The organism is Roseivirga sp. 4D4, assembly GCF_001747095.1.
Taxonomy (GTDB): domain Bacteria; phylum Bacteroidota; class Bacteroidia; order Cytophagales; family Cyclobacteriaceae; genus Roseivirga.
Genome location: NZ_MDGP01000001.1, coordinates 4,489,241 through 4,546,911, shown reverse-complemented (window position 1 = coordinate 4,546,911; position 57,671 = coordinate 4,489,241). Strand labels below are relative to the sequence as shown.

The following is a 57,671-nucleotide window of genomic DNA, read 5'->3' as shown; positions in this document are numbered from 1 at the left end:
GATGATGTATTGGACAAAGAGTTTTTGACCATTCCACTTCGTGAGTTGCTGGTTGTTAAAGGAGATTTAGTGACACCAGCGGGCACCCCAGTAGACAATGCCCTAGTGACCTTCACAGAAACGACTACCGGAGAAGTGGACAGTGTGAGAACCAATGAAAATGGATTGCTCTACTTTATTGCGCAGCCAGATGCTGAATACGATGTCTTCTTACAGAAAGAAGGATATTTCAACTTCAGAACTAAGGTAGAAACGGGTTCTGAGCCTGGTGGTATTATCAAGTTCGACTTGGAAATGGATGAAATCGTGATCGGTAGAGCCATTAGAATTGAAAATATCTATTTCGACTTGAACAAGTCGGACATTCGACCGGATGCTGCCATAGAGCTCGACAAAATTGTGGCCATGATGACGGATAACCCGACCATTAAGATTGAGCTAGGCTCACATACCGATTCACGTGGTGGTGATCCTTATAACCTGGCACTCTCCGATCGCAGGGCACGGTCTTCTGCGGCTTATATCGTCTCCAGGGGTATTGCCCAAGACCGCATTGTGGGTAAGGGTTATGGCGAAACGCAATTGGTCAACCAATGCGAAGATGGTGTGGCTTGTAGCACAGAAGAACACCAGGCGAACAGACGTACCGAGTTTAAAGTGGTTTCTTATTAAGACGTGATATCCGTCTGACCGCTTCGAGCGGTCGGACGGTTTTCCAAATTCTGGATACCAAGGCTTACTCGGTAAGTGGGGGCCTCTGGTTCGCACTTGTAGTGCGGACCTATCTTAAGTCATGAATTATTACACTTCAAGTGTACTATAAGATCAGTACTCATTAAAAGTGAGCACTAGGCAGCATGTGAGGACCAGGGGGATCGGACGGCTCACTAGCCGGCCCCTTTAGTGCGAAAGCTAGTTCTTTGAAGCTTTAAGCGCCTTTAATTCTTCTGACTGCTTTTTTACTGTCTTTTCCAGTTCAATCATATACAAAGTCAACTCCTCAACCTTCTCCAGTAACTTCAACTGCATATCCCCAACATCCTGACCATTGGTTTCTACTCCCCTGGTTCGCACTTGTAGTGCGGACCTATCTTAAGTTATGAATTATTACACTTCAAGTGTAGCATAAGACCAGTACTCACCAAAGGTGAGCACTAGGCAGCATGTGAGGACCAGGGGGTTATTAATTTATTTTTTAATTGACGTTGACCGAAGTAGTAAAAGGCGTTGGCAGACAGGGATGTGATTTCAATTTTATCCTCTTCTGGAATTAACTCACCTACCTTTTCTTGTAAGTGTGTCTTACCGATACCTGAACTTCCCAGTGAAATAATATGTAGTGGATTCTCACGTTTTCTGGAAGTAAATATCAGGTACATCAAAAGGCGATTATCTTCTTCACCGACTACTCCACTTAAACCAATATCTTCTTTGGTTCTATTCATCAGGTTTGGTGGTGATAGATAGATTTTAGCTTCGTTGACTTCTTCTGTGCTCAGAATTTTCCTCTTATCTGATGGGTTTTGTCTATTCTCAATCTCTTCTAACCTGTATTGCTCTAATAATGCTGTCAATTCAAGTATTGCTGCTGTGGTGATTGATGTTCCTATCTCCAATTTCTCAGCTACTTTCCTGACCAGCTTATCCACCTGATTGTCATTATAGAGGTCTAGGTTATGTCTAATAGCCAAACCTTCTACTTCAATTTTTAATGTAGTTCTTAACCTATCTAGACCTTCTAACCTGATTCCACCTAGTACTGCTATTTCTAGTGGTTCATGGGTATAGCAGAGATGTTCTGGATTTAAAGTATTTAGCTTAGACATACTAGATAGAATTACTTATGTACTTAATAACAGTACAATCATACCAATAATAAGTATTTTAATCAACTATTTGTACTTGATTTTCTTACAGAAGTATGAAATTCCTACATTAGTGTCCTGAATTCAGGTATTTCTATGACTAAGCTTGGAGAGTATTTCAATACTAAATCTGTCAACAAGGCAGAAATTTCCCGCAAAACTGGAATTAGCAAGAATAGGCTTAGTGAATTATCAACTAAGGAATCTGCTAAAATCAGAGGTGAAGAAATCTATTTGATAGCACTTGCTATTGATGTTACACCTACTGAAATACTAGATGTGACTTGTGGCGACTTAAGACTTCGGGCATAAAAGGCTTATTCATGAAAAAATTGAGACCAAAAAAAATAACCCTTGTATTTATATTATCGCTTTTACTAGGTTGTTCTTCAAATCAACACAAAGATGATGAAATTTATGGGGCTTGGATGTATTTTGATAATTCAGGAATGTATAATGAAGTACTAATTGGTGATGATTTTTACATAACTCACAATGATGTGATAGGCACAACAGCATCACAACTATTGAAAAGAAGACGTTCATCAATCGTTATCTCTGACTTTGATGACACCCCTGTCACGTATAATTTCCAATTTGAGTCGGATGGTAAGCTGTTACTATGGAATGATCTGGAGGAGTTTAAATTAACTCCAATCAAAGTCAACATTGACATGAAAAAGTTTGCCAATGATGACTTCGATGAGATGGATAAATACGATCAAGGATTTGAGTCTCGGAAAAGTTCAGCTGAAGGTATTATCCTATAACCTGTATGAGTTAAAATATTCAGCACGCTTACCAAAAGTTGGTAAAGCGATGGACAAGATTAAAATAGGGATAATAAAACCTAACCCGACTACTTCTATAGTCCTTAAGTCCACAAGTATGTTATCTCGCCAGTAAGTTTGAGCTAAATAACGACTAATAAGAATAGAAGCAGAACTAAGAACAAATGCTACAATAGACACTATAATCGGGTCTGCTTTCGCATAGACCCGATTAATATGAATATCGCTCTTATGTTCACAATGAGAGCACTCAACATGAATTTCTGTTCCTATTTTCTCAGATAGCTTGTACCTATTTGAAGCATGCTCTTTAAGACTATTTACCTTTCCGCAATTTGGACATTCAAAGACTATTTTCATCCACCTCCAGTTATCCATTTATTATATGCAGCTCTCCTTCTTGCCATTCCATTAGCTCCTTTAAACTTACCTTTGTTCAATTGACCAAACCTAATCCAAGAGTTTTTCGATAATTTACCTGAACCCGCCATTCTAACTTGCACATTGTTCCTAGACGAAGTTTTAAGGCTTCCATTGCCCCTAAGAGCTGCTCTCCTTTGTGCAAATCTAGAAATTCCAGAACTTGCATTCTTCGCAGCTCCACCAACAGAACCTGCTGGAAGAGGCATCATATCCGTTTCGGCTGCTAAATTAAATGCGTCCTTACTTCCATATTTCCTTACCAAGTGCCGTTCCATATCTCCTACATTCCATATCATCTCATTTCTTGCTAAGCCCTGTGATTCCATATCTCTAATACTGGCAATTTTAATAGCTTTATCTGGATTATTAGCAGCATTCCATCTTTCTACTAAACTCGCTGCTGTGTAATGACCAATATATTCTTCTGGGACATCAGACCATAAATCTTTGCTACTAGCTGTATATTGAACATCACCATCTTCACCTGCCTCTTTTTTAACAACCCCTACGTGAATATCACTTTTACCACCTTTGACTCTTACAGTTCTTTTACCGACTTTAACAAACTGCCTTTCATCTCCTCCTTTATCCCCAATCTGTTCTAATTCTCCTGTTTCGGTATTAAGCCTATATTCAAGTAAACCAGTAGGATCAACAAGGATTAATGGGTTGTTCTGAACATAATTATAAGGAGTTACCCAGTTGCGTAAATCAGCCATTGGGTCTATATTCATAAACCTACCTAATGCATCATCATAGAACCTTGCATTAAAGTCATAAACATTAAAATCAAACTCTGTCTGCTCTTCATTACCTGATAACTTAAACTGATTAGGCTTACTAAGTGGAGCAGTACTAGAGAGTGCATTAATGTTCATCCCAAAGGGATAGTAATGATCTTCTTGTAGTATAGCTCCCTTAGTGTGGGTGATCCTTAGGTCATCAAAAAATACGTCAAAGTTGGTATTGCTCTCGTTAGAGACATAGACATAAAGATAACCTCCCTGACTGATACTTAGTGTAGGTACGGTCAGTTTTTCATGTGCTCCACTGGCCACACTGGTTACCTGGTCAAAGCCTGCATCTATGTAATTGAAGTCCTGATCAAAGAGGATATAGTTCAGATAGCCTCTCGGCTCATTGCTGTTGCCTTGAGAGCCTACCAGTACTGAAGCCCCATTGCCATTGAACAGGTCATAGATGGCCTGCTGCTCTGTGCCCCCTCCGGATACACCTCCAAAGGTGGCTGCCACAGCTGTCACCATGGTGGCCTGGCTGAGTCCACTACTGCTGCCAAAGCTACCTTCATAGCGTGCCCATACTTCCAGGTCTACATTGTCTCCCGGGCTTACAGCCATTAGCTTGCCTGGGCCTGCTCTTCGTGCTGCATCGCTACCATTCAACCTTGAGGCTTCGTTGGCGTTGATGGTACCATCTACCGTGTAGTTGCCCGAAGTAGAGACTACCCTGCTGTTGTCCATATTCAGGAAGAGGTTTTCTTCAAAACTCTCATACTCTGTTTCCATAGAGGCGAAGTAGACTGTAACATCTTGATCTTCTGTCAAGGTCATTCGGGTATTGCCCAAATGATCTTTTACAAAGTAGTCATAAACCAGGTTGCCCTGATAGTTCTTTCTTACCCTGCCTTCTTCATTGGCAAAGTGTTGTAATTGATTGTTTTCATAGATAAAGCCACTAACATAGTCTGTGGTGGTGATCTGACCGTTGTTGTTAACGGCTTTTGCTAGCTTAGTGCCCGCTGCATCATAGGTATAGGTGATAGTCTTGTTGGCATTGTTGCTAAACTCTATCCTTTCTGGCAGGTTAAGGTGGTTATAAGTAATATCTCCACCGTTGATGTCCTTGTTCAAGTCCTGGGTCATATTGCCATTGCTGTCATAAGCATAGTCGGTACCCGAGTTGCCATCGACAAAGTCACCTTGACCTAAATCTCCAGCTGCATCTGCAACTTGCAGTAGCTGATTACTCTTGCCGCCATTGAGGTAGGTATAGGTAAGGTTATCAATCGTTTCTATGCTACCTGCTACTACACCTTTTCTGGTCAGGTTGAGAATATTGCCATTGGCATCGTAGCTGTAGTTGGTGGTAAAGTCACGATTTGAATTTGTCCAACTAGACTCATAACTGGCATTACCAAAAACACCACCTATTTGAAAAAATTCAGCTTCCTTTAATCGATTACTCCGGTCATAGTCGAAACCATAAGCTCTTATTTTATTGGAAGATGATGTTCTCCATCTTACGCCTGATACGTTGCCATTGAGTTGTTTTTCTGTAAACCCATAATCATAGCTTAGATTCATTCCAAAGTAATGCCCTCCGCTGCCATTAGCGACATAATCCTCATTAATCCCTTCTAACCAACCTCGGATGTTATATTTATAGTTGAGCGTTTCTAGGCTATTGCCCAGTACTTTAGATTCTATTTCACCTAGGTCGTTGTAGCTATTGCTAGAAATGGTTTTGTAGCTACCTGTATTATTTAGCTTTTCTTGAATAGTAAGAATCCGTCCTGTTCCTGAACCATCATAGGTATATCTCTTAGCAACAGTAGTCTGCACCGGAGTGGCATTCGGATTATTGTGTATTGTATAGGTGTTGAGCACCTTGCCCCTAAAGTCGTACTGCGTAGTGGCAATGTCTCTGCCCCCCACATGATTGTCTGCCTGGGTTTGGATTACTCTACCCCTATCGTCATAGAACATTACCGTGGTAAGCCACTCGTCTGTCGTACCAAGTACTTTTACTTTGCTACCAGTGGCCGCTCCTGCCACATTGGTGTACTGACTTGGGGTTACTGCATTATTGGTGCCTGCCGAGTAGAGGTCAGTATAGCCTACATCATAGGTTTGGGTAGTGAAGTGATAGCTATCGAAATAGCTAAGGCTCAGCACCTCGTGCACATGGTCCTTCAAAGAAGGAAAAGTCGCATCATAGTAACCTTGAACAAAGGTATAGTCTGAACTGATACTTGTATTTATTTCGGTTTCGAAGTATTCTCCATTAGAATCGAAACCTGGTAAAAACTCAATTGTGGTCTTACTTCTATAAATGGCTGTACCACTTACATGGGCCGAAAGAGTTATGCTATTAGCCTCCAGTACATTAGATGTATTCAGAGGTTCAGTACTTACATTGAATATGCTAGTAGCATCTGCTTGCGTCTGCATGGTAGCCCTGCTATTACTACTGATCACAAAACCTGTCATTACCGGACGATTTAAATCATCATACTTAGTAAAAAGCCATTTACCTTGAGTACTCATATTCGCATCTCTGGTAGCAACAAGTCTATCGAGCCTGTCATAAACCATTTCGACTACACCCGCACCAGGTACCTTTTTAGTAATCATCCGGTTACGCCCATCGTAAGTGTACTTGAATACTAAGGCATCCATATCAGTTGTATTCCAAGACCAGCTACCGGAAAGGAGTTCTACTGCTCTTGGGGGAAGCACATACCTGAGATTACCTCTATTGTCATAGATATAGTAAGTATTCAACCAATCGGAGTGACCATTATTAGTACCTGTTCCTTTTTGGACTTGCTTCAAGACCACACGGCCTAACTTATCAGTGAACTCCTTGACATGGTTATTCTCTTCGTCAATGGTGATATTTACCATAAGGCTCCCCACAGCATATTCTGCCGAAGTAGAAGGATTATTTGAACCGATCACCGTCCAAAGGCGTACGTCATCCGTTGCCAAATTCGTTCTCCATTCATGGTTTACTCCCTTTCCGCTTCCAGCCCAACTGTTACCAGGGGCCATTTGCTTAGTCACTCGATTGAGTGGGGAGTTTTCAAACTCAGTCAATCCATAAAATACATCCTCATCTCCACCATAGTGGCTTGTATAGAAGCTCGCTTGCTCCGTAAAAGGATTAATCCTAAAAACACCGTCATTTCCAGCAGATTTATATGGAAGATAAGTCTGTTTCACTCTTCCAAATTGATCATAGGTCACGGCTTGCACCATATCTGATAGACCGTTTGGAGAAGCCTTGCGATTAACCGTTTGAATGTGCCTACCTAGGCCATCCATGAATTGGGTAGTCATTAACACATTGTTCGGTGACTGTCCGCTGGATAGGATTGCACTCTCTGTCAGACCTGGTTTTAAGACATCATAACTACGGACATAATTGATATAATGTCCGTTTACATAAGCGCCAGGGTGACTAATTAGACTGACACTCTGTGTAGGCGCAAATTCAGGAATTGGTTTGTTCTGTGCCGTTAGATTAGTTGTTAAAAAAACAACTACGGCAAGGCTCTGGATAAATCTTGTTAAAGTCTTCATAGCCATCTCTAGTTTTGTTGTGTGTTAGGAATGATCTGCTTGTAGGCATATTCGACTACCTTGACAATATTGCCGTCCTGATCCTTTATGCGTTTCAGTCGACCATAAGTATCATATTCATAGAACATTTTGATACCATTAGGACTTGTTTGGGAAAGCATACCCACGCCTAAATCGTAGGTCATCGTAGTGATACGAGCGTTTTTCATCGCAGCATTATTCCTTAATGCATCTAGAGCATTCCTCATGTTTACCTGACTACCTGGTGAATCCAAAGTGGACTGAGAGATCAGAGGAGAAACCTCAGCATAGGTGGCATTCTCAATCTGTGCCACAGGATAAACACTTCCATACCCCCAAAGCACTGTAGTAGAAACCCCTGCTTCATTGACAAACTCACGAATGTTTCCATAGCTGTCGTATAATTTGTATTCGAGTCGCTCTTCGTAGCCTCCACCAAAAGACAATCCTGTGGTAGTTGAAGAGAAACTTCCAGCATCACTATTAAAAACATGGACCTTATCGGGCAAATAATTATTGCCTACTTGTTGATATAAAATACCTGAGGCACTTTCAACTACTCCGTTCACCTTGGTGGTTTGTTCTATTGGAGCACTGATAAAATTACCATTGACCATCCCTGAAACAACACCAGTTGGTCCAGATATATCGGAGGCATATTTATACTCCTTCAAAATTACATTACCATTGCTATTAGTATTGGTTTCTGATTCAAGCAAGTAGCGATTGTTGTAGGTCCTATTCACTGTTTGTGATAAAGTACCACCCGTGAGATAGGTCTCCGTTATAATTTCTTTCGGGGTCACAAAGTGCCTCTCAAGGGTATAGGTTTCCATAATACCAGGACTATTACCCAACCAGTCAACCTTGACAGCTTTAATATCATTCGTAAGGTCTTCAACAATATCATTGTAGTCTGTCTTATCCAGTTTCGTCAATCCACTGCTATAATTAGATAAATCTTCCATTTGGCCGTTCGAATGACCGTAAGTAGCCTTCGCAGACAATCCATAAAAGCCTGGCACATTAGGGTCATTGATATAGTGATAATCCCTGAAACCATTATTCCCCGTGCCTGAACCTTCGAAATACTCTCTGACCCAAGTGTAGCCGATATGACTGCCTTGAGCAGCACCTCCATCAGCCAAGACTGAGCCAGACATAAAGGCGTAGAAATTCAGCAAATCTGATCCTCCAGTACTATTGGTGATGGAGAAGTTCATCAATGGATTCATAAGACGGCCTGTGGAAAACTGTGTTCCAGCGCTATGATCCGTATAGTCGTATCTGCGCTTAGCCACTACTGAATTGTCACCATCATAATTGGTTATAGTCTTTATTCTCGCTCCACCGGCAGCTTGGTCATTATCACTTTGAACTACTGTAGATGCAGCACCTGTTTCACAGGATTTAGGATAGGAGATTGAAATACCTCCATAAGCGTAGGTTCCATTGTAACTTACTGATCTTGCACGGAGAAAGTATGTTCCTGGACCAACATTCAAAGAGAATGTTCCACTCACATTATACTGAGGAGTACTCTGATCGATGGCATTACCGAGCTCACTGAACTGCTTAACAAATACAACTGCGTTTGTGCTCGCATTCACTACTTCTACAGCTGGTGTACCCCAGAGATTTGAGCTAAAAGGTAAATCACAAATTCCATCAGGGGCGCCCAAGAAAAAATTAGCACATGCAACGGTATAATTAATAGTAATAGGTGAGTTGCAACTACCCCCAGTAATGACAAACCCATTATAAGCGTAGTTACTACTGGTCACTGTCTGAACGGAGCTTTTAGGGCCTTCAACAGAAACTATTTTCGAACCGCTGACTGGAATAACCTCTCTGCCCTCAAGGAAGTATTCATGACCTTCATACTCGTAATCTGTAAAACCTCCAGTTGGGTAGTTAACTTTCTTCAATAATCCGGCTTTTCCATAATTGAAGTTTGCCTTACGTTCATCAGTCTGATAATAAAATAGATCATTGGGTAAATAAGTGTTTATACTAGGCCCATAGAAATTTGTAGCTGTGGTATAACCTACAGTCACTGGTACTAAAGAGGTATTATTGTCTTTTCCATTATAGTACCCCCAATAATCCACCCCGAAAGTAGATTTATCAGGTAGCCCATTAGCACCATTTTCATATTCGAAAGTATAGACTTGATCGTCTATAGTTACACCGTCAAGCTTCAGTCGCTTCATTTGATAGGCATTGCTTGAGCTATTGTTAAAATACGACTGAGAAAAACTTATCGTATGGTTCAAGCTTGAAAGACTATTTGTGCTGCCTACTGTGAAGCCTGTCACCCTTTGTGGTGAAAGAATAGAAAAGGTGGGTTGATTACTACCATTTACTTCGCCCCTCTTTTGAGCAAAGTTGATATGATAATTGGCTAAGGCTGATACATCTGCTCTGGCCGTCTTAGTGAAGTTAATATCAAGGCCATTATATGTGCTGTAAATTCGCTTAGGATAAACATGCTCCACGATAGTGTAGGAACAACTTTGAACATCATCTGTTACAGTCTGCCAGGCACCGTCTACAGATCTTTTTTCACTGAAATTGGGAGCGGACTGAGAGATGTAATCACTAAATCCATTCGTCTTTACATCATACTCAAAATGCAATTGACGGCCATTTGGTGAAATCACCTTACTCAAGTACCAAGTGGTAATAGATCTTTTATGTGTATTTAAAGTTTGTGCAATATCGGGTTCTCCAAAACTGCAACCAGTTAATGGTCCACCATTATCTGGATCTCCCGCACCTAATGAAGTTACCCACTCCTTAACTTTGAATTCTCCCACAAAACCAGCTGGAGTAGTTATAGTAAAAAACTTACCAGGATTATCGAAGTAAATTTTGGTTGGGTCCTCTTCAAGCTTAACTATAGCGCTTGTAGATGCCGCGCTTGAGGTGGTTGAATGCCCATCACCATGGCCCTTGGGTAGCACAAAAGAACCGCTAAAGCCCATGAAGTTATAATTGAAAATATCCGGCTCAGTATCTTTTTGTCCTCCATTGCCGGAGATATAAAGCCAAAAAGGATGCTGTGTAGTCGGTGTGCCGTCAATCTCTCCTTGAGGTTGGACTGTAGGATTATATGTCTCCGGCATTAACTGGTCGTCAAACAGCCAACCTCCTCCTTGGATATCATTGAGAGACTTTACGGTCCTAGAAATAGTTCCTCCTATGGATAACCCCCAACCCAAACCAACATAACTTGCCTCTTCAGAAGCCTTAATTCCTCCGCTGGAGTAGTTTATGGAAATTGGAAACTGAGCACCATCAAACTGAACCGTGTAGAGAGGAACACTCAGATTTTGTTTCCCAGTATATGGACTGGTTGGAGTGATATCGAACTGTACCAGTTTAGCCGCATTAGGGCTTGGAGGCACAACCTGAGGTATATCAGTTTGTGCATTAAGTACTACTGTCAGAAGCACAGTAAATAGAAGTGTGTAAGTCTTTTTCATATGCGTGTTCCTCAATTTTTGTTATTTGTACTCTTCTTTTCTAATTGCTCAAGCCGTGACATCATCTTGTTCAAGGCAAGTCTTAACTTCTTCAGCTCCAGCCCTTGTCGATTATTTTCCTCAGACAATTCTTTGTTCTTAACATCAGCCTCAATCACATAAAGCGTCAACTCCTCAATTTTCTCCAAAAGTTTCTGTTGGATTAGGCCCAGATCCTGACCATTGGCTTCTACCTCTACCGCTTTAGGAATATTCGGGAGGTGACCATTTTCTTTGATAAAGACACTTAGTTCAGAAAGGCTCCTGAGTTCGTAGTCAGGCTTGAACACATAATCTGGGAAGGAGCCGGGGGTAGCGGTTACTTTAACCTTTTCCGATTCGACATCTCCTTTAACAATGGCCTTCCCATCTATAGTTGTTTGCCCTCCTAAGAAAGTGGAACTACCGTTGGCATTATGTTGAAAAGAGAGTGCACCGGTTCTATCTGTTATTGCTATACCCCCCTCGCTTCCTGAATAATCAGAATAAATAGACACTTTACTGTCTGAGTCATTGGTGTTTGTAAGTTGTAGGGAGCCCCCATTTGTGGAATAGTTGCCGTTTACATTCATATTTCCATAAACAGTACCACCGGCCGCTGACATATAGTAATTACTGGCCATATTCGAGTTGTAGTCAAAGGCAAAGATGCTATTGATTCTTACTCCTGATGTATGATAAGCATCATCTAGCGTTATTCTAATGCCAGTGAGAGTTGTCCCACTGGCGGATGTTACGTTCGTGACCACAACATCGTTTGAATTATTAAAGAGCTCTAAATCTGTCTGCCAGACTCCATTACGCTGTGACTCAAGCTTGACATATTTAGACCTCCATGTAGGGTGCCCAAATGCTAAACCGTACTTCCCTGCATAAGAAATACCGACACCAGCTGTGGTCAAATCAGTAATCTCAATTGCGTATCCTGCATTAACGATTCCAGAGGCAAGATGCACAAAGTTTGCAGTCTGATCGAAAAGTCGATCCTGAGTGCTCGTGTTAAGGCCCGAAGCACTGACAGTAGCCCCCCTTAGCCTAACGTGAGCCAGATCATTTGCCATATAGGGGTTCACAACCATGGAACCCTCAGGATTTGGATTAAGAATTACATTTTTCAGAATTGTTGCATTTCCATCATGATTGGAATATCCAGCTATCGAGTTTCCAGTAACGTAAAGTGTCCCATTAACAGTCTCGTTCTGTGCATATATAGCAGAGCAGATACACAACACTAGCATGATCAAATAGCTCTTATTTTTCATTTTTTTCGACTTTAGATATTCTACTTTTTAGCTCATTATTCTCTTGTTTCAAGTCAATCACATAAAGCGTCAGCTCCTCAATTTTCTCTAAAAGCTTTTGCTGGATAAGGCCTAAGTCCTGACCATTGGCCTCTACTTCTACCGCTTTGGGAATATTGGGGAGGTGCCCATTCTCCTTGATAAAGGCGCTTAGTTCAGAAAGACTTCTGAGTTTGTAATCTGGTTTAAAAACATAGTCTGGAAAGGAGCCGGGAGTGGCCGTGACTTTTACTTTTTTGGATTCGAGGTTATTGTTAACTACAATATCTCCAGATGATCTCTTGATAGTCATTCTGGTTGTTCCTTGGGTCTGTAATTTCAAATCCTCATCGTAGCTACTTAAAATACCTTCGTTAACTGTAAGCCTTCTATTAAAGTAAAAGCTGGGTCTGTCCGTATTGATGTGTGCCCATTGGGTATTCTGAGAACCTAATTGGATATAGCCTCCATCTGAAAGTATGTGCAAGGCTCCATTGACATAGCCTCGAATGGGCCCAGTAAAAGTGGTGGTTCCTTCGAGCGTTTGGTTGGTATTGCCAATATTGCTAAAAGGCTGAAGTGTACTACAGACTATCCACCATTGAGTACCATGTTGTTTATAAGCATCAAATTCAGCCTGACTTACAACTACGGAGCTGTAGGTACTAAAATCCGTACCGTCAAAAGGTTGAGTAAAGTAATTGCCTTTAATAGCCGCTTGAGCATGCCAACCTGAGTTAATCTGATTGTTGGCGTTGTATTCCAAGGTGTTTTGGCCATCCCAAGGGATCATTATTATGGAGAATTTAATCCCTGGATTTCTCGCTGCGACAATTGCATAGCCAGTAGCACGGGCATTTATTTTTTGAGTTTCCGATAAGGTTTGGGCAAAAACTGAAAGCCCACCAAACAATAGAAGGGCCAGCGTTAGTCTAATTTTCATCTTTTGTAGTTTTGAGTTTATCTATTTCCTTCTGCTGCTTGATATTCTCCTGTTTCAACTCGATAACATAAAGGGTCAACTCCTCAATTTTCTCTAAAAGCTTTTGTTGGATAAGACCTAAGTCCTGGCCATTGGATTCTACCTCTGCAGCTTTGGGGATATTAGGTAAATGACCATTTTCTTTGATAAAAGCACTTAATTCAGAGAGGCTTCTGAGTTTATAATCGGGTTTGAAGACATAGTCTGGGAAAGAGCCTGGAGTGGCTGTGACATTAATCTTTTTGGTTTCGACTTCGCCAGTAACAACCATATCTCCATTGACATCCAGTTTTGCCGTTGGTGTAGCCGTACCTATTCCAACATTATTAGCTTGAACCGTCAAACCATCAGAAGGAGCACCTCCAGTATTTAGCCAGAAAATGTCATTATTATAGCCAAGAGTAGCCGCACCTTGATTATTGCTAATCTTAAGCCATGAATATGGAGTAGTCGAGTGAAATTCGCCCAAGAAATTAGACTCTGAGAAATTAAACTGTCCTCCGCTAAAGTTAAAGTTACCTCCAGAAAAAAGTAAGTTACCCCCACCTTCTTTAGTAAAGGAAAAGTCATTCCCACTATTCAAACCCATCCACATTTTGCGTGTACCGGACTGCTTAAACTGTAGGTATTGCCATGAGTTATCAGTGTTGTTGAAGGTCAGAGGGCTATCTGAATTAGTAGTTACTGTGAGAGGAGATGAAAAATTCTGAGCACTAAGGGAAAAAGTGACTATTAACAGAAGATAAATTGAAACATATATTTTACGCATAGGAATATAGGTTTAATAAAAAAACTTGCAACTAAATAATATCTAATAGACATAATTGTAACTCATATTAGTCTATAAAGAAACAGTATATACCCCTATGAATATTAAAAATAAAATTCAATGAACAAGTACCGTTCATCAATAATTTTATATTACAATTATATAGTCTTTATGTTAAATTATTCATTTACATACAAAATTCTTGATATTAAATCCAGAAACCTGACTTTCATCAGGGTATTGGTAATTTTCAACCACCACTTTTGAGAAAAAAACAATGAAGGTCAACTCTGCCCAAGAAGCTGTTGCAATTATCGAATCTGACCAGTCTGTGTTTGTCCATACTGCGGCTGCCACGCCTGTTCCTTTAGTGGAAGCCATGTCGGAACGCGCGCCAGAACTGCACGATGTCAAAGTCTACCATATGCACACAGAAGGTGCTGCCGCCTATGCAGATGAAGCGCATCATAAATCATTCGAAATCAATTCGCTCTTTCTGGGTGGCAATGTGCGCAAAGCCCATTCGGCAGGTCGAGTCAACTTTATTCCATGCTTTCTAAGTGAGGTACCCATCATGATCCGCTCAGGCGTTATTCCTGTAGATGTTGCCTTGATTCAGGTTTCACCACCAGATAAACATGGCTATTGTTCACTGGGTATCTCAATTGACGCAACCAAAGCAGCGGTGGATTGTGCCAAAGTAATCATCGCACAGGTGAATCCCAGAATGCCGAGAACACATGGGGATGGGCTGATTCATATCAGCCGATTGACCCGCTACTTCGAAGCTACAACGGAGCTCCCCGAACTACCTCCGCATGCCCTGACTCCTGAAGAAAAAGCCATCGGTGAGCATGTGGCTCAATTGATCGATGACAGGGCAACGCTTCAGATGGGTATTGGTGCTATTCCCGATGCAGTATTAGCCTGTCTCGGCAACCACAAAGACCTTGGGGTACATACTGAGATGTTTTCGGATGGTGTAATTCCCCTAATGGAAAAGGGCGTGATTACCAACAAGTATAAATCAAGACATAAGGATGTTTTGGTTTCTGGCTTTATGATTGGCAGCCGTAAACTTTATGATTTTGTCGATGACAACCCCATGATTCGGATGCTAGATATCGAATATGTAAACGACACCAAGGTGATTCGGAAAATCGACAATATGATCAGTATCAATAGCGCTATTGAAGTCGATCTGACGGGACAGGTCTGTGCAGATTCCATAGGCACAACCATGTATTCGGGTGTCGGTGGACAAATGGATTTCATCCGTGGGGCTTCTCTTTCCAAAGGAGGCAAGCCGATCATTGCCTTGACCTCCACCACCCGAAGGGGTGAATCGAAGATTTCCAGCGTCTTGAAACCTGGGGCAGGTGTGGTAACTACTCGAGCACATGTTCAATATGTCGCTACGGAATATGGTGTCGCTAATTTGTACGGAAAGAACTTAAGGCAAAGGGCTAAGGCTTTAACTGAGATTGCACATCCTGATCATCGGGAGAGCTTGGAAAAGGCAGCCTTTGAACGGTTTAAGTAATGTTTTTCCCTTTCGTCATGCCGATCCCGAGACTTCGGGAGAAGGAATCTCCATGTCTTGAAAACAGAGCTTGACTTTCTGCATGGTAAAGATTTCCTACCCTGGTTCGCACTTGTAGTGCGGACCTATCTTAAAAGATACAATGATCACGCTAAAAATGTAGCATACGACCAACACTCACTACAATTGAGCGCTAGGCAGGTAGTCAGACGGCTAACTCCCTCCCCTTTCCTATACTGAGCTTGCCGAAGTATCTTAGACACCTCCGCATAGTCGGTGTAAAAAGGAGGCCTAAGAGACTCAAGACTTGAAATGACGTACCAATAAAGTTGGAGAACCTACCTCAACTCCACCACGGTGATTCCTGCCCCCCCACGGTCAACATGTTCATCGCGGTAGGTACTTACTTCTTTATATGTACCCAAATGATTGCGGGTGATCTGTCTCAGTACGCCATTGCCTTTACCATGAAGGATGTGGAGTTCCTTGGCATCTAATAGAATGGCTTCGTCTAACCAAACATCGAGTAAAGGAATTACCTCTTCGGCTCGTTTACCTCTTAGGTCAATCTTTGCTGAAAACTCAGCTCGCTTGGTGGTGTAGTCAAAACCGGAATAGGATTGTGCCTGACCCTGATTTTTAAAGGCTTTCTTATTGACTTTCTCTAGGCGATTGAGCTTCACAAAGGAAGTCAGGGCTCCCATTTTCAACTCAGCATCTTTGCCTTTGATGGCAGCAATTTGACCTACAGTATCCTGCCCTATCACGCGAACGTAGTCTCCCACTTTGATTTCAGCATCCGCCTTAGCCTTTGCTTCGGCCTTGACCACATTCTTTTGCTTCACCGCCTCAAGTTTTTCGCGTTGCTTTTTGACCACTTCCTTATCGGCTTTCTTCTCCTTGATCACACGGATAGCCTTCTCCACTTCCTTATTTGCTTCCTGAACGATCTGCGAAGCTTCTTGCTTGGCTTTGTTTAAAATCCGCTTCTCTTGCTTTTCGAGATGGGCCTTTAGGTCTTCATACTGTGAAGTCAGCTCATTCAAGTCTTGCTCACGCTGCTTAATGCGCTGCTCAGCCTTGTTCACTTCCTGCTTTTGCGCTTGCAACTGACCGAGCATTTGATCGAAGGACACTTGCTTGACACCTACCTTCTTCTTGGCTTTGTCAATAGTCGACTTGGGTAAGCCAATTTTTGTCGCGATCTCTAAGGCAAAAGAGCTACCCGGTTTACCGACTTCCAGTTCATAAAGTGGCTGCAGCTTCTGAATGTCGTAACGCATGGCTCCATTAAGCAAGCCAGGGTTTTTATCTGCATACTCTTTCAGGTTGCCATAGTGAGTGGTAATCACGCCCATTCCCTTAGAAGCAGACAGCTCCATCAAGATGGATTCGGCAATTGCTCCACCATATTGAGGTTCTGTTCCGGTTCCAAATTCATCGATCAGGAAGAGGCTCCTCTTATTGACATGAATCAAAAGGTTCTTCATGTTGATCAAGTGAGAACTGTAAGTACTCAGATCGTTTTCGATGGATTGCTCGTCACCGATATCGATAAATAAATCATTGAAAATGGTGAACTCGGAAGCTTCATTGACCGAAACCAAAAGACCACATTGAAACATGTATTGTAGCAATCCAACCGTCTTGAGGCAAACACTCTTACCCCCTGCATTTGGACCTGAGATCAGGAGTATTCTTTCATCAGCGCTGAGACCAATACCCAAAGGGACCACTTCTTTTCCTAGTTCGCGGTGGCTCATCAGCAATATGGGGTGCTGGGCATTTTCCCATTTAAACTTCTTGCTGTCCGACCATAGCGGCTTGCAGGCTTCAATATCCATAGCAAACCGTGCTTTTGCTCGAATGAAATCGATCAGCCCGAGAAATTTCATGATGCCCTGAAGACTTTCTATCTCTGGACGCAACTCATCGGTTAGTGAGATCAGGATCCTAGCTACCTCGCGATGTTCGGCATACTCGAGTTCTTGAACCTCATTGTTGATTTCAAAAACTTCCGTAGGCTCCAGGTAAACGGTTTGGCCCGTGGCCGACTCTCCATGAACGAGGCCTTTGATTCTACGTTTATGCTCCGCAAACATCGGGATCACCATTCTACCATTTCGAATGGTAATGGACAAGTCATCTGGCGTATAGCCTTCCTTTTTAGAATGGGCTATAATACGATCCAGTGCACCGCGAAGTCTTTGCTTTTCAGCAGCGACCCCTTTTCTAATCTCGTAAAGCCGATCGCTGGCATTGTCTTTCAGTTTACCTCTCTCATCAAAAACCCGATCCAGTGTCCATAGCACATCGGAGTTAAAAAACACGGGATGGGTCAATTCCGATAGCACGGAGTATTCTTCCCGCTTTTCCCTGAAGAAATCAAGGCACTTGTCAAGCGTTTTGAGGGATAGAATTACATCAAAGAACTCCTCTTCGGTCAGATGCGCATCCTGCACCCTAATCTTGGCAAAGTAAGGCGTGATATCGATGTAGTTTGAGTTTGGAAAGAGTTCACCACTTTGGATGATCTTCACAAACTCATCGGTTTGAGAGAGCCACTGATCTATATGCTCTCGATTGGATGAGAACTTAATTTTTTCAACAAACTGACTTCCTAAGTTACTCTCACAAAAGGATTGTAGATGCTGTCTGACTTTGTCAAAACCCAGCTTTTGCTCTAGATTCTTGGGATATAACATTTAGTTGGCGGGCCTTCTTCCCGTGGTAAGTTCTTGCTGTCGTACTTTCAAACTGTCGATCACAATATCCGTAATGCGCAAGAATTTTGCAGGGTTCAACAGGTAGTAATTGTAGCTCGTAATATATTCTGTAGAGTCAATGTTATGATCCTCGAAAACTTGCTCTTCTAACACTTTATATAAGGCAGCTGAAGAGTCATTGCTTAAGGTGATTGTGGAGACTTTTCCTTCGGCAATACGAATATCAATCATCAGGTCCACCATCTGGGCTTCACTTAAGATATTGTCTGGAATTTGCTCTTTGTCGCCACAAGAGAAAACCATCAGAGCAACCGTAAATAAAAAAACCTTTTTCACCTCAACACGTCCAAGTTAATTTCGAGAACACTTTGTTCTTACGTGGAAGCAAAAGTAAAAGATATGACGGAGGAAAACCCCAGAATTAACCAAAATTAAGAACTAAAGGACTTTCCAGAACTCAAATAAGTCATATTTTTGACCCTTTATTATGGAGCACATTATTTCCAAACTTCGGAAGTACGAGATTCAAATTAGAAAAGCCATTAATTCGAGGATGCAGGGTGATTTTCATTCTATATTCAAGGGTTCGGGTATGGAGTTTGACGGAGTAAGGGAATACCAATACGGGGATGACACCAGAACGATCGACTGGAATGTCTCTGCAAAAGGTCATGGCACCTTTGTCAAAACCTTTAAAGAGGAAAAAGAGCAGACCGTATTCTTTCTTCTGGATGTGAGTGCTTCGCAAGAGATAGGAACTCCCGGTGCGCAGAAAGTAGACATTGGTAAGGAAATCGCTGGGGTGCTGACTCTGGCTGCTGTAAAGCAGCAGAACCGTGTGGGTTTACTTACTTTTTCCGATCAGAAGGAGAAGTATGTAAAATCGGGCAAAGGTGTCAAGCATGGTTATGCCATTATCCATGAACTTTACAGTCATACGCCAAAGTCTACCAAAACCGATATTAGCGAGGGAATTAAACGAGCACTAGAGATCATTCATAAAAAGAGTGTGATCATTCTGATCTCTGACTTTATCGATGAGGGCTATGAGCAAAATCTAAGGCTCATCGCGAAACGACATGATCTTGTAGTGATACACCTGAAAGATGATCGTGAGACGGAATTACCTAATCTGGGGATCGTACCCATTTATGACAAAGAAAGTCGCAAAACGGTTTGGGTAAACACTTCCTCCAAAGACTTTAGAAAAAAACTAGAGAAGACCTATTCGGTGAATAAAGGCGAACTGGAAAAGTTCTGCCGAAAGCATCAGATCAACTATCTCGAAATCAATACCAAGGACAACTACGTCCCACAGCTTATTAAGCTTTTTATGATCAGGAATAAATCGATGAAGCGTGATTAGAAAGTTACTAGCATCTCTGATTTTATTGGTTTTTATGGTAGGAGCAGCTTCAGCACAGGAGCTCAAACCTGTTGGTTTCTTCTTAAAAGATAGTGTGAAGATTGGGGAATCTATCTCCTATTCTTTGAGCTATAAGGATCGAAAAAACCGCCCGGTTTTCTTCCCAGATTCCTTATATGACTTCTCTCCTTTTGAGTTACTAGATAAACAGTATTTCGATACCCAATCAGACTCTATCAACAGTATTGACAGTGCAGTGTATCATCTGGCTACTTTCGAAATTGACACAGTACAAAGACTCAGCTTACCGGTATTTCTTTATACAGGTACAGACAGCCTTGAGCTTTACAGTTTGATGGATTCTATCATCCTTGATCAGGTAGTAACTCAGATGCCTGACTCTGTTAATCTGGCTGAGACCTCGGCTTATATGCCGGTCTCTCTAGAGTTCAACTACCCTTATTGGGTGATCGGCTTAATTGTGCTAGGTATTCTAGCCGTGATCGTATTGATTGTTTGGGGCAAAGCGATCCAGAAGAAAATCAAACTTTACAGGCTCAATAAGCAATTGATCAAGTTCAAAGAACAGTTTGACCTAGAAATTGATGAGCTAATGACAGATACTACCAAAATCAAGATTGAATCCGTATTGAAGTTCTGGAAAGGCTATATGGAAAAACTTGAGAAAGTGCCTTATACCAAACTTACGACTAAAGAGATCGTTTTAGTTCAGCAGAGCTCTTCTCTAGAGGAGACTTTGAAGTCTATTGATAAGAATATTTACAGCCCAATTGAGGTATCTGCTTTACAGAATGACTTTGAGTTTTTGAAGGATTACTCTGAGGATAGATACAATCACGTAACGGAAGAGATAAAGAATGCTTGACGAAACACTATACAAATGGTATTCGCTGGAGTGGTTTACACCCACAGCTTTCAAGTCTTTTGACTGGGAGTTTTTCTTTGTGCTGTACTTAATCCCACTCGTGCTACTCCTATTTATTCTCAAGTGGCTGATAGGCAGTAAAATTAAGCAGAAGCTTCCCGTTGCACTTCCGAAAAAGGAGATCAAAAAGCACTGGGCAAGCTATCTGAGGTTTATCCCCAACGCCTTGATGGCCCTTTCTATTATCTTATTGCTTGTCGCACTAGCACGACCACAAAGGACTAATGAAGAGGTAGAGCAATGGTCAGAAGGTATAGACATAGCCTTAGTGATTGATATCTCAGAATCGATGCAGATTGAGGACTTTAAACCCAATCGACTAGAAGCTGCCAAGCGAACGGCAAGGGACTTTATCACTGGAAGAAGCCAGGACCGTATCGGGCTTGTTATCTTTTCCGGTGATGCTTACTCCCTCTCTCCTCTGACGACAGATTACGAATTACTGTATAAGTTTATAGAAGAAGAGATTGACTTCAATAAAATCGAGAACAGAGGCACCGCCATCGGTAGTGCCATTGCTGTAGGAACTAACCGCATGCGTGAGTCTACAGCCGCTTCTAAGGTGATGATCTTACTCTCTGACGGTGATAACACTGCGGGTAATATTGATCCTGTTACCGCTGCAGAATTGGCTTCTGCCTACGACATTAAAATATATACGATTGGCATTGGTAAAGAAGGGAAAGTGCCTTTCGGCAAAGATTTCTTTGGCAGACCAAACTATGTTGAAAACACCTTGGATGAAACTACACTTCGTGAGATTGCTAAAATCGGTAATGGCGAGTTCTATCGAGTTTCTGATAATGAGGCTCTACAGAACGTATTCGAACTGATCGATCAGTACGAGAAAGCCGAAATCAAAGAAACCCGTTATAAGAACACAACAGACTTCTACAGCATCTATCTGAGTTGGGGTATTGTGTTCTTCTTGCTCTATCTGCTTTCCAAAAGCACCTTCATCAGCAATGTACTGGAAGACTAGAACCTGAACACTAGACCAATACTTTCAGTTGTTATTGTGACCTTATCTAGGATGTTCGTCAAGCCTTTGCTCTTGGACTGCAAGGCCATATAAAGAACTGCGTCAAACGCCAGTAAAAAGCCTCCTTGAAGGATGAGTGATTTTCCATAACCGCGAAGAATATCCCTTTTATTCTCGCGGGTTTTCGCCATTTCTTTCATTAAGAAACCACCGGTGATATAGGCCACATCGAGAGCTGCGTTCATCAAGACGATCCGCTTCATAGAGCTGTATTCTGCCACCGTTTCTGCCAAGGACAAGGAGCTTGGGTCTGTAATCATGGAATGTCTTAAACCGGGCACTGCTAGCGCCAGGTTGACCACATTCCAGAAGATATTCATGCGGTAGAAGTGGGCCTGCTCGTTAGACGAAGGATTGCTGAGTAGTACCCCATTGGTGGCCATATTACCAAGGGCCCAACTTCCAAGCACAATCATACCTACCTTATTGACTTGCAGCCTTTCGGTATTAAAAGAAGTGAGGTCGGTGGTTTGGGCAACGGCATCCCAACTGAATACAGCCAGAATAATGGCGATAAATAAGTATTTCTTCATGGCTTAAGGCTAATGAATAAACAACTGAGAAATAAGCTAAGGGTTTAGAGAATGGATTTTTATTACTATTTCTGGCACCTCCTTTTCGCAAATGCCAGCCTTGGTCAGACTGATATTCTAGATATTGATACTGTCATAAAATAGGTCCGCACTGCAAGTGCGAACCAGTGTGAGGTCAGTGGTTTGGGCGATAGCGTCCCAACTGAATACTGCCAGAATAATGGCGATAAATAAGTATTTCTTCATGGCTTAAGGCTAATGAATAAACAACTGAGAAATAAGCTAAGGGTTTAGAGAATGGATTTTTATTACTATTTCTGGCGCTGACTACTAGTGAATGCTAGCCTTGATCAGACTGATATTCTAGATATTGATACTGTCATAAAATAGGTCCGCACTGCAAGTGCGAATCAGTGTGACCTGCCTGCGACAGGCAGGTTCAGAATGATATTTACGATGATGAGATTCCTTCTCCAGATGACTCGGGATCGGAATGACGGTATGACAGTGGGCTAGAATAACTCTATCCCAAAGCCCTCAAGTACATAGTTGAAAAGCCTCAAGCTGAATAGCACTAGGGCGACACCCACTACCCGATTCATGATTCTCATAAAACGAGGGGTAACAATTTGACTAAGCTTAACCGCAAAATATGATTTGAGCACATCCACTGAAAAAACAGTGGCAATAAGCACAATGAAGAAGGTTATGGCCTCATTGGTGGTATACTGAAAGTCAACCGTAATCTTACTGACAATGCCGATCCAGAAGATTAATACGAATGGATTAATTCCATTAAGGACAAAGCCCTTGACAATCTGTTGAAACCATTTGGTCTCCTCAGCATGCAATTGTTTCAAGCCCTTGGTCGGAATAGGCTTAAACATATAGAAAATACCAAACACTAACATGATGGTACCTCCTACGCCACCCAACCACATATTAAACGAGGGGTTATCAGTAAGTTGAGAAATTCCCAAATAGGTGATGAAGATATAGATTGTATCACTAAGGGCGATACCCACGGCCATAAAGAAGCCAGAGAAGAATCCCTTCTCAATTGCATTTTGAATCAAGGCAAAGAATACCGGTCCAATTAAGACACACAGTAATAACCCAAACAAGAAACCATTAATGACTATGTCCATGCAGTCTAGACCTTATTGCCAACAAAGGATAGCCAGCTTTCAAGTTTTTCTTTCTTTAAAACACGAGGGAATTTGGTCTGACCTCCTTCTTTGCCCTGTGACCTTAACCAATCATAGAAAACTTCGGTGGGTAATACATCCATCTCGATATTCTTCAAGGCATGCTTTCGCTCTACTGCATAGTCATCATTTAATTCATTCAGGCAATTGTCTATTCGGACTTTTAAGGCCTCAGTGTCAACAGGGTCGTCCGTGCCAATAAACCAATGGTGAGAAAATAACTTACCATCAGGCACTCCAGCCACAGTAAATTCTTTGATGCCGATATTAAACTCTTCAGAAGCCATTTCAACGGCCCGATTCATATTATCTACTGAAAGGTGTTCGCCACAGAGACTTAAGAAATGCTTGGTTCTACCCGTGATAATGATCTCAGAGCTGTGCTTATCTACAAACCTGACTGTATCACCAATCAAGTACCTCCAGGCACCGGAGCAGGTAGAAATCAACAGGGCATAGTCTTTACCTTCTTCTACCTGATCGATCATAAGCGTCTCAGGATTGTCAACAATTTGTCCGTCTTCGTCAAAGTTCTCCTCATTAAAAGGAACAAACTCATGGAAGATGCCACCATTGAGCATCAATCGCATGCCCCGTTTCTCAGGAGCATCTTGAAAAGCAATAAAGCCCTCTGATGCCAAATAAGTCTCGATGTAATGTATTGGTCGGCCTAGTAGTTTATCAAAGCTCTTTTTATAAGGCTCAAAAGCCACTCCACCATGCACGAATGAACCCAGGTTTGGCCAAATTTCATGGATATCTTTGACGCCATATCGCTCGATAATTCTTTCAAGCAAAATGGTCATCCAAGCCGGTACTCCCACGATCATACCGATATTCCACTTCGGTGCAGACTCTACAATCTCTTCTAGCTTGATCTCCCAGTCCTTATGCTTCTTGATTTTTGGTGTTGGTCTTGAAAAGCCTTGAACCCATAGGGGTAATTGCCCAGTGGTGATACCACTCAAGTCGCCATAATAATAGTTTCCTGAGAAGTTTAATGCCGTACTCCCTCCTAACATCAACATACCAGACTGGAAGAATTGATCGGGGAAATCATATTTAGAAAGCGTGTAAATATGCCTTGTCCCTGTCTTTCTGATCTGACGGATCATATCTTTGGTGACAGGAATGTATTTAGAAGCCGCTCCAGATGTACCTGAGCTCAATGCAAAAAACTTGGTTTTGCCTGGCCAACTGACATCCGATTCGCCTTCGCGCATCTTATGCCACCATCCCTCGTCCATTTTATCATAATCAGACACAGGAACGAGTTCTTTAAATTTTTCAAAGAAGTCATGCTGACCGAAACTTCTAAACTGTTCTAAAACAGCATGAAAGTCGTAGGCTCGGCCAAACTGCGTATTACGCGCACTGATAAGGAGTTTTGACAATTCCTTTTTCTGAAGGTCGTAGGGAGAGGTATAGTCTTGCTCAAGCGTTTCACGGAGCTTTATGCCTTTTTTTAAAATTGATCCAATTATTGGCATTGGTAGTTGTGTTCTCTAAAAATGACCTTATGCTAGAGATTAAAATCTTCTAACTTTGACCGACCGATCATTTGGTCAAAGATAATAGAAATCTAAACTCGATCGCACTTCTGCAATATGTCAATTGTAAATAACATTAACCACTACAATGAGCAACTGGCTCCTTACAACACGCAACTTATTGCTGTGAGTAAGACTAAACCTGTCGAGGATTTGTTACATGCCTATGAAGGTGGACAAAGAGATTTTGGTGAGAACAAGGTTCAGGAGCTCACTGCCAAGCAGGAAGTTATGCCTAAGGACATTAAATGGCATATGATAGGTCATTTGCAAAGGAATAAGGTTAAGTACATAGCCCCCTTTGTACATTTGATTCATGCAGTGGATAGCCCAAGACTATTGGCAGAAATCAACAAACAAGCCCTCAAAAACGATAGGGTCATTTCCTGTTTATTGCAGGTTCACATTGCCGAAGAAGAAACCAAGTTTGGTTTTGATGAAACGGAACTGATGGAATTCTTAAATAGTGATGTATTAAAGGAACACCAGAACATCAAAGTACTTGGCTTGATGGGTATGGCTACCAATACCAGCGATAAAGCTCAGGTAAGCAAAGAGTTCAACCAGTTGAGGTCGCTTTTTGACCAGATTAAAAACAATATTGACCTGGAGAATGTCGATATGCAAGAACTATCCATGGGCATGACGAGTGACTATATTGAAGCCTGCGAAGCTGGCAGCACCATGGTTAGAATTGGAAGCGCCATTTTTGGCGCACGAAATTATCCTCAACAGTAGCAAAATGACAGCAAAGACAATCCTTATTCTAGGGGGAATTCTAGGAGCCCTTTCCGTAGCGATCGGTGCATTCGGAGCCCATGGTTTAGAAGCCACATTAACGGCCAATGGTAGATTAGAAACCTTCGAAACGGCTGTTAAATACCAATTCTATCATACACTCGCACTTATACTATTGGGTATATTGATGCTTAATGTTCAAAGCAATTACTTCAGCTATGCGGGCGTCAGCTTTCTCATTGGTATTGTGATTTTTAGCGGATCGCTCTATACCCTCAGCTTGACCAATATGACATGGCTGGGTGCCATTACCCCGATTGGTGGACTGGCCTTTATCATGGGTTGGGTGTTTATGATTCTGGGTGTCTCAAAATCGGTCTAGGTCAATAGAACCTTGGGTGGAAGTTGACCATAAAGAGCTCTTTAGTAGCTCGGGTAACGGCAGTGTATAACCATCGCACATATTCCCGATCGACCATTTCTTCTGTTAAGTAACCCTGATCAATAAAAACTGCGTCCCACTGACCACCCTGTGACTTATGACAAGTCAATGCATAGGCGAACTTCACCTGCAGGGCATTTAAATGTGGATCGCTTTTGATTGCCTTGATTCTCTCCTTTTTTGTCGGAAGATCGGCATAGCCTTCGGTTACCTCCTCGTAAAGCCTTTTGTAATCCGTATTATTCAGGGATGCCTCGGGGGAATAGAGCGTATCAAGGATAACTTTTGCTTCGAAAGGTTCTTGTTCAGGATAGTCTAATAACTGTACCCTGAGTTCAGCAAAGCGAAGTCCGTAGTACTCTTCGAATTTGATGATTTTCATTACTTCCACGAAGTCACCGTTTGCCAAAAAACCTGCAGGTGCATTTTCAGGTAAGAAGTGATAGTTATTCCGAACGATCATCAGGATATCTCCTGCTTCGATTTCATCTTCCCGGTACTGGATCGCTCTTCGGATATATTGATTGTACTGGACAGCATTTTTATTACTTCTACAGATGATGACTGCGTTTTCAGTACCATATTTATCATAGGCGTACCGCAAACCATCCTCTAGCCTTTCGGCCGTCATCTTAAAAACATCCTTAAATCTTGAGGTCGCTAGTTTGATCTTGAAATCCTCATTAAGGAGTTCGTTCCGCAGATTGGTCGCATTAAAAAGAATACCCGATTCTTCCTCCTGCCGCATCACCTCTGTCAGTTCTAATGCACTCACATCATTGCCGAAGGATTGGGCGAGGAAATCACTTTCTAATGCTGGACTCTCCAAGGAGCCAACAGGAGGTAATTGTGCCACATCCCCGATCAACAAAAGTCGATTCCCTTCCTGAGAAAAGACATAATCCATCAAATCAGCCAATAATCCATTCTTTCCATACTCGGCCTGATTAGAAATCATGGATGCCTCATCAACAATAAATAGGGTATTCTTATGATAGTTGTTCTGCCTTTTGAAAACGAGTCCTCCTCCTGGCTCCGCGGTTTGCTGAAATACCTTTTTGTGAATCGTGAATGCTGTTCTGTTCGTATATCCCGCCATTACTTTTGCTGCCCGCCCTGTTGGGGCCATCAAGACGTACTTGAAATTAAAGAAGGGCAGCATCTTCACAATCGCGCCAACCACCGTGGTTTTACCAGTTCCTGCATAACCTCTGAGGACCAGCACAGGTTTGCGGAGTTTTCGATCTAGCAAGAAGTCATCAAATAGGCCGAATAGTCTTTTTTGTCCATCGGTGGGTGCGAAGGGAAACTTGCTGATTAATATCTCTGAGGGTTTGGCCAATCCTAAGACTTTTTCTTGTCCTCAGGAAAAATAGTGACCATCGTGGTGCTTGCTTTGGCAATGAGTGTACGTTCTTCACCATCTACTGACCAAACTTCAGCCTCACAAAAACTCATTTTTCGGCCTTGCTTCACTACCCATCCCTTCGCGTGTAATTTTTGACCTCTACCTGGTGTGAAATAGGAAATCTTGATTTCTCCCGTAACTACATGTTGATCTTCCGCCACAACGGTAACAGCAGCAAATCCTGCAACAATATCTGCCAAAGTTGCGGTGACACCTCCATGCACCAAACCCGTTTGCTGCTTGTGATCTTGGGTTAAATCCAACCAGCCTTCTGTCCTTCCTGCTTCAATCACATTGAGATCAAAGCCGACTAGTTTCATAAAGTGCTGTCGTTCCAGAAATTTCTCAATCCTTGACTTGAAGTCAGGATTAAATACCTTTACCATAGACTACAATTTGTGCAAATATATTCACTAGTACCCATCACCCCTACAGATGACCCAGATAGATGCTAAGATATCCGAGGCCTATGGCCAAAAGCTGAGGGTGCGTGTGTGTGGCGTTTGCATCAAGGACAACCAGATTTTATTGGTTCATCACAAATCGCTGGGCAAAACAGGTTCGTTATGGGCACCACCTGGTGGTGGAATGGAGTATGGAGAAAGTGCCAAGGAGGCAATGATTCGGGAGTTCAAAGAAGAAACAGGATTGACCATTGATGTCAAAGAGTTCTTATTTGTTCATGAGTATCTCGATCCTCCATTGCACGGCATAGAGCTTTTCTTCTTAGTACATCCGGTATCGGGGGAATTGAATTTAGGAACAGACCCTGAGATGCCCTCTGATGATCAGATACTTACGGAAGTTGGTTACTTCGATTTAGACACCCTTAGAGCAGGTCAATTGGAAAGCCTGCATTATGTGCTTCAAAATTCTGAATCAATCGATGCGCTGATTAATCGAAAAGGTTATTTCAAATATCATTAATTATCCATAAACTAGCGGTTCCATTTATTATGGATTACCTAAATAATTAGTTAATTTAGCGAAAATCGACCTCAAAAATGAACCTTACTAAAATACTGACTGGAGTTTTCTTTGTACTAGCGATTGTAGTGGCCTATTTCCTTTATGATGGCATCAACTCCACCATAGAAGAAGCAAAAGAAATTGAAAGAGTAGAGAACTTGGTGAAAGCAAAACTTGAGCTTATCCGTGATACTCAAATTGCTTATCAAAGTACATACGGAGATTACGCAGACACTTGGGAGAAACTAATCTCCTATGCTGATTCTGGAAACATCTACGTGATCCAGAGAACTGAAGAAATTGAAATTTTGGACTACGGTGCGGAGAGATCAACTTTCGTGTATGACACTTTAGGAATTATTCCTGTGAGAGACTCGCTTTTTACTGCGGGATATGATTTCACAAAGCTTCCTGAATTGCCTCACTCAAGTGGAAAGTACTTCTCTCTTTATGCCAAAGATTCTATTAAGTCTGGTGTGAGCGTTGATTACATTGAGGTTGTTGACACTTACCCATTTGACAGAACAAGGACTGAGGATAATGAAAATGAGAGAAGGAGACCTCTTAGATTCGGTTCTAGAACTGACATTACTACAGCAGGTAACTGGCAATAAAATTGCGTTCTACTAATACGCCAACAAGAATATCATTAAAAGACGAAAGACTGGATATTGATCGAATTGATCAGTATCGTCTTTCGTTTTTTATTGGAGAAGACTCCTGTCAGATCAGTATACTCGATATCCAGAAGAAGCTTCTTCTTCTATTGGAAGACGTGGCCTTTCAATCAGAATTAAGTCTTGTAGAGAATCTCGAAGCACTTTATGATGATCATATTCTAATCGCTGCAGGTTTTTGGAAGGAGGTTCAGGTTTATGTTCGGAACAAGCAATTCTCTCTAGTTCCGGTTCCTGTATTCGACAAGTCTTTGCTTCAGCAATACATTCAGTTAAACGAACCTACCGATCCGAATCAAGACGAATATCGATTCAAGATTATGGATGAGTTAGGCTTAACCATGGCATTTGCCTATGCAGCTGATGTGAAAGCATGGTTTAAGGATAAATACCCAAATAACGGCTTAAAATTCAACCACCAGAGTATTGCCTATCTGAAAGGGCTACAAAGTCATTTAAGAAACAGGGCACAAAGCAGCATATACCTTATGCTGAATGAGAATGAGGTAATGATAGCAGGCTTTAACCTAAGTCGCGTAGCTATCTATAACCAGTTTGAATTCTCTGACTCAATGGATTTGGTTAAACGTATCTTGTCCACTGCCAGGCAGTTTAGCGAAGAAGGTCAATCGATCCCTGTTTTATTGCACGGCAGTAAAAATCAGGTCGACCAACACTATCCGACATTAAAGAAATATTTCAGCAATATTGAATTGGGTCAACGACCATCTGACATCCACATGCACCCATTGTTCAATGAGCTTGAACAAATGGAGTATTTCGATGTCCTTTCGAACCTCTAGTTTAATTGCTTAGATTTAAGATATGAAGCGCATAGCACTATTCCCCGGTTCATTCGACCCATTTACCAAAGGTCATGAAGATATCGTGATGCGTGGGCTCAAGCTTTTTGACGAAATCATCGTGGCCATTGGCTATAACAGCAAAAAGGCGAATCGTTATTTCGAGATTGAGTATATGGAGGAAAAGATCAATGAGACCTTTAAAGACGTACCGGAAGTTTCCGTATTGGTTTATAACGAACTAACCGCTCAGATTGCCGATAAATTAGAAGCCTCCTATATTTTAAGGGGATTAAGAAACACGACCGACTTCGAATATGAAAACAGTATTTCTCAGGTGAATCGTGACTTAAACGATCGGCTTGAAACGGTCTTTTTGATTACTTCTGCTGAGCTTGCAGCGGTTAATTCATCAATTATTCGTGAGGTTCACCGCTATGGTGGGGAGGTTCAGAAATATCTGCCTTACGATTTGTGAGCCAGTAGCTGCTTCTTGAATTTCTTGTAGACGTGCCTAATTGAACGAAAGGCATTGAATTGAGCCACTTCTACCTCTTTTTTACTCATCCATCTGACTTCATCAATCCCCTCATCTACCTGAGGCTTCATTTCGCTGTCATCAAGACATTCCATATGATACCAAACCGTCTTCTTTAAGATGCTTTTCTGTCCTGTTGTATACGTATGCCAAGTGGTGCAAATCTTATTGAGCACATTTACTTTGACATTGCATTCTTCTTCCACCTCTCTTTTAGCACCTTCTAAAACCGATTCTTTACCCTCAATCTTGCCTTTAGGTAAATCCCATTTACCTAAGCGATGGATCATAAGAATCTTTCCGTTCTTATAAACCACTCCACCTCCCGCATTGATGATCTTGAACTTGCTTTTGATGTATTCTACCGCTTCATCGTAAAAAGGAGTTACTACGGTAACAGAATCCAGTCCCTTGATCTTCTTGTTGTGCAGAATGAAAAGTATACTTTTAATGGTATCACGATTAGCATTACGGATGAGCATATTGCCCCTGAACTTACGCTCATTGATCAATAGGTCATCCTCTTGGATAACTTCGTCAAAAAGACTCTGATCTTTGATGTTTTCAGGCCTCTTGATCCTTAATGGGGTGTCCTTGATATAAATCCTCATTGAAGGGCTTAATTCTTTGTCAATATGAAAAAAAAATCTCTAAGTAGGTGAAAGAAGATCGTGACATTTCAGAAAAAAAATATCTTAAATTCGCGACATGGAAAGCCCGCATACCGAAAAAGAAATAGCACTAAAAGTCGCATCTGATTTACTTCAAATCAAAGCCATTAAATTAAGCAAGGAAAATCCTTTTACCTGGAGCTCAGGATGGAAATCGCCTATATATTGTGACAACAGACTTTCTCTCTCTTTCCCAGAGACCAGAACTTTTATAAAAGAATCGCTGGCCGAAGCTGCGAAGGCCAAGTTCCCAGGCTATGAGGCGGTAGCAGGTGTTGCCACTGCGGGCATTCCACAAGGAGCACTTTTGGCAGAAGCCCTAGGGGTACCTTTCATTTATGTACGTTCGAAACCTAAAGGACATGGTATGGAAAACCTTATTGAAGGTAAGGTGACTCCTGGACAAAAGGTGATTGTAGTAGAAGATCTAGTATCGACTGGTGGTAGTTCTTTAAAGGCTGCCGAAGCACTTACTGCCTCAGGCTTTGAGGTCATGGGTATGTTGGCGATTTTCACTTATGGATTTCCTCTGGCTGATGAGAATTTCAAAGCAGCGGGTATTCAATTACACTGCCTAAGCAATTATCAGGTCATGCTAGAAAAGGCTACAGAGCTCGGCTATATCGATGCATCAGATGTGGCTTCCCTTGAAGAATGGAGAAATGATCCTTCGAATTGGGGATAATTGGGTATTGGGTATTGGGTATTGGGTATTGGGTATTGGGTATTGGTAAAACTTGATCTCAAATAGAAGGTTACATTCTTAATTCTTAATTCTTAATTCTTAATTCTTAATTCTTAATTCTTAATTCTTAATTCTTAATTCTTAATTCTTAATTCTTAATTCTTAATTCTTAATTCTTAATTCTTAATTCTTAATTCTTACTTCTCGAATTAAAACTTCTCTTCCACGCCCAAGCCAAATAAGGCAAAGTCATATTTAACAGGATCTTTGGGGTCAAATTGTCGTAAGTTTTCGGTCAACTCCAGAGCCGTCCGCCAGTCCATTTGTTTGCGCTCAATCAATCCAAGCTTTCTGGCTACGCGTTCCACATGTAAATCGCAAGGGCAAATTAATTGCGATGGCTTGATATTCTTCCAAATACCAAAATCGACTCCTTTATCATCTTGGCGCACCATCCAGCGAAGGAACATGTTAATTCGCTTACAGGCAGACTTTCGGGCTGGAGTAGCAATATGCTTCCTGGTACGCTGAGGTGCATCAGGCAAGGCAAAGAATTGATCATGAAAGTGAATGAGTGCATTACCTACATGATCATCATTCTCTCTCAAACCTATTAAAAATGCCTCCTCTAAGGAATTATGCTTCTGGTAAAAATTCTTGAAATAGGAAACAAAATAAAGCGTATCAATATCATTGAAAGTCCTGTGCTTGAACTTTAGCAGTGGCTTCAAGTCATTTTCACTATGATTAAGGATAAAATCATAAGGCTGGTTATCCATCATAGCAAATAGCTCATGGCACTTATTGATGATGGTCACCCGTTGACCCCAGGCCAGTATTGATGCCCAAAAACCAGTGATCTCAATATCTTCTTTCCTCGAATAAGCATGTGGAATGTTGATGGGATCAGGATGAATGAACGAAGGTTGATTATAGACTTCTACCTTTTCGTCTAGAAAGGTTTTTAGTCTATCGAAGTCGGCTCGAGACATCTATTGAAAGTAGCTCAGCTGAACTCTGAATCGTTTATCGATAGCCTTTAGGTGATCGTAGGCCTTTTGATTAAGCTTAATAATCACCTTTTCATCGGTCACATTGGGCATAGCACCAACGACTCTCACATAGACAGTAAGGTCGTTCATTAGGTTCTTTACTTTAATCACTGTTCCCACTTTCGCTGTTCTGTGCAGGGCAAAAAACTTGGTAGTCGGTTCAGCTTCTTCAATCACCTCTGCCAGTCCTTCCACTTCGTAAGGTACAAGCTTGGTACCTCCGTAGTTTTCGGGTTCGGGAGCTTGAACCGTCTCCGTTTTAATTGTATCTATAGCGATAACCGCAACAGGATCGGGGTCCGTCTGTGTTTCCACTTGAGAGGGCACTGTAACAGAAGATGTCTGTTCCACCGGGGTTGTTTCCACCTCACTCTCAACTTTCACCAATAACTCTTGCCCTAAGGAGAGAGAGTTAGAGGACAGGTTATTCCATGCCTTTAGATCGGTAATGCTCACATCATACTGTTTGGCGATTGCAAAGAGTGTTTCACCAGCAGCAACTTTATGTGTTTTGTTACTCGTAACGGTAAGTTTCAAACTTTTCTCCTCAGTAGGCAAAGTTCCGCCAAAAGGAATTTTAAGGGTTTGACCTACTTGAAGGCCACTAGCCAGGGCAGGATTAGCCTCGTTGATTTCGGTAACCGTGGTTTGGTACCTTTTAGCTAAAGAGAAAAGCGTCTGCTTTGATAATACCTTGTGCACGACAAATACCTTATCTCCCTTTTTCTCAATCCCCAATGAATCTGACTGCGCAAAGCCGGCAGATATTGTAAGGAAAAGAACCACCAATACTCCAAAGTATTTTTTCATATGCTTAAAAGCCATAAACTACCAAATTTCGCTTACCCTTAACAAATATAAGTGCTTGGTTAACTATAAAAAACGTGCCAGTCGCCAGACCCTTCAATCCTTTTTCGAGCGGTTCGTGCAGCAACAAGTCACCCGATAAGCTAAATACGAATAAATCTAAGTTATAGCCTGTATCTTCCTTACTATTTGCTGCAACGGCAAAGTGCCCCTCCCACTCCAAATAATCGCAACTCCCTTCCAATACTATATCCTGGCGATCCTTTAAAAACCGCGAGACAGTTTCGAAATGAGGACTCTCGGGTTCGTAATGTAAGGGATAAGTAGCTTGTGAAGTATTTGGTTCTGGCAAGCTCACCTCACTCTCATCAGCTTCAAGACCGCTTCTAATATCGATTCTGAATTGTGCTTCAGGATCGTCCATTGACGCCATAGTCAACAAGCCAGAAGTTACATTGAAAAGCTTTACCTGATCGACTGACCAGATAGCTTCCAAACTGACTGTATCAAAACCAAAGACAGACCTGGCTTCTATGTTCTGAGTATCGTCATAAGTCTGAAATATGATTACTCCCTCAGTAAAGTGATAAACACTGATCCACCATGATTCTTCAAAGCTGATCTCTTTCCAGAGAAATGATTTAGTACTTAGGTTGAATAAAGAAAAACTAACGGTCAGTTTTTCACTATCTCTTGTGGTGATCAACAGCTGATTGCCATGAGAAAGCACCTCCCAAATATCGGCAGTGAAGTCCTGTGAAAAATCGTGTTGCAACTGTTTTGACAAGTCCTTTATTCGTAATTTGAAGCAAAAATAAGCTATTCAAGTGGGGATCAAAGGAATTAGAAACGTAGTCAGAGGAATTGTTTTAAGCAGTATTCTATTACTCACCGCGATTGCCTGGGCATCCGAGCAGTCTAAATATCAAGAGGGCACGATCAAGGTTTTCTTAATGGAAATCCGTGATAACATAGACCCCCGAATGAATCGCTATGTCGACCTGGCATTCAATCAAGCAACAGAAGTAGAGGCCGACATTGTCTTAATTGATATGGACACTTATGGTGGAGCTGTAAACGATGCCAATGACATTCGTACCAGAATATTGGAATATGAGAAACCTGTTTGGGTCTATATTAACAATGATGCTGCCTCTGCTGGCGCATTGATTTCCATAGCCTGTGACAGCATCTACATGGTGCCCGGTGCTAATATTGGTGCTGCTACAGTAGTTAATGGGGCCGATGGTTCACAAGCGCCTGATAAATACCAATCTTATATGCGGTCGATCATGCGATCCACGGCAGAAGAGAATAATAGAGATCCGCTGATTGCCGAAGGCATGGTCGATGATCGTGTTGAAATTGAAGGTGTAACTGAAGACGGTAAAATCATCACCTTCACCACTTCCGAAGCCATCGCCAATGGCTATTGCGAAAGAGAAGTGGCTAGCATTCAAGACATTCTGGAAAAGAATAATATTGTCGATTACGAATTGATTCGATATGAGCTATCAGGCACTGAAAAGGTGATTTCCTTCTTCCTCAACCCCTTTGTTAGTGGGCTTTTGATCTTAGTAATCACTGCAGGAATCTTCTTTGAACTACAGACACCTGGAGTCGGTTTTCCATTAGCAGCAGCTGGAATTGCTTTGGTGCTTTACCTGGTGCCTTATTATCTCAATGGCTTAGCAGCTAATTGGGAGATCGCTGTCTTCTTTATTGGCTTTGCCCTTATTGCGTTGGAAGTATTCGTCATTCCGGGTTTTGGTGTTGCAGGAGTCGCGGGCATCATTTGTACGGTTGGTGCCTTGATCTTCATCATGCTAGGCAATGACAACTTCAATTTTGATAACGTCCCCGTTGGTGAAATCTCTACAGCGGCTGGCGTGGTCGGTGCCGGGGTGGTTGGGTCAATAATTCTCTTGTTCGTCTTTGGCTATCGGTTTACTCAGTCTAAGATGTTCGATCGTGTAGCCCTGACTTCAAGCCAGGAAAAAGAAGATGGTTACGTAGCCACTTTCCATACCCTAGACCTCGTGGGCAGACAAGGGACCGCAAATACAATACTTCGGCCCAGCGGTAGAATAGAAATAGAAGGAGAAATCTATGATGCCTATACTCGCGGAGAATATGTAGAAGCAGGCGAAAAAGTTGTTGTGATTAGTCAGGAAGGCAGCTCGCTAAAAGTCAGAGCCCTCAAATAATGGATAAAAAGAATAGAGCAAAGTTTAGTGCCGAAAGCCTGGTAGTGGCGGACGGACACGATCCTATGGGGGTTTTAAACTCACTGAAAAATCCGATTTTTCAGACCTCCACCTTTATGTTCAATACTGCCGAAGAGGGCAAAGCCTTTTTCGATCAGTATAAGGGAGCAGATACACTTGAAGAAAGAAACAGTAGCCTGATTTACACTAGGCTAAACCACCCCAACCTTACGGCAGCCGAATTTCGTTTAGCACAACTCGATGGTGCCGAAGATGCAGCCTTCTTTGAAAGTGGCATGGCGGCCATCTCTACCACCGTCATGACCTTCTGTAAGGCGGGTGATTTGATACTGATGTCTTCACCACTCTATGGTGGCACAGATACATTCATTAAGCGTACACTCAATCACTTTGACGTGGAGTGGATTGAGTTCGACTCGGAAAGTACGCAAGAAGACATCGAGCAAAAGGTACTCAAGCACCCTAGAGCCAAGCAGCTCAAAATGATCTATGTGGAAACCCCAGCCAATCCCACATTATCGCTTACTGATATTGGAATGATTGCTAACCTTCGTGAAGATTTACGATCTAAAGAAATAGAAGCAGTGATCGCGGTTGACAATACTTATTTGGGTCCGATCTTCCAGAAACCATTGGATCACGGAGCTGACCTCAATCTCTACTCTGCAACTAAATACATTGGTGGCCATAGCGATGTAATTGCAGGTGCCTGTTCCGGTAAAGAGGAGTTGATCCAGGCGATCAAAGGCCTAAGGACAACGCTTGGCTGCATGGCCTCCCCTTTTACTTCTTGGTTAGTAACCAGAAGCCTTGAGACAGTAGCGCTTCGCATGGAAAAGCAAGCGTCAAATGCCGAAAAACTTGCCGACTTTTTGAAAGGTCATTCCAAAGTGAAAAAAGTCTACTTCTTAGGACATTTAGATGAAGGTACTGCACAACATGCCATATACCGGAAGCAGCAAAACTCAGCCGGTGCCATGATGGCCTTCGAAGTCGCTGGTGGAGAAACAGAGGCTTTCAAGTTTCTGAACAGCTTGGAATTAGCCAAACTGGCTGTCTCTCTGGGCAGCACTGAAACTCTGGCTTCTCACCCTTATACCATGAGCAGTTCCAATATGAATGAGGAAGATCGGATTAAGAACAACATCACCGAAAGCCTCATTCGCATCTCAGTAGGTATTGAAAATCCTGATGATCTAATTTCGGACTTCGACCAGGCCCTGAATCAAATCTGATGGCTGAGGCACAAACCCTATACGATCGTATCGGTGAGGACAATATTCTTCAGCTCGTAGATGACTTCTATGCAGGAGTCGAAACGGATGAGCTCATTCGAAAGATGTACCCAGAGGATCTTCTACCAGCCAAGAACAGACTAAAACTCTTCCTAATTCAGGCCTTAGGCGGACACCAGACCTATACAGACGAACGGGGACATCCTATGCTCAGGAGAAGGCATTTTCAATGGGAGATCGGTAAAGAAGAAGCCACGCACTGGTTACAACATATGCACAATGCACTAGAGAAAGCCACTTTTGCTGAAAAAGAGAAAGATGAGTTTTGGGATTATGTGTACAAGGCAGCACTGCATATGATTAACAGGTAAAGAATCTAGAGAAAAAACAATACCTCCTCCGCCCTCTGGGCACCTCCTCCAGAGGAGGACATCAATAGTTCGCGCTTTCAATGCGAACTGGTCTTCTCAAGGCTAGGCATCCTCTTCGAGAAGGTTAGTTCTCACAGAAGTGAACGCTAAAGAGACTCAAACCGACCGTTTCAAAAATTTCCATGCATTATATCTTACAAAGTAGTTTTGATTAAAAACCAATTTTCTCAGAATGTTTCTAACCCTCCTTGATCTTGATTTAAAAAAGCTCAAATAATACATCCCACCTATGACTTGAGATTCTGACCTCAACTCATGGAAAATGGATATAGCCATGTTTAAATGGCTTTCGTCACCGGAGAGTCTGTAAATTGCCGTGATCAGTATTAATTTACTGTAAATCCCAATTTTATTGTCTTTTATAAGTTTCTCAAAACTCAAGACCGCTTCTGTGGAATTTACATAGACCAAGGTATCCACTACCAAAGAATCAACTTTTCCATTATCACCAATCACTATGTCAATTAGCAATCGCTTTTCTAAGGCCTTTAATTGACTTCCCGTCAAGGAATCTATTGCACTCAAATTAGAAAACCCATCTCTATAAGAGTGTTTTCTAGGAGGTATAATTTTAGAATAGATTGAATCTTCCATACTTAGAATATATCACCTCTGATAAACATGCTCCTCGACTCTCCCATTCCTTTTGACTTTCAAGATCAAGGAATTAGAATCTTTTTTCAAATGATCTCCCACTTTCAAATCAAGAAAATGAAAGCTAATGTTACTAAAAACCATATTCGAATCACTTGAGTGAATCTGCACCTCTTTCAACCCGTCATCAAAATTCTTAAGCCATACAATTTCCCTTCGAAATTCGAAACTTGATCTATAAAACTCTTTTAGATCATTATCAGCCCTTATTTTGTCAGACACCCAAAAAGCGACACACATAACGAAGAACAGTGAAAACAATATCACTCTGACGCGGTCTTCAGTCATTGGCAATTAATCATTAGGTAGAAGAGAGAATACGTACTTCGCGAATTTGGTAGCAGGTTTCTCACCATGAAATTTAGAACTAACACCTCTCTCTGTCAAAAACCTGATATACCCTTTCTGCTCCTCTATCAATCCTATATCAAATCGTAATTTCTCATCCCCTTGAAACACACTAACTTCTGCAGAACTAGTTGTCGAGCGCGTAACCATTCTTGTCAACTTGTTGACTTCAGTCTTATTGAAATATAATAGAAACTCACCTATAGACTTTCCCTCATTTAACACAACCCTCTTAATGGAAGAATAATCTCCATTAATCTTAGTGTAATCAATAATTACTTCGCTTACAGTTTCCTCACTCAATGCATAGTACTCTTCAGCATCGAACCTCTTGCAACCTGAGCAAAGAAGGAGCAAAACCATAAAGGCAATTGTTATTTTCATTCTGGCTTCAGGTCTGCAAGAAAACGTTCATTTGAGAAACATCACCACTAATAAATATACTCTAACTCCATCAGAGTCTCTCAAAGAGGACTCTGATAAATGCGAGAGCACTCAAGTTAAGAGTACAATACCACAGCCCAAAACCGTTTATCAGCACTAGAATCCTTCCGCTAATTCTTCATAAAAAGATATAATATTTTGGAGGTATTATGAAGATATAATTAGTCCAATTAGATATCTTTCTATGGACGATTCATTGCACTTTTAAAACCCAATTTCAAATGACTGTAGATCTCTATTGGAATATTGCGATTATCTCGAGCTCCCTCTTAGGCATTCTCGTTTTACTCAATCTTTTCGGTTTTGATGTAGACGAAATTGAAATTGATGGTCTCGGAGATGCCTTCTCTTTTAATGCACTCATTGCTTTTTTCTGTATTGCCGGATGGACTGGGTATCTCGCGCATGACATGACAGACATGGGTAGCACATTAATTTTAGGTACATCTGTGGCGGTTGGTGTCGTCTTTTACATTGTCAGCATTTATTTCTTAGACAAACTAAAGGGCATTGAAACCAAAGGCAATGTTCGTATCGAAGGAGCTATTGGACAAACTGGTACGGTCTACCTTACCATTCCTGCCAATCAGCAAGGAGATGGTCAAATTCAAATTACACTTCAAGGTGGACTCAGAACGTACTACGCGCAAACTAAGGGCGATGCTATTCCAACCGGTGAGCAAGTATTGGTTTATGACACCGAAAACAGAAAATTACTTGTGGAAAAATACAATTTAACTTAAAAGACTATATGGAATTTACTTCAACAATCTTGGCCATAGGGATTGGCCTATTATTCTTACTGGTAATCATTTTAATATCTCGCTATAAGCGATGTCCATCGAATAAGATTCTGGTGGTATATGGCAAAGTAGGAAATGATAAAAGTGCCAAATGTATCCATGGTGGTGGTGCCTTGGTCATCCCCGTAATCCAAGACTGGCAATATCTAAACCTCAGTCCCATCCCGATCGAGATAGATCTCAAGGGTGCCCTCTCAAAGCAGAATATCAGGATTAATACGCCCAGTACTTTTACCGTAGGTATTTCTATCAAAGAAGAAATCATGCTTAATGCTGCAGAACGTCTTTTAGGGCTTTCTGAAGATGAAGTCAAAATGCAAGCATTGGACATTATTATCGGTCAACTAAGACTTGTAATTGCCACGCTTTCCATTGAAGAAATTAACAAAGACAGAGAGCAGTTTCTGAGCCTTATCAATAAGCACGTAGCCAGTGAGTTGAATAAGATTGGTTTGGAGCTGATCAACGTAAACATCAAAGATATTACGGACGAATCAGGCTATATCGAAGCTATCGGTAAGAAAGCAGCAGCGGAAGCAATCAACCAAGCCATTGTTGAAGTAGCACAACAAGAGTCTTCTGGAGCTATGGGTCAGGCTAAAGCTTTCAGAGAAAAAGATGTTCAAGTCGCAGTAGAAAGGGCCCAATCTGAAGAGGGTGTGAAAGAGGCCGAAGCGAAGAAAAGAATTGCTATCGCCAATGTAGAAACACAAGCAGCAGTAGGTGAGGCTAAAGCGCAAAGTCAGCAGGAAATTCAGGTAGCCGAGCAAGACGCACTTTCAGATGAAGGTAGAAAAGCTGCTGAGGCACAAAAGCGTGTAAAAATCGCGAACCTGGAAGCAGAGGCAATTGCTGGCGAAAATGAGTCTTCAGCGAAAGAAGCCATCTCGGTGGCAGAACTTGAAGAAAGGAAAGCAGAAGCTAAAAGACGTAGTGATGTAGCAAGAGCAGAATCATTGAAAGCGATTCTCGAAGCTGAGAAGATTGCTGAGTTAGCTCGACTTGAGAAAGAAGAGATCATCAGAAATGAGATCAACAAACGTAAGCAAGTCATCGATGCGGAAGCAAAAGCTCAGGAAACCATCAACCTTGCCAAAGGTGAAGCAGACTCTACCCTCTTGAAATTCCAAGCGGAAGCCAAGGGTATGGAAGAATTGCTAAATGCCAAAGCAGCAGGTTATAAGGAAATCATTGAGGCTTGCGGTGGCGACAGCAAAGCAGCAGCTACCCTACTGCTACTTGAGCAAATGGAAACTTTAGTGAGCAGACAAACTGAGGCGCTTTCTAACCTCAAAATCGATAAGATCACGGTTTGGGATTCTGGTAGTGGATCTTCGGGAGGTGATGGCACAAATGCTACGTCAGGCTTTATCAGAAATTTTATCAGTGCATTGCCTCCAGTTCATGATCTGGCTAAGCAGGTAGGCATCGACCTTCCAGACTATTTAGGTAGTATGACCGCCAATGATGTTCTAGCCAGTATACAAGACAAACATGGTGAAGCTGTTGAAGAAGCAGATGAGGTAGATGAAGTAGATTCTGATAGTGAAACAGAAGAAGATGCTTAGTTGAAATACACGATTCAGATAAAAATGGCCCCGCCCCGAAGTTTCGGGGTGGGGCCTTTTGTTTGTCGTTTTCCCTATATTCGCAGCCATAGATGAAAAGGAGGCTACTATTAATTTATTCTGTCTACGGGCTTATCGTTTTCGCCTTAGTATTTCTTCTACTTCTACCCTTTTTCTTACTCGCCATTTTCATCAAGCCATTGGAAAAAATGGCCTCTACCCTTAATTACATATGGGCAAGGCTTTTCTTTTTCTTCCTTTTCCTCAATCGGACCAAAATAACCTTTGATCAAAAGCTGAATAGAAAACAACGCTATATTTTCTGTGCAAACCACACCTCCTACCTCGACATTCCAACCATCGGCTTGATCGGTCATAACTTCAAATTCATTGGGAAAGCTTCTCTTAAGAAAGTTCCGATCTGGGGCTATATGTATGACAAACTCCACATTCTCGTAGACCGCAAGAGTATGCGAAGCAAGCACAGCACCTGGCTAAATGCCAAAGAAGCGATCGCTCGAGGCTTTAGTATTGTTTTCTTTCCCGAAGGAGGAATCTTATCAAAAGAACCACCTAAAATGGTGGCTTTTAAAGAAGGTAGTTTCCGTATTGCCGTGGAACAACAAATCCCAATAGTGCCTATCACAATTCCTTACAATCATATACTTTTACCAGACGGCATGCCGCTCACCATGCACCCGGGAAAAGTACGAGTTCATGTACATGAGCCTATTTGGCCTGAAGGCAAGGATGACGAGGCCGTAAAAGCGCTCAAGCAAAAAGTACGGAGCACAATTGAAGCTCAGATGGATAAATTTTACAGCGATGGAGGTTGATAAAGAAAGTTTAGCAAAGGTAGCTCACTTGGCCAGATTGAACATTAAGCCTGAGCAGGAAGAAAAGCTGCAAAAGGACATGACCGAAATACTTACCTGGGTTGATAAACTGAAAGAGTTAGACACCGATGGAGTAGCACCACTCACTCATATGACGAACGAGGTAAACGCGCTACGTTCTGATATTGCAAAGAAGACCATCAATACCGATGCTGGGTTAAAGAATGCCCCTGATCATGACGATCAATTCTTTAAAGTACCTAACGTTATGAAGCGCAATGCATAGCTTTGTTGTAGCGTTGCAGATAAATCGAGGCATTGAATAATAAAGGAATCAACTACTTCAAAGTTTTCAGTTATACTCTAACGGTGTGCTGCTTTGGACTTTTCATCTATGCCTTATTTGTGGGAGACAACTTGGCTCTTCCTTGGGAAGTACAGACCACCTTCAAAACGCGCCCCCTACTACTTGAATATTTCCAACTCAATGGTGAAGCATCAGGCCTGTACATAGACCAAATCATAAGCTGGCAAAAATACACCACAGGAGATATCAATTACCTGGCCTGGCCAGAGGCTTTATTATTCCTTGTTTTCTATTTAGCATTGGTCAGCATCACCACCCTTGTCAGCTACTTTGATAGATTCTCCTATTTCATGGTCTCTGGAGTTGTAGTATTCACACTAATACAGCTTCGGCTTGAAGAGTTAGGGATTTCGGACCCATACCTCACCTATGGTGCCATAGGTGGCTACTTTGTCCTTACTTATCTCTTTCAGAGTTTCTTTCCTCAGACCAAGCTTTGGGTTAGGCTGGTGGCCAGTATGACCTTGTATGGAGCACTTGTAGCGATTATTCTCCTCTTGACCAACGCGGCTGACCCATACCTACTCAATATTTCTTATGGCGTATTAAGCCCTATCATCTTCATTACAATTTTCATCGTTTTCATAGCGGGAGACAACATTTTCAGTCTCTTCAAGCTGACTACACAGGGGGCTGTCAATGGTAAGAATAGTTTGAAGCACTTTTCCATTATTGGAAGCATCTATGTACTACTCGCCATTCTACTCTTCCTACAGCGAATAGGCTCCACTGAAATTGATATCTACTTCCTCAACCCTTATGTTCTGCTTACATTCTCTGTAATCTCAGGTTTCTTCAGTATCGAGCGGAAACTGGAAAATATGGCTCAGAATATTGATCTGAGGCTTATTCGCTACTGGCTCTACCCCCTTGGTGCAAGCCTCATGTTTTGTCTTATCTCCTGGGCTCATTTGACTGTCAACGACTCCATTGTTAATGCCATAGAATGGGTGATCATCATTAGTCATATGACCTTCGGTATTGCCTTTTTTGCTTATGCATTGATCAACTTCATCCCTCCTTTACTTTCAAATCTGGAAGTGTGGCCCATCTTCTTCAAGGGTTTGAGAACTCCCATTTTGATGGTACGCCTTATGGCATTCGTACTTTTTCTTGGAGGTATCTTCTATTTAGAAAACAGGCCCTATTATCAGGTAAAGGCAGGTCAATACTCCATGTTGGCTTCTTTAGCGAATAGAATTGACAATGAGCTATTGACCGATCAGTACTACAAACAGAGTGTGTATTTCGACTTCTATAATTTTAAGGCAAACTATTCCCTGACTAGAATTGCCGAAGGCCAAAGAGAAGTCAATGAAGTACCCAATCAGCTAAGAAGTATTTTGGAGGCTTCAATTAATCCTAAAGCCAGAATTGCCTTTGCAAACTACTATGCCGATCGCGACCTACTCTACAGGGAGTTAACTTCTCTCATGAATAGCCCTGAAAGCTCATCAAGTGAGCAGGTGAGAAACAACCTAGGCTTATCCCATTATCGATACAGCAATTACGATTCGGCCTATAGCTACTTTGCTAAAAACGAATCTTCTGTAATCAGTGAGGCGAACTTAGCAGCATTAAATTATGATTTGGCAGCCAATGTCAATTTTGATACGACTGTCACCTACGATCACACCGAAGACATTCATGTGATGATCAATCGCCAGGCGTTAGCCAATGCCCAGAAGGATCAGATTGCCTTTAAGCTTGAATTAGATAAAGACACTTTGCTGATAAGGGAAGACCTATTTTATCTGTACAATGCTGCTTTGAGTCAAAACACCCTGGACCAATCATCAATTCTTAAGTCCATAGACTATTATCTCGGTAGTCAGAAGAATAACATCTATTCTAATTTCCTTCTGATTGCCAAAGCAATGGCACTTTACAATGCCGGGGAAATCAATCAAGCCTTTAAGACCATAGAAACTTCCATATCCTCCAACCAAGGTGCGGCAGGCTTTCCCTATTTCGTTAAGGCCATTTGGGCATATGATCAGGGTCAGGTAGACCTGACAATTGAAGGTTTGGACAGGGCCCAGAAGAATGGCTATAATGAACCTCAAGTGAAAAGCTTTATTGATAAGATCAAGGTCCTCGATGTCTACACCGAAAAAGCGGATATCAGCTCGCTGCTATCAAGATTAGAGGATAATCGTGCTAGTTTAGATAGTGCTGACTATACCAAGCGATTAGAGTCAATTGCCCTCAAAAATGCATTTGACGAGAAAACCACATTGAAAGCCATAAATCTTCTGCGAGAAATCAGTTATTCAGAGAATGCCATTTATGATCTGCTTCTGGAAGCCATTACAGTCAATATTGATTCCCCGGTCCTCTTAGAGGAATATATCTATCAATGTGCGAAAACAGGCTTCAGTAGCTTTGGAAGAACCGCATTGTCTAAAATTGAAGGTATGGTAGACGCCACCATTCATAACGAGATTTCACTCGAGTTCGAAAGACTAATTAGCGCTCGAAGGGAAGACTTACTCAACCGCTAGGACTGGTTTAATAGCTCATTGCACCTATAATCCGTTAGGTTATCCGTTTACGTAAAGAGGTTTTAAACCCTGTCTTCTTTTTGATTCTTTTGAAGTATTAAACCTTTTGCATAATTATTTAGTAGTGTATTAAACTTTTAGTCGATTACTGACGTCAAACGAGTATGAGCAAAACTGTAATTCAAACATCAGATATTTCAAAGATCTACCAAATGGGTAGTGAAACCATTAGGGCTTTGAAATCCGTGAGCATCAATATCAATCAGGGTGAGTACGTTTCCTTTATGGGACCTTCTGGTTCTGGTAAGTCTACCCTCATGAACATGATTGGTTGCTTGGATACCCCTTCTGGTGGACAATATATCCTGAACGGAAATGATGTGAGTGACATGACCGAAAATGAACTCGCTGAAATCAGAAATAAAGAAATTGGCTTCGTTTTCCAGACATTTAATCTTTTACCAAGAGCTTCATCTCTAGAGAATGTAGCACTACCATTGATTTATGCTGGATACAGCAAGTCTGAACGTGAAGAGAAAGCCTTAGCGGCACTTACGGGGGTAGGACTTGGCGATAGAGCACATCATAAGCCAAACGAACTGTCTGGTGGACAGCGACAAAGGGTTGCCATTGCTAGAGCGCTTGTTAATGATCCATCGATTATCCTGGCGGATGAGCCAACAGGAAACTTGGACTCTAAGACCTCATATGATATCATGGATTTGTTTGCTCAATTGCATGACAAGGGCAATACCATCATCATGGTAACGCATGAAGACGATATTGCTCAATATTCACATAGAATCGTCAGATTGAGGGATGGTCTTGTTGAAAAGGATGAAATCAACGAGAACCCTACCAAGGTGAACCCTCTGCGATTACAAAGCGAAGAAGCGTAAATTTGAAAATATATACTAAAACAGGAGATTCAGGCACCACCTCATTATTGGGTGGTGCTCGTGTTTCAAAGGCACACATCAGAATTGAAGCCTATGGAACTGTGGATGAGCTCAATAGCTACATAGGGCTACTTCGGGATCAAGATGTCAATACGAATCGTAAGGACATACTCAAAAACATACAAGACAGGCTCTTTACATTAGGTGCTGAACTTGCCACAGAGCCTGGAAAAGACAAAGTGGTGAAACCCGACCTCTTCGAAGAGGATGTTGTCCAACTCGAAGAGGCAATGGATGCAATGGATCAGGAACTTCCCGCTCTTACCAACTTCATTTTACCTGGCGGACATCAATCCGTTTCCTTTGCCCATATAGCAAGATGTGTCTGTAGAAGGACAGAAAGACTGGTAATTAGTCTCAATGAACTTGAACCGATAGACGGGCTGGTCGTTAGATACCTTAATAGACTTTCGGATTACTTATTTGTATTAGGCCGAAAAATGGCTCAAGACTTAAAGGCTGAGGAAGTACTTTGGGAACCCAGAAAATCAAAAAAGTGAATTCCATAAATAATTGGGTTCTGTAATTTTCTGACAAAAGATTCCTTCCCTTAAAGACACTTTCTCCTTAATATTATTTGGCTATTAAGGATTGTAAGTAGTTGAATATTAACATTTTACATTCGTGACAACGTTTGCAATTTGAGCGTTTTCGGTGTACCTTTGCATTCCAAATTTTAAATGAACTGAATAGATGATAGATACTCAGACCATCCGCATTCAACAGACTAGTCAATCCAGAGTAAACACACTGGACGAAAGCAACATTCCGTTTGGACAGTTATATTCTGACCATATGTTTATTGCTGACTATAAAGATGGCGAATGGCAGGATTTAAGGATTGAGCCCTATCAAAACATCTCGGTTAGTCCCGCCAATAGTGCCCTACACTATGGCATCACAATTTTTGAAGGCTTGAAGGCCTACAGAAACCCACAAGGTGAAATCATGATTTTCAGACCTGAAGCCAATGCAAAAAGGTTGAATATCTCTGCTGAAAGAATGTGTATTCCTGAAGTGCCAGAGGCACTTTTTATGGAGGCACTGACTGAATTGATCAAGTTAGACAGCAGTTGGGTTCCTTCATCACCGAATACTGCTCTTTATATCCGACCATTTGTTTTCGGAGCAGACGAGTATATCGGCATTAGGCCTTCAGAGAATTTCCGTTTTATGATTATCACTTGTCCTGTAGGTGCTTATTACTCACAGCCTGTCAATGTGAAAATCGAAACTAAGTTTTCGCGTGCTTTTGATGGCGGAACAGGATTTGCTAAGGCTGGCGGAAACTATGCTGCTAGTATGTATCCAGCCAAGCTTGCTCAGGAAAAAGGCTTTCATCAGTTAATCTGGACAGATGGAAAGACGCACGAGTATATCGAAGAGTCGGGTACCATGAACGTAATGTTCGTTGTAGATGGAAAAATTCTTACGGCACCCACTTCTGGAACAATTCTTAAGGGAATCACCAGAGACAGTGTTTTAACCATCGCCAGAGAATGGGGAATTGAAGTTGAAGAAAGGCCTATTGCCGTAAAAGAAATAGTAGCGGCTGCGAGAGAAGGCAGACTTGAAGAGGCATTTGGTGTAGGAACTGCTGCCACAATTGCTCCGATTGCAAAAATCGGCTACGAGGAAGAAATACTGGAAATTAACAATCCATCTGGAGGTGAGTTTTCAAGTAAAATTCTGAAAGAGCTCAATGACATTAGAACCGGTGTGATTGAAGATAAATACGGTTGGACTTATAAAGTTTAACATTACTTAACAACGATTTTAACTTATTTAGCGGCCTATATGAATTTGAAAAAACTGTTTTTCGTTCTGGGGCTGCTTTTTTGCTTTCAAGCAGTATCTGCCCAAGCTTATATGGTACTGCGAAAAAAGGGTACTACCCGTAGGTATGAATACCGTGTAGGCAATTACATTGTCTACAAGCAAAAAGGGGAGTCAGACTTTTTTACCGATCGGATTACAGATTTTGCAGATAGCACAGTAGTACTGGAAAATAATATCATCACTCTGGATCAGATTGAGGTGGTGAACGTTTCAAATGCTTTTTCAAATCGCTCTCCCCTACTCAGAAGTGCCGAAGATGTATTGCCAGTAGCTGGTTATGGCCTTTTAGCAATTGATCTATTCAACAATAGTGTAATTGAGGGAAATCCATTCACTTTTGACACTGGTACCACGGCTACAAGTGCAGCATTGGTACTGACCGGGTATAGCCTGAAATGGATGAGGCGTAAGAAAGTAGATCTCACCAACCCCAAATTTGAGGCCTTCATCATTGGATCGTTCTAGATTCCCTGAGTCCGATTTTCTCTCAAACTTAGGTTCTTTGAAACCTTGAATAATCCGGCCCATTTCGCCACCTTTGCATCTTCAAAATTTCAACACCATGACAGCAGATCAGCTGAAGGATTTAAAGGCTCGTATTGCGGCCTTGAGGGGGTATCTTTGACTATGATGTCAAGAAGCGAGAAGTAGAAGAGGAAGAACTCGTTACAGCTCAGCCCGATTTCTGGAACGACCCTAAAGAAGCCGAAAAGGTGCTAAAAGCCATTCGTACCAAAAAGGTATGGACCACGGGTTTTGAAAAAGCCAATGACGCTGTTGAAGATCTTGAAACACTCAATGAGTTCCTTGAAATGGGCGAGGGTGATCCTGAAGAAATCGAGAAAGAATTCCAGAAAGCCACAGAAATCCTGGAAGAACTAGAGTTTAAGAAAATGCTTAGTGGCGAAGAGGATCAACTCAATGCGATGATTGAGATCAATCCCGGAGCTGGTGGCACAGAAAGTAACGATTGGGCCGAAATGCTAATGCGCATGTACATCATGTGGGGTGAGAAGCACGGCATGAAGGTAAAGCAGGTCAATTACCAACCAGGTGACGTTGCTGGAATAAAATCAGCGACCTTAGAATTTGAAGGTGACTTTGCCTATGGACAACTCAAATCCGAATCTGGAGTACACCGCTTGGTTAGAATCTCACCTTTCGATTCTGGAGGAAGAAGGCATACTTCTTTTTCTTCGGTATTTGCCTATCCTATTATAGATGATACCATCGAGATTCATGTCAATCCTTCCGACATCTCTTGGGATACCTTCCGCTCAGGTGGGGCTGGTGGCCAAAATGTGAACAAAGTAGAAACTGGTGTACGGATCAAACACGCACCTACCGGTATTAGCATTGAAAACACCGAAACTCGATCGCAGCTCGAGAATAGAGAACGCGCCATGTCTATGTTAAAGTCAAGGCTTTACCAATTGGAGATGGAAAAGCGCATGCAGGAGCGTGACAAGGTAGAGAGCGAGAAAATGCGTGTAGACTTTGGCTCTCAAATCAGAAACTATGTATTACACCCTTATAAGCTGATCAAAGACAATAGAACCTCTGTGGAAAGAACGGACGTCCAGAACGTATTGGATGGAGACTTAGACGACTTTATAAAAGCATTCTTAATGCAACAGTAATTGATGACAGAGCAAAAAAACATCTTCTCACTTCAGTTTTTCTTGCTCTGCCTCAGTTCGTTCCTTTTCTTCTCGAGCTTTAATATGATCGTACCCGATCTCTATGACTACCTCACCTCTATGGGTGGTGGAGAAATGAAGGGTTACGTTATCTCATTATTTACCATCACTGCTGGCTTATCCAGGCCCTTCAGTGGGAAGCTATCTGATACCATTGGGCGAATTCCGGTGATGATCCTAGGGGCCGGTGTATGCTTTATTATGGGTTTTATGTACCCCTTAGTTGGCACAGTTTGGGCATTTCTACTGCTAAGGTTTTTGCATGGCTTTTCTACAGGGTTCAAACCGACAGGTACCTCTGCCTATATCGCTGACATAGTGCCTGCTCATCGCAGAGGGGAAGCCATGGGTTATTCAGGACTCTTTGGTAGTATTGGCATGGCCGCAGGCCCAAGTTTTGGCCCTAAGATTACAGAGGCCTTCGGCTTAGAAACCATGTTTCACACCTCATCGGTACTTGCATTGCTTTCCGTTCTCATTCTTATTGGAATGAAAGAAACTTTGAAAACCAAACAACGTTTTCACCCACGTCTGCTGAGGGTAAGGAAAAATGAAATCTTTGAACCTCGGGTCTTCAACCCATCATTGTTTTTTCTGCTTACCTCATTCTCATTTGGGGCAGCACTGACCCTAATGCCAGACCTTGCCATTGATGTTGGTTTCAGTCAATCAAACAAAGGAATCTTTTTTGGAGTGTTCGTTCTTTCTTCACTCATTATTCGTGTCTTAGCAGGAAAGGCTTCAGATAAATTTGGGCGGGTCATCGTCTTAAAATATGCTGCTATCGCCATTGTCATAGCCGATCTAATGGTTGCCTTCACCACTTCTCAAACCATGCTAATTGCCAGTTCTATTGCTTTCGGAGTTGCGGTCGGTATGAATACACCCACTATCTATGCCTGGACCATCGATCTGAGTCTTGACAAAGCCAGAGGTAAAGGCATCGCGACCATGTACATCGCATTGGAAATTGGAATTGGCCTAGGTGCATTCATAGCAGGCTATATTTACAGCAATGAGATAGAAAACCTCAGAACCGTGTTCATTGTCTGTGCCATGACAGCATTTTTAGGCTTCCTATTTCTTGTTTTTGGTTTAAATTGGTCCGAGAGAGTCTTTAAAAGATACATCAGTCATGAAAGTTCATAAGTCCTTATTTCCATTTCTTGTCATCTCAATTCTGGATCTAGCAGGACGGCTTAATCATATGGACGAACTCCTTATGATCACAAAGCCACTGTTGATCCCCGCATTGATTTTCTACTTTTTCCAAAAAGCGGCACCTACACCCTTAAACAAATTTATATTTCTTGCCCTGCTTCTCTCCTTTCTTGGAGACACGCTGTTAATGTTCGTTCCAAGATCAGAAACCTTCTTTCTTGCAGGATTAGTGTCCTTCTTACTGGCCCATTTGGTTTACATTCTAATCAATATGAATGCGGTGAATTCGGAAGATCGCACATTGAAATTCGAGTGGTCTGATCTGATTTTTGTGGCATATGGTTTTGCCATATTCTCTGTGATCAATGACAATCTAGGGGATATGTACATTCCAGCATTAATCTATACAGTGGTCATCTGTATGATGGCCATCACAGCAAAAAAACGCAGAAATAGAACTGATAAAATGAGTTTTATGCTCATCATGGCAGGAGCTATTAGTTTCATCATCAGTGACTCCATTCTTGCCTACTCTAAATTTAGTCAGGACTTTGCACTGGCAGACTTTCTGATCATGCTGACCTACATCGTGGCCCAATTCCTAATAGTGCAAGGTCTTATTGTCTTTATACAAAAAATCCGGCCAGAAGCCGGATCTTAATTTTTTTTTCAAAGAGAGGCTTAGTTGATCCTTCTTACTCTGCCACTACCGGCAACACTTGAATTAACGGAGGGTCGACCGCGATAGTAAACACTTCCGCTTCCTGAAATCCTAACATCCAAATTCTCCTGCGCGTTGATAGAACCTCTACCTGAACCTGAAATGGATATCTCGTAATCGTCAACTTTCATTTCCTCGGCCAGGTACTTTCCAGAACCACTGATATTAAGTTTGGCATATTGTGCAGCACCTGACAATTCAATATTTCCAGAACCTGAAATTCTTGAGTCTACATCCTTGGCGTCAAGCTCTAACTCAATATCACCTGAGCCAGAAACTGATACCCTAAAATCATCTGATTTGAATACTGTTTGACCAATAATATCGCCAGAGCCACTAACAAAGGCTCCGTTTAATTCCTTTACTGTGATGTAAACATTGAGCCTCGTTCTTGACCTTCTCCAGCTCCATCTGCTTTTTCCTTCTTCTCCTATGTTCAGTCTTCCACCTCTAACATCCGTTTCTACTCTCTCTAATACATCTTCATCCCCCTCGAGAATCACTTCGTTCTTATCACCTTGCTTGATATAGACTTTCCCGGATAGCCTCATCACTACCTCGTCAAAATCACCAACATCTCGTGTCTCTCTGTTTTGTGAAAAGGCAGTAAGTGTAATGAGCATTAAGCATGTGGCCAATAACGTTTTCATCATAGTATTATTTAATTCAAATTAAAGACTCACCTCAAGATCAAGGGTTGCATTCTCTTGTTCCTTTTTAATAAAATCAGCTGCCTTTTTTCTGGCCAGTCGCTTGAATCGAATAAACAAGGCAAGAGCCGCTGCGGTCAGGCCGATTAATAACCCATACCAAATACCTTCTGGTCCAAGATCCATAGTAAAACCGAGCAGATAACTCATAGGAATCGCAAGCCCCCAATAGGCGATTAGTGTAATGATGGTCGGCACCTTTACGTCCGACATACCCCTAAGCGCTCCCAGACCAACCACCTGAACACCATCTGACAATTGAAAGAACCCTGCAACTATAATAAGTGTAGTGGCAATAGAAATTACCTCGGGTTCATCGACATACAAAGTCGGAAAAAAGCTACTCAGGCTAATGAAAAGAATGGCACAACAAGCCATGAAGGTGAGAGACATTAAAAAGCTTGTATTACCTACCCTTTGCAAGTTGAAACCATCTTTGGCTCCTATTTGATTTCCTATGCGTACTGTTGAGGCCGCTGATATCCCAGACGCCATCATATAACTTAACGACACCAAACTCAATGCGATTTGATGAGCCGCCAGAGGTCCTGTACCTAACCAGCCCATCATTATTGCGGCAACGGTAAAAGCACCTACCTCAAATACGAACTGAATACCACTAGGTACGCCTATTTTCAGCATAGGCTTGAAAAAGTCCGCCTTGATTTTAGCAAACTGAAATGCCGATCGATAAGCCTTGAACCTGTCATATTTGATGACAAAGACATATAATCCTATGGCCATCAAGACCCTGGAAATAAAGGTAGCCCAGCCAGCACCATTTAATCCAAGTTCTGGTAAACCTAGCTTTCCATAAATCAAGAGGTAATTCAATAGAATATTCAGGAGGTTTGCCGCAATGGTGATATACATTGTTGGTTTAGTCACTGAAAGACCCTCCGCGAACTGTCGAAAGTTCTGAAAGATCATCAACGGGATTAAAGACGAGGCAATTATCAGTAAATATGGGGTTCCAAGGATCAGCACCTCCTCTGGTTGCCTTAAGTACGGGAAGAGGTAGGTCGAGCTAAATAAGACCAGAAACAAAATGACGCCCGCTGCCCCACACAAAATTATTCCATGCCTCAACAGTCGGGTAATCTTATGGTCATCATGCTGTCCATCAGCCTGAGCTACCAAAGGTGTAATACCATAGGATAGCCCAATACCGAACATGAGAAATACACCCAAAAAACCATTGGCAAATGAGGCCGCAGCCAATGGTGTCTGACCAAGCTGCCCTACCATAATACTGTCAGCCATACCTACCATGATATGCCCTAGCTGACTGAGCATAACCGGATAAGCCAGGTTGAAGGTTTTATTAAAATGTACTTTGTAGGTAAGTGGCTTCATTGGTTACATCCCTATTTCACGGGCATATCTTAAGATACCTCCTACGGACAAACTATCTGTGATTTTTCCATCCATCACCCAATCAATGGCTTCTTTGAAGGGAAGTTTTTTGACAGTGATGTCTTCTGTTTCGTCAAAATTCGTTTCCCCCTCAGTTAGTCCCCTGGCTACATACACAGCACCAACCTCATCTGTGATGGAGTTTGATGTGTGTATCTTGCATAAAAACTCAATGCTTCCAGCTGTAAGCCCTGTCTCTTCTTCAAGCTCCCGAAGAGCTCCCTCTTTCGAATCTTCGTTCATCGGCACCCCACCCATTGGTATTTCCCAACTGTATTCATTCAAGGTATATCGATATTGGCCCACTAACCAAGTATTCATCTCATCGTCTATCGGAATGATCGCAATAGCCTTATTGTAAAATGAGACTTTGCCATAAATACCTTTCCCCCCCGATGGATTGATCACCTGATATTCGTCAAGACGAATCCATTGATTTTCGTAGACAAGTTCTCCTCTTAAGGTCTTCCAAGGGTTATTATTTTCGGACATGCTCCAAAATTATGGAAAGGTTTCAAGTTCTGAGGCTTAGTGCCTAAGTTTATCCTCATCATGTTAAAATCAAGTTTTGGCTCAGGTAAAATTGAAGCGGGTTGTGACGAAGCAGGTAGGGGCCCTTTGGCAGGTCCTGTGGTGGCATCGGCAGTAGTTCTTCCGGCTAACTATGCCAACCCATTACTAAATGATTCTAAGAAACTCACAAAAAAGGTCCTTGAACAACTTGAAGTAGAAATCAAAAGAGACGCACTAGCGTGGAAAGTGATCGAAGTAAGCCATACTGAGATCGATGAAATTAATATCCTAAATGCATCTTTCATCGCAATGCATAGGGCAGTAGACCGGCTGAATATCAAACCAGAACTTTTACTCATAGATGGCAACCGATTCAAACCCTATAATGGAATTCCCCACGAATGTGTGATCAAAGGTGATGGGAAGTATATGTCGATCGCTGCGGCCTCAATTCTGGCCAAGACCCATAGAGATCGATTTATGACCAATGCAGCTCAACAATACCCGGGCTATGGCTGGGAAACTAATGCCGGTTATCCTACCAAAAAGCATAGGGACGCTATTCGAGAATTAGGGATCACCCCATTACATAGGAAGTCGTTTAGACTGCTCCCAGAACAGCTCGATTTATTCTAAAAGAAAAACCGCATCATAGTCTGATGCGGTTCTCAACAATCTTTTTTAAAAGGTTTTAGTGTTGGTGGTAAACTTTAGCAACAATTCTCCAACCACTGTCGAACTTAAGTAAGCTCAAGTAATCGGTATAGACGTGTTTACCCTGATTGTGTAATTCAATCTTCACTTGAGCTGCATTGCCTGTTACATCAACTGAAGCGAAGTTATGATCCCATTTGTTCTTTTCAGCACTGGCATCATAGCCATTGGCTTTTCTTTTCGCAGTTCCATCTGCCCAGACCTTAATAGGGTACTTACTGATCGCCTCTCCCTTTGGGGAGTAAATAGCAAAGTCTTCGTGAAAACCTTTTCTCATGGCATCAACATCCAACTCATTGAAAGCACCGTTTACGTATGCTTTAAGCACTAGCTCTTTGACCTCCTCTTTTGCAGCTTCATCTTCATCGGACTTAAAAGTAAATGCCAAGCTGGTTGACACCAGCACAAGGGCTGCAAGAATAATAATTTGAGTCTTCTTCATAGTATTGGTTTTTGTAAGTGGTTACATAGTACAGACTTGTAAATGTCTTTCTAGGTTACAAAAAAAGAGTCGACCAAAAGCCGACTCTCATGAATTCCAAAGTAATCTTTATTCGTACCTCAGTGATTCTACTGGATTTCTTCTTGCAGCCTTGACCACCTTTCCAGAAATCGAAACAAGTGAAATCAACAGCATTCCAAAAATTGGTATAAAGAAACTCAAAAAGTTGAGGTCCATGTGGTATTTCCATATACTGTCCATAAGGACTCCTGTAAGCATAAAGGCCGAAATAGCGCCCAATATTGAAGCGATCCCAACAATGATCAGGAATGGTCGATTGATCAGTGTACCAATCCGCAGGACAGTCGCCCCTAAAACTTTCCTGATACCGATCTCTTTTGTTCTGCTCAGTATGTTGATAGAAACTAAAGTAAACAAGCCAATAGCGGAAAGAACGACTGCGATCACCGCCAGGAATAAGAATATGGCAACAATGTTATCATTTACCGTTCGCGCCTCACCTAAAACTCCTTGTTCGTGGATCAGAATATCCGCGGGTCGATCGGTAATCAATTCACCCCATTTGGTCTCCATATAGGCTTTAACATCTTGAATCTCATTTGGATCTACCCTCGCTACTAACATGGAAAGCTCACTATCGTCTCTTAGCCGTATCATCATAGGATCAAGTTCTTCCCAAAGACCATAGATGAAAAAGTCCTTCACCATACCCACTACATTGTACCTGATCGTATCGTAAAGGGTCACTTGCTGGCCGATCGCATTGTCCCAACCATATCTGGCGGCCATTTTCTCATTTACGAGGATACTGTTATTTCTATCTGACTGGCGGTTCTGCTCGTCAAATCCACGACCTTCAACAACCTGGAAACCGGCAACTTCAGCATAGTGAAGCCCCACATCCATAATGGAAACCTCGTACTCCTGACCTGCACTTTTAATGGCAGCACCATTAGCACCCCACCCTACATGATGGCGTGTCAATGATATTTCTTCTATAGCTGGGTTCTCCATGATTGATGTCTTGAAGCGCTCAGCTTCAAGTGGTGAATTCAGGAAAGCGAGCACCATACTCTCCTTATCATAACCCTGATCAATACTATCTTGATACGCTGAGTTCTGAAGGAAAGCAAAACCAGAGATCAAAGCCAGCACAGAGATCATGAACTGAAAGCCAAGCAAGACTTTGGAGAGAATACTAGAACTACCAACTCTCAAAGTACCTCTAAGGATAGATACTGGTCTAAAACGGCTCACAAATAGTGCAGGATAACCACCTGCCAATAGTGCTGTTGCCAATAATACTCCTGTTAAAAACAAAACCAGTGCGGGGTTTTCAGAGAGGCTCAGCAGTATGTTCATGTTGGGCCACATATTACTGTACTGAGGCACCAACCACATCGCAAAGAGGAGTCCTAAACCCAGAGATAATAAACAGAGAAGCAAATTTTCTCCTAGAAACTGGAACACAAGCTGTGCTCTACTACCACCTACCGTCTTTCTAACACCTATCTCCTTTAGTCTTTTGTTAGACATGGCAATGGCCGTATTGGTAAAGTTAAAACAGGCCAAGAGTAAAATGAGAATCGCCATAATCCCTGGCGCCATGATATGGGCAGGGTGTAATGCTTCAGCTCCCAAATCTGTTCCATTCATATCTCTCTGATTGAATGGTAGGTCTTTCATATCCTGAACCCAGAAACCGCTAACGGGAAAATCCTTTCGAATCTCACTCTGAACAGCGGCATACTTTTGAATCAACGCAGGGGCTGTTTTCATCACATTTTCATCTTCAGTCTGTATAAACACTCCATCAATGAAGCGTCCCCAATTCCCTTTCTCCACTCCAAGAATTCGGTGAAAATTTTCAAAATCAGAAACCAGCTGAAACTGCAGTGTGCTTTTTTGTCCAACATCTTCAAACACTCCCCCAACAGTAACAAACTGATTGGGCTTACCCTCAATAACGACCTCAACAGTTTCTCCAACGGCATTCTCCTTACCAAAAAGTGAGATAGCCGTGCTAGAAGAGATCAGCACGTTGGAAAGTTCTTTGTAGGCATTCTTATTGCCGTGGATCACATTAAAGCTGAACATGTCCATAAAGTCACCATCCACAAAAGCCATTCGCCTGGTGAATACATTCTGATCCCTTTTAATGGTGATACCAGCCCTTTCAATTCTTGAAACCCCCTTCAGTCCAGGAATTTCGTTTTTCAGGTTCGGCCCGAGTGGCATCGGCACCATACCGTAGGGGACATTTGCACCTCCCTGATCCCGATAGATTGAGATCGCATAGAGCTCATCGTAGTTTTCATGCTGCCTGTCAAATGTGGTAGCAAAATCATAATTGAGATAGGCTACTATACA

Annotated in this window: 56 protein-coding genes (2 of these 56 running past the window's edge); 30 read left to right on the top strand and 26 right to left on the bottom strand. The window is 42.0% G+C overall.

Going from position 1 to position 57,671, the window contains the following annotated elements:
- Positions 1–672 carry the end of an OmpA family protein gene (locus BFP97_RS20070; protein ID WP_069844125.1) on the top strand. Its footprint begins 1,506 nt before the window's first position, so the window shows 672 of its 2,178 coding nt (coding positions 1,507–2,178); its start codon lies off the left edge, out of view; the stop codon is at positions 670–672.
- A 240-nt stretch (positions 673–912) separates the two neighbouring features.
- Here BFP97_RS20070 and BFP97_RS20675 read toward each other — a convergent pair whose 3' ends face one another.
- Both BFP97_RS20675 and BFP97_RS20065 read right to left on the bottom strand, forming a co-directional pair.
- On the bottom strand, positions 913–1,074 hold the full coding sequence (locus BFP97_RS20675) for a hypothetical protein (protein ID WP_317039348.1): 162 nt from the start codon (positions 1,072–1,074) through the stop codon (positions 913–915).
- 80 nt (positions 1,075–1,154) lie between these two features.
- Positions 1,155–1,826 carry a hypothetical protein gene (locus tag BFP97_RS20065; RefSeq protein ID WP_221406620.1) on the bottom strand — a complete coding sequence of 224 codons (672 nt, stop codon included), beginning with the start codon at positions 1,824–1,826 and terminating at the stop codon, positions 1,155–1,157.
- Positions 1,827–1,961: 135 nt separating this feature from the next.
- Here BFP97_RS20065 and BFP97_RS20060 point away from each other — a divergent pair, with 135 nt between their 5' ends.
- Together BFP97_RS20060 and BFP97_RS20055 are read left to right on the top strand one after the other, a co-directional pair.
- Positions 1,962–2,177: a helix-turn-helix domain-containing protein gene (locus BFP97_RS20060; protein WP_069844124.1), complete on the top strand. Its 216-nt coding sequence runs from the start codon at positions 1,962–1,964 to the stop codon at positions 2,175–2,177.
- Positions 2,178–2,188: 11 nt separating this feature from the next.
- Positions 2,189–2,635 (top strand): hypothetical protein, encoded by a 447-nt coding sequence (locus BFP97_RS20055; RefSeq protein ID WP_069844123.1) that lies wholly within the window; start codon positions 2,189–2,191, stop codon positions 2,633–2,635.
- A 377-nt stretch (positions 2,636–3,012) separates the two neighbouring features.
- Here the strand turns inward: BFP97_RS20055 and BFP97_RS20045 are convergent, their stop codons facing one another.
- Genes BFP97_RS20045 through BFP97_RS20025 form a run of 5 tightly spaced genes read right to left on the bottom strand, consistent with a single transcriptional unit; the run spans position 3,013 to position 13,983 of the window.
- Complete coding sequence (locus BFP97_RS20045) at positions 3,013–7,404, bottom strand: DUF6443 domain-containing protein (RefSeq protein ID WP_170827515.1); 4,392 nt, start codon at positions 7,402–7,404, stop codon at positions 3,013–3,015.
- A gap of 8 nt (positions 7,405–7,412) precedes the next feature.
- Positions 7,413–10,913: a hypothetical protein gene (locus BFP97_RS20040; protein ID WP_069844120.1), complete on the bottom strand. Its 3,501-nt coding sequence runs from the start codon at positions 10,911–10,913 to the stop codon at positions 7,413–7,415.
- An 11-nt stretch (positions 10,914–10,924) separates the two neighbouring features.
- Positions 10,925–12,214 carry a hypothetical protein gene (locus tag BFP97_RS20035; RefSeq protein ID WP_139135382.1) on the bottom strand — a complete coding sequence of 430 codons (1,290 nt, stop codon included), beginning with the start codon at positions 12,212–12,214 and terminating at the stop codon, positions 10,925–10,927.
- Complete coding sequence (locus tag BFP97_RS20030) at positions 12,204–13,175, bottom strand: hypothetical protein (RefSeq protein WP_069844118.1); 972 nt, start codon at positions 13,173–13,175, stop codon at positions 12,204–12,206. The genes BFP97_RS20035 and BFP97_RS20030 overlap by 11 nt, the downstream gene beginning before the upstream one ends.
- Positions 13,165–13,983: a hypothetical protein gene (locus BFP97_RS20025; protein WP_069844117.1), complete on the bottom strand. Its 819-nt coding sequence runs from the start codon at positions 13,981–13,983 to the stop codon at positions 13,165–13,167. The genes BFP97_RS20030 and BFP97_RS20025 overlap by 11 nt, the downstream gene beginning before the upstream one ends.
- Positions 13,984–14,260: 277 nt before the next feature.
- On the opposite strand from BFP97_RS20025, the gene BFP97_RS20020 reads away from it, so the two are divergent.
- On the top strand, positions 14,261–15,526 hold the full coding sequence (locus BFP97_RS20020) for an acetyl-CoA hydrolase/transferase family protein (protein WP_069844116.1): 1,266 nt from the start codon (positions 14,261–14,263) through the stop codon (positions 15,524–15,526).
- Between the two features lie 338 nt (positions 15,527–15,864).
- Here the strand turns inward: BFP97_RS20020 and BFP97_RS20015 are convergent, their stop codons facing one another.
- Positions 15,865–18,231 carry an endonuclease MutS2 gene (locus BFP97_RS20015; RefSeq protein WP_069844115.1) on the bottom strand — a complete coding sequence of 789 codons (2,367 nt, stop codon included), beginning with the start codon at positions 18,229–18,231 and terminating at the stop codon, positions 15,865–15,867.
- Positions 18,232–18,588 carry a DUF4296 domain-containing protein gene (locus BFP97_RS20010; RefSeq protein ID WP_069844114.1) on the bottom strand — a complete coding sequence of 119 codons (357 nt, stop codon included), beginning with the start codon at positions 18,586–18,588 and terminating at the stop codon, positions 18,232–18,234.
- A 151-nt stretch (positions 18,589–18,739) separates the two neighbouring features.
- Between BFP97_RS20010 and BFP97_RS20005 the strand changes: the two genes are divergently transcribed.
- Genes BFP97_RS20005 through BFP97_RS19995 form a run of 3 tightly spaced genes read left to right on the top strand, consistent with a single transcriptional unit; the run spans position 18,740 to position 21,546 of the window.
- Positions 18,740–19,618 carry a DUF58 domain-containing protein gene (locus BFP97_RS20005; RefSeq protein WP_069844113.1) on the top strand — a complete coding sequence of 293 codons (879 nt, stop codon included), beginning with the start codon at positions 18,740–18,742 and terminating at the stop codon, positions 19,616–19,618.
- Positions 19,611–20,504, top strand: coding sequence for a hypothetical protein (locus tag BFP97_RS20000; RefSeq protein WP_069844112.1), 894 nt, complete (start codon positions 19,611–19,613; stop codon positions 20,502–20,504). The genes BFP97_RS20005 and BFP97_RS20000 overlap by 8 nt, the downstream gene beginning before the upstream one ends.
- Positions 20,497–21,546 carry a vWA domain-containing protein gene (locus BFP97_RS19995; protein ID WP_069844111.1) on the top strand — a complete coding sequence of 350 codons (1,050 nt, stop codon included), beginning with the start codon at positions 20,497–20,499 and terminating at the stop codon, positions 21,544–21,546. The genes BFP97_RS20000 and BFP97_RS19995 overlap by 8 nt, the downstream gene beginning before the upstream one ends.
- Here the strand turns inward: BFP97_RS19995 and BFP97_RS19990 are convergent.
- From BFP97_RS19990 to BFP97_RS19980, 4 genes are all read right to left on the bottom strand, one after another.
- Positions 21,543–22,139, bottom strand: coding sequence for a DUF6992 family protein (locus BFP97_RS19990; protein WP_069844110.1), 597 nt, complete (start codon positions 22,137–22,139; stop codon positions 21,543–21,545). The two genes, BFP97_RS19995 and BFP97_RS19990, sit on opposite strands and share 4 nt — an antisense overlap.
- 117 nt (positions 22,140–22,256) lie before the next feature.
- Positions 22,257–22,385 carry a hypothetical protein gene (locus BFP97_RS20870; protein ID WP_255399545.1) on the bottom strand — a complete coding sequence of 43 codons (129 nt, stop codon included), beginning with the start codon at positions 22,383–22,385 and terminating at the stop codon, positions 22,257–22,259.
- Positions 22,386–22,651: 266 nt separating this feature from the next.
- Entirely contained in the window at positions 22,652–23,287 is a 636-nt protein-coding gene (locus BFP97_RS19985; RefSeq protein WP_069844109.1) for a LysE family translocator, read from the bottom strand.
- 5 nt (positions 23,288–23,292) lie between these two features.
- Complete coding sequence (locus BFP97_RS19980; protein WP_069844108.1) at positions 23,293–24,837, bottom strand: GH3 auxin-responsive promoter family protein; 1,545 nt, start codon at positions 24,835–24,837, stop codon at positions 23,293–23,295.
- A 117-nt stretch (positions 24,838–24,954) separates the two neighbouring features.
- Between BFP97_RS19980 and BFP97_RS19975 the strand changes: the two genes are divergently transcribed.
- Both BFP97_RS19975 and BFP97_RS19970 read left to right on the top strand, forming a co-directional pair.
- Positions 24,955–25,635, top strand: a complete 681-nt coding sequence (locus tag BFP97_RS19975) for a YggS family pyridoxal phosphate-dependent enzyme (RefSeq protein ID WP_069844107.1) — start codon at positions 24,955–24,957, stop codon at positions 25,633–25,635.
- Between the two features lie 4 nt (positions 25,636–25,639).
- Positions 25,640–26,017, top strand: coding sequence for a DUF423 domain-containing protein (locus tag BFP97_RS19970; protein WP_069844106.1), 378 nt, complete (start codon positions 25,640–25,642; stop codon positions 26,015–26,017).
- 1 nt (position 26,018) lies between these two features.
- On the opposite strand, the gene BFP97_RS19965 is transcribed toward BFP97_RS19970, so the two are convergent.
- The gene (locus BFP97_RS19965) at positions 26,019–27,419 is read right to left on the bottom strand and encodes an ATP-dependent RecD-like DNA helicase (protein WP_069844105.1); all 1,401 of its coding nucleotides are present in this window, start codon (positions 27,417–27,419) and stop codon (positions 26,019–26,021) included.
- Positions 27,420–27,421: 2 nt separating this feature from the next.
- Positions 27,422–27,871: a PaaI family thioesterase gene (locus BFP97_RS19960; RefSeq protein WP_083262679.1), complete on the bottom strand. Its 450-nt coding sequence runs from the start codon at positions 27,869–27,871 to the stop codon at positions 27,422–27,424.
- 49 nt (positions 27,872–27,920) lie between these two features.
- On the opposite strand from BFP97_RS19960, the gene BFP97_RS19955 reads away from it, so the two are divergent.
- The 4 genes from BFP97_RS19955 to coaD all read left to right on the top strand — a co-directional run bounded on the left by BFP97_RS19955 (position 27,921) and on the right by coaD (position 30,412).
- On the top strand, positions 27,921–28,412 hold the full coding sequence (locus tag BFP97_RS19955) for an NUDIX domain-containing protein (RefSeq protein ID WP_069844104.1): 492 nt from the start codon (positions 27,921–27,923) through the stop codon (positions 28,410–28,412).
- A 77-nt stretch (positions 28,413–28,489) separates the two neighbouring features.
- A complete protein-coding gene (locus BFP97_RS19950) occupies positions 28,490–29,068 on the top strand; it encodes a hypothetical protein (protein ID WP_069844103.1) in 579 nt (192 codons plus the stop codon).
- A 2-nt stretch (positions 29,069–29,070) separates the two neighbouring features.
- Positions 29,071–29,934, top strand: coding sequence for a DUF3822 family protein (locus tag BFP97_RS19945; protein WP_069844102.1), 864 nt, complete (start codon positions 29,071–29,073; stop codon positions 29,932–29,934).
- 22 nt (positions 29,935–29,956) lie between these two features.
- Positions 29,957–30,412 (top strand): pantetheine-phosphate adenylyltransferase, encoded by a 456-nt coding sequence (gene coaD / locus BFP97_RS19940; protein ID WP_069844101.1) that lies wholly within the window; start codon positions 29,957–29,959, stop codon positions 30,410–30,412.
- Here coaD and BFP97_RS19935 read toward each other — a convergent pair.
- Complete coding sequence (locus BFP97_RS19935; RefSeq protein ID WP_069844100.1) at positions 30,400–31,083, bottom strand: NUDIX hydrolase; 684 nt, start codon at positions 31,081–31,083, stop codon at positions 30,400–30,402. The genes coaD and BFP97_RS19935 overlap by 13 nt on opposite strands.
- A 97-nt stretch (positions 31,084–31,180) precedes the next feature.
- Between BFP97_RS19935 and pyrE the strand changes: the two genes are divergently transcribed.
- Positions 31,181–31,828, top strand: a complete 648-nt coding sequence (gene pyrE, locus BFP97_RS19930; RefSeq protein WP_069844099.1) for an orotate phosphoribosyltransferase — start codon at positions 31,181–31,183, stop codon at positions 31,826–31,828.
- Positions 31,829–32,037: 209 nt separating this feature from the next.
- On the opposite strand, the gene BFP97_RS19925 is transcribed toward pyrE, so the two are convergent.
- Genes BFP97_RS19925 through BFP97_RS19915 form a run of 3 tightly spaced genes read right to left on the bottom strand, consistent with a single transcriptional unit; the run spans position 32,038 to position 34,474 of the window.
- Positions 32,038–32,820: a TIGR02757 family protein gene (locus tag BFP97_RS19925; protein ID WP_069844098.1), complete on the bottom strand. Its 783-nt coding sequence runs from the start codon at positions 32,818–32,820 to the stop codon at positions 32,038–32,040.
- On the bottom strand, positions 32,821–33,690 hold the full coding sequence (locus tag BFP97_RS19920; protein WP_170827514.1) for a LysM peptidoglycan-binding domain-containing protein: 870 nt from the start codon (positions 33,688–33,690) through the stop codon (positions 32,821–32,823).
- A gap of 4 nt (positions 33,691–33,694) precedes the next feature.
- On the bottom strand, positions 33,695–34,474 hold the full coding sequence (locus tag BFP97_RS19915; RefSeq protein ID WP_069844096.1) for a DUF4905 domain-containing protein: 780 nt from the start codon (positions 34,472–34,474) through the stop codon (positions 33,695–33,697).
- Between the two features lie 40 nt (positions 34,475–34,514).
- On the opposite strand from BFP97_RS19915, the gene BFP97_RS19910 reads away from it, so the two are divergent.
- From BFP97_RS19910 to BFP97_RS19900, 3 genes are read left to right on the top strand one after another with little or no spacing between them, the layout of a single operon-like run.
- A complete protein-coding gene (locus BFP97_RS19910) occupies positions 34,515–35,894 on the top strand; it encodes an NfeD family protein (protein ID WP_255399541.1) in 1,380 nt (459 codons plus the stop codon).
- Positions 35,894–37,150: an aminotransferase class I/II-fold pyridoxal phosphate-dependent enzyme gene (locus BFP97_RS19905; RefSeq protein ID WP_069844095.1), complete on the top strand. Its 1,257-nt coding sequence runs from the start codon at positions 35,894–35,896 to the stop codon at positions 37,148–37,150. The genes BFP97_RS19910 and BFP97_RS19905 overlap by 1 nt, the downstream gene beginning before the upstream one ends.
- On the top strand, positions 37,150–37,521 hold the full coding sequence (locus BFP97_RS19900) for a hypothetical protein (RefSeq protein ID WP_069844094.1): 372 nt from the start codon (positions 37,150–37,152) through the stop codon (positions 37,519–37,521). Before BFP97_RS19905 ends, BFP97_RS19900 begins: the two co-directional genes overlap by 1 nt.
- A gap of 156 nt (positions 37,522–37,677) precedes the next feature.
- Here the strand turns inward: BFP97_RS19900 and BFP97_RS19895 are convergent, their stop codons facing one another.
- Entirely contained in the window at positions 37,678–38,175 is a 498-nt protein-coding gene (locus tag BFP97_RS19895) for a hypothetical protein (RefSeq protein ID WP_069844093.1), read from the bottom strand.
- A 354-nt stretch (positions 38,176–38,529) separates the two neighbouring features.
- On the bottom strand, positions 38,530–38,967 hold the full coding sequence (locus BFP97_RS19885) for a hypothetical protein (RefSeq protein WP_069844091.1): 438 nt from the start codon (positions 38,965–38,967) through the stop codon (positions 38,530–38,532).
- A 281-nt stretch (positions 38,968–39,248) separates the two neighbouring features.
- Between BFP97_RS19885 and BFP97_RS19880 the strand changes: the two genes are divergently transcribed.
- From BFP97_RS19880 to BFP97_RS19825, 12 genes are all read left to right on the top strand, one after another.
- On the top strand, positions 39,249–39,770 hold the full coding sequence (locus tag BFP97_RS19880) for an NfeD family protein (RefSeq protein ID WP_069844090.1): 522 nt from the start codon (positions 39,249–39,251) through the stop codon (positions 39,768–39,770).
- An 8-nt stretch (positions 39,771–39,778) separates the two neighbouring features.
- Entirely contained in the window at positions 39,779–41,398 is a 1,620-nt protein-coding gene (locus BFP97_RS19875; protein ID WP_069844089.1) for a flotillin family protein, read from the top strand.
- 92 nt (positions 41,399–41,490) lie between these two features.
- Positions 41,491–42,234, top strand: a complete 744-nt coding sequence (locus BFP97_RS19870; protein WP_069844088.1) for a lysophospholipid acyltransferase family protein — start codon at positions 41,491–41,493, stop codon at positions 42,232–42,234.
- Positions 42,224–42,520 (top strand): Asp-tRNA(Asn)/Glu-tRNA(Gln) amidotransferase subunit GatC, encoded by a 297-nt coding sequence (gatC, locus tag BFP97_RS19865; RefSeq protein ID WP_069844087.1) that lies wholly within the window; start codon positions 42,224–42,226, stop codon positions 42,518–42,520. Before BFP97_RS19870 ends, gatC begins: the two co-directional genes overlap by 11 nt.
- A 32-nt stretch (positions 42,521–42,552) precedes the next feature.
- A complete protein-coding gene (locus tag BFP97_RS19860) occupies positions 42,553–45,105 on the top strand; it encodes a hypothetical protein (RefSeq protein WP_069844086.1) in 2,553 nt (850 codons plus the stop codon).
- Positions 45,106–45,269: 164 nt separating this feature from the next.
- A complete protein-coding gene (locus BFP97_RS19855; RefSeq protein ID WP_069844085.1) occupies positions 45,270–46,004 on the top strand; it encodes an ABC transporter ATP-binding protein in 735 nt (244 codons plus the stop codon).
- Between the two features lie 2 nt (positions 46,005–46,006).
- Positions 46,007–46,564 (top strand): cob(I)yrinic acid a,c-diamide adenosyltransferase, encoded by a 558-nt coding sequence (locus BFP97_RS19850; RefSeq protein WP_069844084.1) that lies wholly within the window; start codon positions 46,007–46,009, stop codon positions 46,562–46,564.
- A gap of 193 nt (positions 46,565–46,757) precedes the next feature.
- The gene (locus BFP97_RS19845) at positions 46,758–47,822 is read left to right on the top strand and encodes a branched-chain amino acid aminotransferase (RefSeq protein ID WP_069844083.1); all 1,065 of its coding nucleotides are present in this window, start codon (positions 46,758–46,760) and stop codon (positions 47,820–47,822) included.
- 39 nt (positions 47,823–47,861) lie between these two features.
- Positions 47,862–48,368 carry a hypothetical protein gene (locus BFP97_RS19840; protein ID WP_069844082.1) on the top strand — a complete coding sequence of 169 codons (507 nt, stop codon included), beginning with the start codon at positions 47,862–47,864 and terminating at the stop codon, positions 48,366–48,368.
- A gap of 97 nt (positions 48,369–48,465) precedes the next feature.
- Positions 48,466–49,543, top strand: a protein-coding gene (prfB, locus tag BFP97_RS19835) for a peptide chain release factor 2 (protein WP_139135381.1) whose coding sequence is annotated in 2 segments (ribosomal slippage) — positions 48,466–48,525 and positions 48,527–49,543 — 1,077 coding nt in all. Because the reading frame shifts where the segments join, the coding sequence is not laid out codon by codon here.
- 3 nt (positions 49,544–49,546) lie between these two features.
- Positions 49,547–50,752, top strand: a complete 1,206-nt coding sequence (locus BFP97_RS19830) for an MFS transporter (RefSeq protein ID WP_069844080.1) — start codon at positions 49,547–49,549, stop codon at positions 50,750–50,752.
- On the top strand, positions 50,739–51,425 hold the full coding sequence (locus tag BFP97_RS19825; protein WP_069844079.1) for a lysoplasmalogenase: 687 nt from the start codon (positions 50,739–50,741) through the stop codon (positions 51,423–51,425). Before BFP97_RS19830 ends, BFP97_RS19825 begins: the two co-directional genes overlap by 14 nt.
- A 20-nt stretch (positions 51,426–51,445) precedes the next feature.
- Here BFP97_RS19825 and BFP97_RS19820 read toward each other — a convergent pair whose 3' ends face one another.
- From BFP97_RS19820 to BFP97_RS19810, 3 genes are read right to left on the bottom strand one after another with little or no spacing between them, the layout of a single operon-like run.
- Positions 51,446–52,138, bottom strand: a complete 693-nt coding sequence (locus BFP97_RS19820) for a head GIN domain-containing protein (RefSeq protein WP_069844078.1) — start codon at positions 52,136–52,138, stop codon at positions 51,446–51,448.
- Between the two features lie 18 nt (positions 52,139–52,156).
- On the bottom strand, positions 52,157–53,551 hold the full coding sequence (locus BFP97_RS19815) for an MATE family efflux transporter (RefSeq protein WP_069844077.1): 1,395 nt from the start codon (positions 53,549–53,551) through the stop codon (positions 52,157–52,159).
- A gap of 3 nt (positions 53,552–53,554) precedes the next feature.
- Positions 53,555–54,103, bottom strand: coding sequence for an NUDIX domain-containing protein (locus tag BFP97_RS19810; protein ID WP_069844076.1), 549 nt, complete (start codon positions 54,101–54,103; stop codon positions 53,555–53,557).
- Positions 54,104–54,163: 60 nt separating this feature from the next.
- Here BFP97_RS19810 and BFP97_RS19805 point away from each other — a divergent pair, with 60 nt between their 5' ends.
- The gene (locus tag BFP97_RS19805) at positions 54,164–54,760 is read left to right on the top strand and encodes a ribonuclease HII (RefSeq protein WP_069844075.1); all 597 of its coding nucleotides are present in this window, start codon (positions 54,164–54,166) and stop codon (positions 54,758–54,760) included.
- Between the two features lie 55 nt (positions 54,761–54,815).
- On the opposite strand, the gene BFP97_RS19800 is transcribed toward BFP97_RS19805, so the two are convergent.
- Positions 54,816–55,280, bottom strand: coding sequence for a nuclear transport factor 2 family protein (locus BFP97_RS19800; RefSeq protein ID WP_069844074.1), 465 nt, complete (start codon positions 55,278–55,280; stop codon positions 54,816–54,818).
- A 108-nt stretch (positions 55,281–55,388) separates the two neighbouring features.
- A protein-coding gene (locus BFP97_RS19795; RefSeq protein WP_069844073.1) for an ABC transporter permease crosses the window boundary here: on the bottom strand, positions 55,389–57,671 show its 3' portion. 99 nt of this gene lie beyond the right edge of the window; only the last 2,283 of its 2,382 coding nucleotides appear in the window; its start codon lies off the right edge, out of view; its stop codon occupies positions 55,389–55,391.

Excerpts from the sequence above, each read along its gene's own strand:
- BFP97_RS20040 (WP_069844120.1), bottom strand. The coding sequence starts at position 10,913 with ATGAAAAAGACTTACACACTTCTATTTACTGTGCTTCTGACAGTAGTA.
- gatC (WP_069844087.1), top strand. The coding sequence starts at position 42,224 with ATGGAGGTTGATAAAGAAAGTTTAGCAAAGGTAGCTCACTTGGCCAGA.
- pyrE (WP_069844099.1), top strand. The coding sequence starts at position 31,181 with ATGGAAAGCCCGCATACCGAAAAAGAAATAGCACTAAAAGTCGCATCT.
- BFP97_RS20005 (WP_069844113.1), top strand. The coding sequence starts at position 18,740 with ATGGAGCACATTATTTCCAAACTTCGGAAGTACGAGATTCAAATTAGA.
- BFP97_RS20035 (WP_139135382.1), bottom strand. The coding sequence starts at position 12,214 with ATGAAAAATAAGAGCTATTTGATCATGCTAGTGTTGTGTATCTGCTCT.
- coaD (WP_069844101.1), top strand. The coding sequence starts at position 29,957 with ATGAAGCGCATAGCACTATTCCCCGGTTCATTCGACCCATTTACCAAA.
- BFP97_RS19825 (WP_069844079.1), top strand. The coding sequence starts at position 50,739 with ATGAAAGTTCATAAGTCCTTATTTCCATTTCTTGTCATCTCAATTCTG.
- BFP97_RS20025 (WP_069844117.1), bottom strand. The coding sequence starts at position 13,983 with ATGCGTAAAATATATGTTTCAATTTATCTTCTGTTAATAGTCACTTTT.
- BFP97_RS19990 (WP_069844110.1), bottom strand. The coding sequence starts at position 22,139 with ATGAAGAAATACTTATTTATCGCCATTATTCTGGCTGTATTCAGTTGG.
- BFP97_RS19950 (WP_069844103.1), top strand. The coding sequence starts at position 28,490 with ATGAACCTTACTAAAATACTGACTGGAGTTTTCTTTGTACTAGCGATT.
- BFP97_RS19925 (WP_069844098.1), bottom strand. The coding sequence starts at position 32,820 with ATGTCTCGAGCCGACTTCGATAGACTAAAAACCTTTCTAGACGAAAAG.
- BFP97_RS19885 (WP_069844091.1), bottom strand. The coding sequence starts at position 38,967 with ATGAAAATAACAATTGCCTTTATGGTTTTGCTCCTTCTTTGCTCAGGT.
- BFP97_RS19920 (WP_170827514.1), bottom strand. The coding sequence starts at position 33,690 with ATGAAAAAATACTTTGGAGTATTGGTGGTTCTTTTCCTTACAATATCT.
- BFP97_RS19840 (WP_069844082.1), top strand. The coding sequence starts at position 47,862 with ATGAATTTGAAAAAACTGTTTTTCGTTCTGGGGCTGCTTTTTTGCTTT.
- BFP97_RS20030 (WP_069844118.1), bottom strand. The coding sequence starts at position 13,175 with ATGAAAATTAGACTAACGCTGGCCCTTCTATTGTTTGGTGGGCTTTCA.
- BFP97_RS20015 (WP_069844115.1), bottom strand. The coding sequence starts at position 18,231 with ATGTTATATCCCAAGAATCTAGAGCAAAAGCTGGGTTTTGACAAAGTC.
- BFP97_RS20870 (WP_255399545.1), bottom strand. The coding sequence starts at position 22,385 with ATGAAGAAATACTTATTTATCGCCATTATTCTGGCAGTATTCAGTTGG.
- BFP97_RS19960 (WP_083262679.1), bottom strand. The coding sequence starts at position 27,871 with ATGGTAAAGGTATTTAATCCTGACTTCAAGTCAAGGATTGAGAAATTT.
- BFP97_RS20020 (WP_069844116.1), top strand. The coding sequence starts at position 14,261 with ATGAAGGTCAACTCTGCCCAAGAAGCTGTTGCAATTATCGAATCTGAC.
- BFP97_RS19955 (WP_069844104.1), top strand. The coding sequence starts at position 27,921 with ATGACCCAGATAGATGCTAAGATATCCGAGGCCTATGGCCAAAAGCTG.
- BFP97_RS19995 (WP_069844111.1), top strand. The coding sequence starts at position 20,497 with ATGCTTGACGAAACACTATACAAATGGTATTCGCTGGAGTGGTTTACA.
- BFP97_RS20045 (WP_170827515.1), bottom strand. The coding sequence starts at position 7,404 with ATGAAGACTTTAACAAGATTTATCCAGAGCCTTGCCGTAGTTGTTTTT.
- BFP97_RS19895 (WP_069844093.1), bottom strand. The coding sequence starts at position 38,175 with ATGGAAGATTCAATCTATTCTAAAATTATACCTCCTAGAAAACACTCT.
- BFP97_RS19820 (WP_069844078.1), bottom strand. The coding sequence starts at position 52,138 with ATGATGAAAACGTTATTGGCCACATGCTTAATGCTCATTACACTTACT.
- BFP97_RS19880 (WP_069844090.1), top strand. The coding sequence starts at position 39,249 with ATGACTGTAGATCTCTATTGGAATATTGCGATTATCTCGAGCTCCCTC.
- BFP97_RS19970 (WP_069844106.1), top strand. The coding sequence starts at position 25,640 with ATGACAGCAAAGACAATCCTTATTCTAGGGGGAATTCTAGGAGCCCTT.
- BFP97_RS19805 (WP_069844075.1), top strand. The coding sequence starts at position 54,164 with ATGTTAAAATCAAGTTTTGGCTCAGGTAAAATTGAAGCGGGTTGTGAC.
- BFP97_RS19870 (WP_069844088.1), top strand. The coding sequence starts at position 41,491 with ATGAAAAGGAGGCTACTATTAATTTATTCTGTCTACGGGCTTATCGTT.
- BFP97_RS19980 (WP_069844108.1), bottom strand. The coding sequence starts at position 24,837 with ATGCCAATAATTGGATCAATTTTAAAAAAAGGCATAAAGCTCCGTGAA.
- BFP97_RS20055 (WP_069844123.1), top strand. The coding sequence starts at position 2,189 with ATGAAAAAATTGAGACCAAAAAAAATAACCCTTGTATTTATATTATCG.
- BFP97_RS19985 (WP_069844109.1), bottom strand. The coding sequence starts at position 23,287 with ATGGACATAGTCATTAATGGTTTCTTGTTTGGGTTATTACTGTGTGTC.
- BFP97_RS20060 (WP_069844124.1), top strand. The coding sequence starts at position 1,962 with ATGACTAAGCTTGGAGAGTATTTCAATACTAAATCTGTCAACAAGGCA.
- BFP97_RS19905 (WP_069844095.1), top strand. The coding sequence starts at position 35,894 with ATGGATAAAAAGAATAGAGCAAAGTTTAGTGCCGAAAGCCTGGTAGTG.
- BFP97_RS19810 (WP_069844076.1), bottom strand. The coding sequence starts at position 54,103 with ATGTCCGAAAATAATAACCCTTGGAAGACCTTAAGAGGAGAACTTGTC.
- BFP97_RS19815 (WP_069844077.1), bottom strand. The coding sequence starts at position 53,551 with ATGAAGCCACTTACCTACAAAGTACATTTTAATAAAACCTTCAACCTG.
- BFP97_RS20065 (WP_221406620.1), bottom strand. The coding sequence starts at position 1,826 with ATGTCTAAGCTAAATACTTTAAATCCAGAACATCTCTGCTATACCCAT.
- BFP97_RS19900 (WP_069844094.1), top strand. The coding sequence starts at position 37,150 with ATGGCTGAGGCACAAACCCTATACGATCGTATCGGTGAGGACAATATT.
- BFP97_RS19830 (WP_069844080.1), top strand. The coding sequence starts at position 49,547 with ATGACAGAGCAAAAAAACATCTTCTCACTTCAGTTTTTCTTGCTCTGC.
- BFP97_RS19800 (WP_069844074.1), bottom strand. The coding sequence starts at position 55,280 with ATGAAGAAGACTCAAATTATTATTCTTGCAGCCCTTGTGCTGGTGTCA.
- BFP97_RS19845 (WP_069844083.1), top strand. The coding sequence starts at position 46,758 with ATGATAGATACTCAGACCATCCGCATTCAACAGACTAGTCAATCCAGA.
- BFP97_RS19975 (WP_069844107.1), top strand. The coding sequence starts at position 24,955 with ATGTCAATTGTAAATAACATTAACCACTACAATGAGCAACTGGCTCCT.
- BFP97_RS19935 (WP_069844100.1), bottom strand. The coding sequence starts at position 31,083 with ATGAGGATTTATATCAAGGACACCCCATTAAGGATCAAGAGGCCTGAA.
- BFP97_RS19855 (WP_069844085.1), top strand. The coding sequence starts at position 45,270 with ATGAGCAAAACTGTAATTCAAACATCAGATATTTCAAAGATCTACCAA.
- BFP97_RS19875 (WP_069844089.1), top strand. The coding sequence starts at position 39,779 with ATGGAATTTACTTCAACAATCTTGGCCATAGGGATTGGCCTATTATTC.